This is a genomic window from Micromonospora sp. CNZ297 (assembly GCF_007827625.1).
The window spans coordinates 1-56,582 of sequence record NZ_VISU01000023.1 but is presented as its reverse complement, the minus strand read 5'-3'; the positions used below and the strand labels follow the sequence as shown (position 1 = coordinate 56,582).

At 72.8% G+C, this 56,582-nt stretch carries 53 protein-coding genes, 1 tRNA gene and 1 other RNA gene (1 of these 55 running past the window's edge); 19 read left to right on the top strand and 36 right to left on the bottom strand.

Annotated features, from left to right (window positions below; all coding sequences use genetic code 11):
* Together FB454_RS29005 and FB454_RS29000 are read left to right on the top strand one after the other, a co-directional pair.
* Positions 1 to 1,016, top strand: partial view of a DUF4153 domain-containing protein gene (locus FB454_RS29005; RefSeq protein WP_145823874.1) — the final stretch only. Its footprint begins 1,267 nt before the window's first position; 1,016 of the gene's 2,283 nt are visible here — the last part of the coding sequence; the start codon falls outside the window, past its left edge; it ends in the stop codon at positions 1,014 to 1,016.
* A gap of 154 nt (positions 1,017 to 1,170) precedes the next feature.
* Positions 1,171 to 2,238, top strand: a complete 1,068-nt coding sequence (locus FB454_RS29000; protein WP_047893723.1) for a glycerophosphodiester phosphodiesterase family protein — start codon at positions 1,171 to 1,173, stop codon at positions 2,236 to 2,238.
* An 18-nt stretch (positions 2,239 to 2,256) separates the two neighbouring features.
* Here the strand turns inward: FB454_RS29000 and FB454_RS28995 are convergent, their stop codons facing one another.
* A complete protein-coding gene (locus FB454_RS28995) occupies positions 2,257 to 2,598 on the bottom strand; it encodes a VOC family protein (protein WP_047893724.1) in 342 nt (113 codons plus the stop codon).
* Positions 2,595 to 3,539: an AraC family transcriptional regulator gene (locus FB454_RS28990; RefSeq protein WP_145823873.1), complete on the bottom strand. Its 945-nt coding sequence runs from the start codon at positions 3,537 to 3,539 to the stop codon at positions 2,595 to 2,597. The genes FB454_RS28995 and FB454_RS28990 overlap by 4 nt, the downstream gene beginning before the upstream one ends.
* Positions 3,540 to 3,609: 70 nt before the next feature.
* Here FB454_RS28990 and FB454_RS28985 point away from each other — a divergent pair, with 70 nt between their 5' ends.
* Positions 3,610 to 4,095, top strand: a complete 486-nt coding sequence (locus FB454_RS28985; protein WP_186461671.1) for an anthrone oxygenase family protein — start codon at positions 3,610 to 3,612, stop codon at positions 4,093 to 4,095.
* Positions 4,096 to 4,116: 21 nt separating this feature from the next.
* On the opposite strand, the gene FB454_RS28980 is transcribed toward FB454_RS28985, so the two are convergent.
* Complete coding sequence (locus FB454_RS28980) at positions 4,117 to 4,515, bottom strand: VOC family protein (RefSeq protein ID WP_013284234.1); 399 nt, start codon at positions 4,513 to 4,515, stop codon at positions 4,117 to 4,119.
* 73 nt (positions 4,516 to 4,588) lie between these two features.
* On the opposite strand from FB454_RS28980, the gene FB454_RS28975 reads away from it, so the two are divergent.
* The gene (locus FB454_RS28975; RefSeq protein ID WP_145823871.1) at positions 4,589 to 5,203 is read left to right on the top strand and encodes a TetR family transcriptional regulator; all 615 of its coding nucleotides are present in this window, start codon (positions 4,589 to 4,591) and stop codon (positions 5,201 to 5,203) included.
* A 74-nt stretch (positions 5,204 to 5,277) separates the two neighbouring features.
* Positions 5,278 to 5,409: an integrase gene (locus tag FB454_RS28970; protein WP_145823870.1), complete on the top strand. Its 132-nt coding sequence runs from the start codon at positions 5,278 to 5,280 to the stop codon at positions 5,407 to 5,409.
* Between the two features lie 96 nt (positions 5,410 to 5,505).
* On the opposite strand, the gene FB454_RS28965 is transcribed toward FB454_RS28970, so the two are convergent.
* Positions 5,506 to 5,578 (bottom strand) — tRNA-Ala (locus FB454_RS28965).
* An 88-nt stretch (positions 5,579 to 5,666) separates the two neighbouring features.
* The gene (locus tag FB454_RS28960) at positions 5,667 to 6,257 is read right to left on the bottom strand and encodes a YqgE/AlgH family protein (protein WP_013284232.1); all 591 of its coding nucleotides are present in this window, start codon (positions 6,255 to 6,257) and stop codon (positions 5,667 to 5,669) included.
* Positions 6,258 to 6,406: 149 nt separating this feature from the next.
* On the opposite strand from FB454_RS28960, the gene FB454_RS28955 reads away from it, so the two are divergent.
* Both FB454_RS28955 and mdlC read left to right on the top strand, forming a co-directional pair.
* On the top strand, positions 6,407 to 7,207 hold the full coding sequence (locus FB454_RS28955; protein ID WP_145823869.1) for an S-methyl-5'-thioadenosine phosphorylase: 801 nt from the start codon (positions 6,407 to 6,409) through the stop codon (positions 7,205 to 7,207).
* A 109-nt stretch (positions 7,208 to 7,316) separates the two neighbouring features.
* On the top strand, positions 7,317 to 8,909 hold the full coding sequence (gene mdlC, locus FB454_RS28950) for a benzoylformate decarboxylase (protein WP_145823868.1): 1,593 nt from the start codon (positions 7,317 to 7,319) through the stop codon (positions 8,907 to 8,909).
* 3 nt (positions 8,910 to 8,912) lie between these two features.
* Here the strand turns inward: mdlC and FB454_RS28945 are convergent, their stop codons facing one another.
* From FB454_RS28945 to pruA, 9 genes are all read right to left on the bottom strand, one after another.
* Positions 8,913 to 9,857, bottom strand: a complete 945-nt coding sequence (locus FB454_RS28945; protein WP_114919506.1) for a hypothetical protein — start codon at positions 9,855 to 9,857, stop codon at positions 8,913 to 8,915.
* Positions 9,858 to 9,898: 41 nt separating this feature from the next.
* A complete protein-coding gene (locus tag FB454_RS28940) occupies positions 9,899 to 10,324 on the bottom strand; it encodes a hypothetical protein (protein WP_013284228.1) in 426 nt (141 codons plus the stop codon).
* Between the two features lie 194 nt (positions 10,325 to 10,518).
* Positions 10,519 to 10,894: a transfer-messenger RNA gene (gene ssrA / locus FB454_RS28935) on the bottom strand.
* A gap of 103 nt (positions 10,895 to 10,997) precedes the next feature.
* Positions 10,998 to 11,477: an SsrA-binding protein SmpB gene (gene smpB, locus FB454_RS28930; RefSeq protein WP_013284227.1), complete on the bottom strand. Its 480-nt coding sequence runs from the start codon at positions 11,475 to 11,477 to the stop codon at positions 10,998 to 11,000.
* 133 nt (positions 11,478 to 11,610) lie between these two features.
* Complete coding sequence (gene ftsX, locus FB454_RS28925; protein ID WP_091418746.1) at positions 11,611 to 12,486, bottom strand: permease-like cell division protein FtsX; 876 nt, start codon at positions 12,484 to 12,486, stop codon at positions 11,611 to 11,613.
* Positions 12,487 to 12,551: 65 nt separating this feature from the next.
* A complete protein-coding gene (gene ftsE, locus FB454_RS28920) occupies positions 12,552 to 13,232 on the bottom strand; it encodes a cell division ATP-binding protein FtsE (protein WP_013284225.1) in 681 nt (226 codons plus the stop codon).
* A 118-nt stretch (positions 13,233 to 13,350) separates the two neighbouring features.
* Complete coding sequence (gene prfB / locus FB454_RS28915) at positions 13,351 to 14,472, bottom strand: peptide chain release factor 2 (RefSeq protein WP_013284224.1); 1,122 nt, start codon at positions 14,470 to 14,472, stop codon at positions 13,351 to 13,353.
* A gap of 35 nt (positions 14,473 to 14,507) precedes the next feature.
* A complete protein-coding gene (locus tag FB454_RS28910; RefSeq protein ID WP_013284223.1) occupies positions 14,508 to 15,023 on the bottom strand; it encodes a PadR family transcriptional regulator in 516 nt (171 codons plus the stop codon).
* Between the two features lie 134 nt (positions 15,024 to 15,157).
* Positions 15,158 to 16,786 carry an L-glutamate gamma-semialdehyde dehydrogenase gene (gene pruA / locus FB454_RS28905; RefSeq protein ID WP_030271125.1) on the bottom strand — a complete coding sequence of 543 codons (1,629 nt, stop codon included), beginning with the start codon at positions 16,784 to 16,786 and terminating at the stop codon, positions 15,158 to 15,160.
* Between the two features lie 454 nt (positions 16,787 to 17,240).
* Here pruA and FB454_RS28900 point away from each other — a divergent pair, with 454 nt between their 5' ends.
* Entirely contained in the window at positions 17,241 to 18,290 is a 1,050-nt protein-coding gene (locus FB454_RS28900) for a hypothetical protein (protein WP_030271126.1), read from the top strand.
* An 11-nt stretch (positions 18,291 to 18,301) separates the two neighbouring features.
* On the opposite strand, the gene FB454_RS28895 is transcribed toward FB454_RS28900, so the two are convergent.
* Positions 18,302 to 18,811, bottom strand: coding sequence for a DUF6912 family protein (locus FB454_RS28895; protein WP_013284220.1), 510 nt, complete (start codon positions 18,809 to 18,811; stop codon positions 18,302 to 18,304).
* Between the two features lie 197 nt (positions 18,812 to 19,008).
* Here FB454_RS28895 and FB454_RS28890 point away from each other — a divergent pair, with 197 nt between their 5' ends.
* Together FB454_RS28890 and FB454_RS28885 are read left to right on the top strand one after the other, a co-directional pair.
* Positions 19,009 to 19,236, top strand: coding sequence for a helix-turn-helix domain-containing protein (locus FB454_RS28890; protein ID WP_013474124.1), 228 nt, complete (start codon positions 19,009 to 19,011; stop codon positions 19,234 to 19,236).
* A 95-nt stretch (positions 19,237 to 19,331) separates the two neighbouring features.
* Positions 19,332 to 19,910 (top strand): Rv3235 family protein, encoded by a 579-nt coding sequence (locus FB454_RS28885; RefSeq protein ID WP_030271128.1) that lies wholly within the window; start codon positions 19,332 to 19,334, stop codon positions 19,908 to 19,910.
* A 414-nt stretch (positions 19,911 to 20,324) separates the two neighbouring features.
* On the opposite strand, the gene secA is transcribed toward FB454_RS28885, so the two are convergent.
* A complete protein-coding gene (gene secA / locus FB454_RS28880) occupies positions 20,325 to 23,225 on the bottom strand; it encodes a preprotein translocase subunit SecA (protein WP_013284217.1) in 2,901 nt (966 codons plus the stop codon).
* 169 nt (positions 23,226 to 23,394) lie between these two features.
* Between secA and FB454_RS28875 the strand changes: the two genes are divergently transcribed.
* Positions 23,395 to 24,552 carry a GNAT family N-acetyltransferase gene (locus FB454_RS28875; RefSeq protein ID WP_071096654.1) on the top strand — a complete coding sequence of 386 codons (1,158 nt, stop codon included), beginning with the start codon at positions 23,395 to 23,397 and terminating at the stop codon, positions 24,550 to 24,552.
* Entirely contained in the window at positions 24,549 to 25,655 is a 1,107-nt protein-coding gene (locus FB454_RS28870; protein ID WP_145823867.1) for a GNAT family N-acetyltransferase, read from the top strand. The genes FB454_RS28875 and FB454_RS28870 overlap by 4 nt, the downstream gene beginning before the upstream one ends.
* A 43-nt stretch (positions 25,656 to 25,698) precedes the next feature.
* Here the strand turns inward: FB454_RS28870 and hpf are convergent, their stop codons facing one another.
* The 5 genes from hpf to mtrA all read right to left on the bottom strand — a co-directional run bounded on the left by hpf (position 25,699) and on the right by mtrA (position 31,558).
* Entirely contained in the window at positions 25,699 to 26,343 is a 645-nt protein-coding gene (gene hpf / locus FB454_RS28865; protein WP_013474120.1) for a ribosome hibernation-promoting factor, HPF/YfiA family, read from the bottom strand.
* A gap of 249 nt (positions 26,344 to 26,592) precedes the next feature.
* On the bottom strand, positions 26,593 to 27,297 hold the full coding sequence (locus FB454_RS28860) for a phosphoribosyltransferase family protein (RefSeq protein WP_145823866.1): 705 nt from the start codon (positions 27,295 to 27,297) through the stop codon (positions 26,593 to 26,595).
* A 7-nt stretch (positions 27,298 to 27,304) separates the two neighbouring features.
* Entirely contained in the window at positions 27,305 to 29,104 is a 1,800-nt protein-coding gene (locus FB454_RS28855; protein ID WP_013284212.1) for an LpqB family beta-propeller domain-containing protein, read from the bottom strand.
* Positions 29,101 to 30,840 (bottom strand): MtrAB system histidine kinase MtrB, encoded by a 1,740-nt coding sequence (gene mtrB, locus FB454_RS28850; protein WP_145823894.1) that lies wholly within the window; start codon positions 30,838 to 30,840, stop codon positions 29,101 to 29,103. Before mtrB ends, FB454_RS28855 begins: the two co-directional genes overlap by 4 nt.
* A 28-nt stretch (positions 30,841 to 30,868) precedes the next feature.
* Entirely contained in the window at positions 30,869 to 31,558 is a 690-nt protein-coding gene (gene mtrA / locus FB454_RS28845) for an MtrAB system response regulator MtrA (protein WP_013284210.1), read from the bottom strand.
* 215 nt (positions 31,559 to 31,773) lie between these two features.
* Here mtrA and FB454_RS28840 point away from each other — a divergent pair, with 215 nt between their 5' ends.
* The 5 genes from FB454_RS28840 to FB454_RS28820 are packed head-to-tail and all read left to right on the top strand — an operon-like array spanning position 31,774 to position 36,791.
* Complete coding sequence (locus FB454_RS28840) at positions 31,774 to 32,619, top strand: hypothetical protein (RefSeq protein ID WP_145823865.1); 846 nt, start codon at positions 31,774 to 31,776, stop codon at positions 32,617 to 32,619.
* Positions 32,616 to 33,212: a DUF4129 domain-containing protein gene (locus FB454_RS28835; RefSeq protein ID WP_071096660.1), complete on the top strand. Its 597-nt coding sequence runs from the start codon at positions 32,616 to 32,618 to the stop codon at positions 33,210 to 33,212. The genes FB454_RS28840 and FB454_RS28835 overlap by 4 nt, the downstream gene beginning before the upstream one ends.
* A complete protein-coding gene (locus FB454_RS28830) occupies positions 33,209 to 34,510 on the top strand; it encodes a DUF4350 domain-containing protein (protein WP_145823864.1) in 1,302 nt (433 codons plus the stop codon). Before FB454_RS28835 ends, FB454_RS28830 begins: the two co-directional genes overlap by 4 nt.
* Positions 34,507 to 35,484: an AAA family ATPase gene (locus FB454_RS28825; RefSeq protein ID WP_013284206.1), complete on the top strand. Its 978-nt coding sequence runs from the start codon at positions 34,507 to 34,509 to the stop codon at positions 35,482 to 35,484. The genes FB454_RS28830 and FB454_RS28825 overlap by 4 nt, the downstream gene beginning before the upstream one ends.
* On the top strand, positions 35,481 to 36,791 hold the full coding sequence (locus FB454_RS28820; protein ID WP_013474115.1) for a DUF58 domain-containing protein: 1,311 nt from the start codon (positions 35,481 to 35,483) through the stop codon (positions 36,789 to 36,791). The genes FB454_RS28825 and FB454_RS28820 overlap by 4 nt, the downstream gene beginning before the upstream one ends.
* Here the strand turns inward: FB454_RS28820 and FB454_RS28815 are convergent.
* Positions 36,769 to 37,722, bottom strand: coding sequence for a stage II sporulation protein M (locus FB454_RS28815; protein ID WP_030271138.1), 954 nt, complete (start codon positions 37,720 to 37,722; stop codon positions 36,769 to 36,771). The two genes, FB454_RS28820 and FB454_RS28815, sit on opposite strands and share 23 nt — an antisense overlap.
* A gap of 41 nt (positions 37,723 to 37,763) precedes the next feature.
* Between FB454_RS28815 and FB454_RS28810 the strand changes: the two genes are divergently transcribed.
* Positions 37,764 to 38,726: an RDD family protein gene (locus FB454_RS28810; protein WP_232236672.1), complete on the top strand. Its 963-nt coding sequence runs from the start codon at positions 37,764 to 37,766 to the stop codon at positions 38,724 to 38,726.
* Between the two features lie 7 nt (positions 38,727 to 38,733).
* On the opposite strand, the gene efeB is transcribed toward FB454_RS28810, so the two are convergent.
* The 14 genes from efeB to FB454_RS28740 all read right to left on the bottom strand — a co-directional run bounded on the left by efeB (position 38,734) and on the right by FB454_RS28740 (position 55,160).
* On the bottom strand, positions 38,734 to 40,056 hold the full coding sequence (gene efeB / locus FB454_RS28805; RefSeq protein WP_030271141.1) for an iron uptake transporter deferrochelatase/peroxidase subunit: 1,323 nt from the start codon (positions 40,054 to 40,056) through the stop codon (positions 38,734 to 38,736).
* Positions 40,053 to 41,183, bottom strand: a complete 1,131-nt coding sequence (gene efeO, locus FB454_RS28800) for an iron uptake system protein EfeO (protein ID WP_030271142.1) — start codon at positions 41,181 to 41,183, stop codon at positions 40,053 to 40,055. Before efeO ends, efeB begins: the two co-directional genes overlap by 4 nt.
* Positions 41,184 to 41,212: 29 nt before the next feature.
* Entirely contained in the window at positions 41,213 to 42,142 is a 930-nt protein-coding gene (gene efeU / locus FB454_RS28795) for an iron uptake transporter permease EfeU (protein WP_030271144.1), read from the bottom strand.
* A 189-nt stretch (positions 42,143 to 42,331) separates the two neighbouring features.
* Positions 42,332 to 43,831, bottom strand: coding sequence for an adenosylhomocysteinase (gene ahcY, locus FB454_RS28790; RefSeq protein ID WP_013474110.1), 1,500 nt, complete (start codon positions 43,829 to 43,831; stop codon positions 42,332 to 42,334).
* A 288-nt stretch (positions 43,832 to 44,119) separates the two neighbouring features.
* A complete protein-coding gene (gene manA, locus FB454_RS28785) occupies positions 44,120 to 45,280 on the bottom strand; it encodes a mannose-6-phosphate isomerase, class I (RefSeq protein WP_091330152.1) in 1,161 nt (386 codons plus the stop codon).
* A gap of 3 nt (positions 45,281 to 45,283) precedes the next feature.
* Complete coding sequence (locus FB454_RS28780; RefSeq protein WP_030271146.1) at positions 45,284 to 46,306, bottom strand: cation diffusion facilitator family transporter; 1,023 nt, start codon at positions 46,304 to 46,306, stop codon at positions 45,284 to 45,286.
* 28 nt (positions 46,307 to 46,334) lie between these two features.
* A complete protein-coding gene (locus FB454_RS28775; RefSeq protein ID WP_030271147.1) occupies positions 46,335 to 47,531 on the bottom strand; it encodes an SIS domain-containing protein in 1,197 nt (398 codons plus the stop codon).
* Positions 47,528 to 47,734, bottom strand: coding sequence for a Trm112 family protein (locus tag FB454_RS28770; protein WP_013284195.1), 207 nt, complete (start codon positions 47,732 to 47,734; stop codon positions 47,528 to 47,530). The genes FB454_RS28775 and FB454_RS28770 overlap by 4 nt, the downstream gene beginning before the upstream one ends.
* A gap of 199 nt (positions 47,735 to 47,933) precedes the next feature.
* A complete protein-coding gene (locus FB454_RS28765) occupies positions 47,934 to 48,881 on the bottom strand; it encodes a hypothetical protein (protein ID WP_145823863.1) in 948 nt (315 codons plus the stop codon).
* A gap of 105 nt (positions 48,882 to 48,986) precedes the next feature.
* Entirely contained in the window at positions 48,987 to 49,706 is a 720-nt protein-coding gene (nfi, locus tag FB454_RS28760; RefSeq protein WP_030271151.1) for a deoxyribonuclease V, read from the bottom strand.
* 17 nt (positions 49,707 to 49,723) lie between these two features.
* Entirely contained in the window at positions 49,724 to 50,158 is a 435-nt protein-coding gene (locus FB454_RS28755) for a hypothetical protein (RefSeq protein ID WP_145823862.1), read from the bottom strand.
* A gap of 4 nt (positions 50,159 to 50,162) precedes the next feature.
* Positions 50,163 to 54,362, bottom strand: a complete 4,200-nt coding sequence (locus FB454_RS28750; protein WP_486485477.1) for a toxin glutamine deamidase domain-containing protein — start codon at positions 54,360 to 54,362, stop codon at positions 50,163 to 50,165.
* Positions 54,363 to 54,386: 24 nt separating this feature from the next.
* Positions 54,387 to 54,743 (bottom strand): hypothetical protein, encoded by a 357-nt coding sequence (locus tag FB454_RS28745; RefSeq protein ID WP_145823860.1) that lies wholly within the window; start codon positions 54,741 to 54,743, stop codon positions 54,387 to 54,389.
* A 3-nt stretch (positions 54,744 to 54,746) separates the two neighbouring features.
* Positions 54,747 to 55,160 (bottom strand): YbaB/EbfC family nucleoid-associated protein, encoded by a 414-nt coding sequence (locus tag FB454_RS28740; RefSeq protein ID WP_013284189.1) that lies wholly within the window; start codon positions 55,158 to 55,160, stop codon positions 54,747 to 54,749.
* A gap of 78 nt (positions 55,161 to 55,238) precedes the next feature.
* Between FB454_RS28740 and FB454_RS28735 the strand changes: the two genes are divergently transcribed.
* Positions 55,239 to 56,474, top strand: a complete 1,236-nt coding sequence (locus FB454_RS28735) for an SUKH-3 domain-containing protein (RefSeq protein ID WP_145823859.1) — start codon at positions 55,239 to 55,241, stop codon at positions 56,472 to 56,474.
* The last annotated feature ends 108 nt before the right edge of the window (positions 56,475 to 56,582 follow it).

Here is a 56,582-nt window from a genome sequence, read left to right as displayed (position 1 = left end):
TGCTCGTGGTCTTCGGCAGCCTGCTCGCGTCGGCCGACGCGGCGTTCTCCGAGGCGCTCGGCTCGCTCGTCCCCGAGATCAACCTCGGTACGGTGTTCGGCTGGGTGTTCCTCGCAGTGGTGGGCGGGCTGATCGCTGTCGCCGCGCTCTACACGCTCGCCGCGCCGCCCGACCTGTCCACAGTGGATCGCGAGGGTGAGCGCCGTCTCGGCCTGCTGGAGTGGGCCCCGGCCATCGGCGCGCTCACGCTGCTGTTCGCCGGGTTCGTGGTGGTGCAGTTCACCACGCTCTTCGGCGGGCAGCAGCACGTGCAGCGGGTCGCCGGGCTCAGCTACGCCGAGTACGCGCGCAGCGGCTTCTGGCAACTGCTCTTCGTCACGCTGCTGACCGTGGCGGTGCTCGGCGGGGTGAGCCGCTGGGCACGCCGGGAGCGGCCGGTCGAGCGGATCATGCTGCGCGTGCTGCTCGGGCTGATCAGCGCGCTGAGCGTGGTGATCGTGGCGTCGGCGCTGTCCCGGATGTGGACGTACCAGAAGGTCTACAGCTTCACCGGCGAGCGGATCTTCGTGATGGCGTTCGAGATGCTGCTCGGCACGGTCTTCCTGATGATCATCGCGGCCGGCGTCAAATGGCGGGGCCGGTGGATTCCCGGCACCACGCTCGCGCTGGCCGTGGCGATGCTGCTCGGCCTGGCCGTGCTCAACCCGGAGGACTACGTCGCCCGCCGCAACACGCTGCGGTACGAGCAGACCGGCAAGATCGACGCCTGGTACCTGCGGGCGTTGTCCGCCGACGCCACGCCGGCGCTCGCCAAGCTCCCCGACCCGGTACGCCGGTGCACGCTGAGCTGGATCGCCGACGACCTCGCCGAGCCCGACCCCTGGTACGCCTGGAACCTGGGCCGCCAGCGCGCCCGTAAGGCCCTCGACGAGGTCGGCCCGAAGGCGATCGGCGGCCCGAAGGACTGCCGCCGGGCCGACCAGTTCGACCTGCCGAAGACACGGCGTCCCCGCTGACGTCGTGGGCCGGGCCGCGGACCACCGCGGCCCGGCCCACCGGCAGCCGTCCGGCGACCGTTCATCCGCTCCTCACCTCGACGCCACGGCGGGCACCGACTCCGCACCTAGCTTCGGCTGCGCGAACGACAACCGAGGTAGCGGAGGTTTCTCCATGTCCACCCGTCAGCTCGTGACGGCACTCGTCGCCGGCGCGGTGCTCGCCGTGCCGGGCGTCGCCCACGCAGGTCCGGCCGACCGTCCCGGCGTACCGCCGCAGCGGACCCACTTCGACCTTCAGGCCCACCGCGGCGGCATCGGGATGACCACCGAGGAGACGCTCGCCGGGTTCGCCAAGGCGATGCGCCTCGGCGTCACCACGTTGGAGCTGGACACCCAGGTCACCCGGGACGAGAAGGTGGTAGTCACGCACGACCGGCAGGTCAGCGCGCAGAAGTGCCGCGACACCGCCCCGGTGCGGCCCGGCGACCCGGCCTACCCGTACGTCGGGAAGTACATCAAGGACCTCACGCTCGCGCAGATCAGGACCATGGACTGCGGCTACCAGCAGTTGCCCGGCTTCCCCGAGCAGGAGCAGATCGCCGGTGTCCGGATGGCCGAGCTGCGCGACGTGCTCGACCTGGTGAAGCGCTACCGCGCGCACGGGATCACGCTCAACATCGAGACCAAGGTGGAGGCGGGCGCGCCCGAGCAGACCGCGCCGCGTGAGCTGTTCGTCCGGCGGGTCTTCGAGGAGATCCGGCGCTCGGGCATCGAGCGGCAGGTCACCATCCAGTCCTTCGACTGGGGCGCGCTGCGGGAGATGCACCGGCTCGCGCCGCGCTGGCCGCTCGTGGCGCTGACGAACTACGACTTCCTCCAGGTCGGCAAGCCGGGCGCGTCGCCGTGGCTGGGCGGGCTGGACGTGGACGACTTCGGTGGCGACTTCGTCCGGGCCGCCGCCGCGACCCCTGGCGTGACCGCGCTGTCGCCGAACTACGGGTTCCCGCAGAACGGCACGATCGCCGACCCGAACTTCCGCTTCTACCCGGACCGCCGGATGATCGCCGACGCGCACGCACGAGGGCTCAAGGTCATCCCCTGGACCTGCGACGACATGCCCACAGTGGCGGCGCTCATGGACATGGGCGTCGACGGGATCATCACCGACTACCCGAACCGGGTGCGGCAGCTCATGGCCGAACGCGGGATGCGGTTGCCGAAGGCGTACCGGGCGCGCTGAGGTCCGGCGGCGGCCCGGTCAGGCCGGGCCGCCGCCGAAGCCGATCTCGTTGCCGTCCGGGTCGTGGAAGATCACCTTCCGGACCCCGTTGTCGTAGGTCTCCTGCGCGGTCGGCGTCAGACCCCGGGCGGCGATCGCCGCGACGCGGGAGTCGAGGTCGTCGACGAAGACCGTCTGCATGGCGTGACCGGCGTGCTCGGGCCGTACGTCGACGTAGAGGTAACGGTGCTCGGCCAGCTCCCACACCGCCTCGCTGTCGTCGGGCCGGAACTGCGGCGGTGCGCCGAACAGCCGCTCGTACCAGTCCGTCGCCACCGCGAGATCGCGCACCGGGACGCCGGCGAACAGGTCGACAGTCATCCGGCCAATCTATCCGGGTCGACGTGCCGGCGCGGGCTCACGCCGTACCGGCGTTTGAACGCCGCACTCAGGGCGAAGGAACTGCCGTAGCCGACCCGCCGGGCCACCGCGCCCACCGTGGCGCCGGGCTCGCGGAGCAGATCGGCCGCGAGCGCCAGCCGCCAGCCCGTCAGGTACGCCATGGGCGGCTCGCCGGCCAGCGCGGTGAACCGCCGGGCCAGCGCCGCCCGGGACATCCCCACCTCCGCGGCGAGCGACGCCACCGTCCACGGCCGGGCCGGGTCGTCGTGCAGCATGCGCAGCGCGCGGCCGACCACCGGATCGGCGTACGCCCGGTACCAGGCGGGCGCGGCGGCGCCGGGCCGGGCGAACCACTCCCGCAGCGCGGCGATGAGCAGCAGGTCGAGCAGGCGATCGAGCACCGCCTCCTGGCCGGGATCGTCCTTGACGATCTCGGCGGCCAGCAGCGGCACCAGCGGCGTGTCCCACGACTCGCGCCGCACCACCGCGAGCGGCGGCAGCGCGTCCAGCAGCCGCCGCCCCACAGTGCCCCGCACCGGGTACGTGCCGGTGAGCAGCACGGTCCGGCCGTCCGGCCCGTTGCCCCAGGTGCGTACGCCCCACCGCGTCATCGCGAACAGCTCGCGCCCGTCGGGAGTGGTGCAGTGCTGGCCCGGGTGCACGACCACGTGCGGCGCCGTGGCCGGGTCGTCCGCCACCGTGTACGGGGCCGGACCGCGCACGATCGCCACGTCACCCTCGGTCAGCCGCGCGGCCTCGCCCTCCTCCGGCACGATCCAGCCGTCGCCCCGCACCACGGCGACGAGCGTGAGCGGCGCCTCGTCCCGGATCAGCATCGACCAGGGCGGGGTGAGGATCGAACGCAGCAGGAAGGCGCCCCGCGCACGGGGACCGTCGAGCAGACCGGAGACGGCGTCCACGAGACGATTGAACACAGGATCGCGCGTCCTGACCATGGGCCGTCTCACCGCGCGGCGGTTCGATGAGGACATGCGACTCGTACAACAACTGACGCTGGTCGGCGCCACAGTCGGCGCCGGGCTGATGGCGGGCCTGTTCGCCGCATTCGCGTACGCGGTGATGCCGGCGCTGCGCGGCGCTGACGACCGCACGTTCGTCGACGCGATGCAGCGCATCAACATCACCATCGTCAACGGCTGGTTCCTGCTGGCGTTCCTGGGTACGCCGGTGCTGGCCGCGCTCGCGGCGGTGCTGGCGTGGCGCGGAGCGGCCCGGCCTACGCTGCCGTGGATCGTCGCCGGGCTCGCCCTGTACGTGGTGATGTTCGTCGTCACCGTGGCGGTGAACGTGCCGTTGAACGATGCGCTCGCGGCGGCTGGTTCCGCCGATCTCGCTGCGGCTCGGGAGCGCTTCGAGTCCGCCTGGGTCACCTGGAACGTGGTCCGGACGCTGGTGAGCACGGCCGGGTTCGGCGCGCTGTGCTGGGCGTTGGTGCTCGCGGGCCGCGCCGCTTGAGCGCCGTTTGCCTGCGAGATGCTAGGAGATGAACCTGTCCGCGTACTCCTCCGCAGGTTCCACGTTGGTGATGACGTCGATCAGGACACCGTCCGGGCCGGCGAGGATGAAGTGCCGCTGTCCGAACTCTTCGGTCCGGACGGGAAGCACGACCTCCAGGTGCCGCAGGCGCTCCCACTCGGCGTCGACATCGTCCACCTCCAGGTTGAGCAGCATCCCACTGGCGACCGGCCCGCGGTAGGCCGCCGGGATGGTCTCGTGGCTGCTGTCCAGCACCGCCAGTTCCCAGTTGTCGCGGCGCAGGCTCACGTACCACTCCGTCTCGAAGGTCGGCTGGAACCCGAAGTGCTCGCGGTAGAAGGCCGCAGCCGAGGTCACGTCGGTCGTCATGAGGACCGGATACGAGCTGGCGAGTGTCATGGCGAACTCCTTTACATACACTGTGCAGGTAAAGGAATATACATACACGGAGCATGTAAAGGAAGAGTGCGGCATGGCGCGAGCCACCAAGGAGCAGAGCGAGATCACCGGCCGGCGCATCCGGGACGTCGCGACTGCCCTGTTCGCCGAACGCGGCTACACGGCCGTTCGCCTGGAGGAGGTGGCCGCCGCAGCCCAGGTCACCAGGGGTGCGGTCTACCATCACTACCGCAACAAGCAGCACCTGTTCGAAGCCGTCGCAGCCGCCGCGCAACAGCGGGTCGCCGCTGCGGTCGCCGGCGCTGCCGAAGCGGTCGCCGATCCATGGGACGGCCTGGTCGCCGGCTGCCGGGCGTTCCTCACCGCCAGTGTCGACGACACACACCGGCGGATCCTGCTGGTCGACGCGCCCGCGGTGATGGGTTGGCGCACGTGGCGCAGCCAGGACGCGGCCGCTTCCGGGCACCACCTGGCCGAGGCGGTGGCCACGCTGGCAGCAGCCGGGCACCTTGAGGTCAACTCGCCCGAGGCAACTGCCACCTTGCTCTCCGGCGCGATGAACGAGGCAGTGCTACGGATCGCCGAAGCCCCGGACCGGGACGCCGCATTGGTCGAGACGTGGCCCGATCTGCTGCGCCTGCTTCAGGGTCTCCGCGGGCCGCGCACCGCACCCGTCCGGCACGGTTAGCTGGTGGTGCGGCCTTCGAAGGTGACACCGGCAGCACATGGTCAGCACAGAGCGGCGCGACGCTCAAAGAACTGATGGCGCGCATCGGCCATTCGAGCACCCGGGCATCGATGATCTACCAGCACGCGACCCGTGACCGCGATCACGCCATCGCCGCCGCGTTGGACGCCCTGATCGAAGAGGCGCGAGGCAAGCTCAGCGCCTGATCTGGCACGGGTCTGGCACATTGCGACCCGAGAGATCGACGAATGACAAAAGCCCTGGTGGGAGGCGTTGTCTCTCACCAGGGCCTTTCGCTTGGGTGGAGCCGAGGGGACTCGAACCCCTGACCCCCACACTGCCAGTGTGGTGCGCTACCAGCTGCGCCACGGCCCCTTGCGGTCGTCCCCGGTCGCCCGGGCACGGAGAGAACTATACACACGCCGCCCGGCATGGTCATCTCGCGGGGTCACCCGCACCCGGCTCAGTTCAGCGCCACGTCCGGCGGGAAGTGGGCCACCGCGGCCAGCATGCCGCCCTGCCGGCGCAGCACCATCGGCCAGAGATCATCCGGCCGGTCGACGAAGGCGTCGCCGGGCAGCGCGTCGAACACGAACCAGGAGCCCTCCTCGATCTCGCGCTCCACCTGCCCGGCACCCCAGCCGGAGTAGCCGGCGAACACCCGGATGCCGCCGATGGCCTCGCGCAGCTTCTCCGGGTCGACCGAGAGGTCGATGGTGCCGACCGCGCCGGAGACGCGGTGGAAGCCTTTGACCGGCCGGACGGGGTGCCGCATCCGGGCCAGGCAGATGGCGGAGTCGGGCTGCACCGGGCCGCCCTCGAACAGCACCGCCGGGTCGCGGGCGAGGTCGCTCCAGTCGCCGAGCACGTCGGCCACGGAGACCTCGGTGGCCCGGTTCAGCACCACCCCGAGGGCGCCGCCGGGTTCGTGGGCGACGAGCAGCACGACCGTACGGTCGAAGTTCGGATCCTTGAGCCCCGGTGTCGCGACCAGCAGTCGTCCGGTCATCGACTCCATGGCTCGGCCACCGATCGCCTGCCCCTCACTCTGCATGTCCGACACCCGTCAGCCGTGCGCCCGTACGGGCCCGAGGCCGTCGACCGTCCACCCTGTCAACGCCATGTCACGCACCATAGCCTGCGTCCGGCCCGCTGGTTAAGGTCTGACGGGCGGGTGATCACGACGGATCGAGGGAGGGCCGGATGGCGGCGCAGGCCGAACTGGCGGTGATCGGCGGGTCGGGGCTCTACGCCCTGCTCGACGGGGTGGAACACGTGGTGGACACCCCGTACGGCGAGCCGTCGGGCCCGATCACGGTCGCCGAGGTGGGCGGTCGCCGGGTGGCGTTCCTGCCCCGGCACGGGCGCGATCACCGGTACCCGCCGCACCTGATCCCGTACCGGGCCAACCTGTGGGCGCTGCGGTCGCTGGGCGTACGCCAGGTGCTGGCGCCCTGCGCGGTCGGCGGCCTGCGGCCGGAGCTGGGCCCGGGGACGTTCGTGATGCCGGATCAGTTGATCGACCGCACCAGCGGGCGCGCGCAGACGTACTACGACCGGGGCGCGGTGCACGTGTCGTTCGCCGACCCGTACTGCCCGGCGGGGCGGCGCACGCTGCTGGACACGGCGGCCGGGCGCGGCGTGCCGGCGGTGGACGGCGGGACCGTTGTCGTGGTCGAGGGTCCGCGCTTCTCGACCCGGGCGGAGTCGCGCTGGTTCGCCTCGATGGGCGGCACGATCGTCAACATGACCGGTCACCCGGAGGCGGTGCTGGCCCGCGAGCTGGCCCTCTGTTACACGTCCATCGCGCTGGTCACGGACCTGGACGCGGGCGTGGAGGCGGGCGAGTCGGTCACCCACGAGGAGGTGTTCCGGGTCTTCGCGGAGAACACGGACCGGCTGCGCGGGCTGCTGCTGGACGCCGTCGCCGCGCTGCCTGCCGAGCGGGAGTGCGAGTGCGGGAGCGCGCTGGACGGGATCAAGCTGCCGTTTCCGCTGCCCTGAGCGCGGGAAGCGCCCGAAAAGTCGCCTTCGGCCCGATAGATTCGGCTGGTCGGGAGACTGCGCACCAGGCCGGCTCCGGCATCCGCGTGCGGAACGGAGGCAGCCGGCGATGGCGACGGTGCGGGAGGCGACCTACGACCTGCTGCGCGCGCTCGGCCTGACCACTGTCTTCGGCAACCCGGGCTCGACCGAGGAGCCGTTCCTCCAGGAGTTCCCGGCCGACTTCCACTACGTGCACGCGCTCCAGGAGGCGTCGGCGGTCGCCATGGCCGACGGCTACGCGCAGGGCACCGGCCGGCCCGCGCACGTCAACCTGCACACCGCGCCGGGCACCGGCAACGGCATGGGCAACCTGGTCACCGCCTGGCACAACCGGACGCCGCTGATCGTCAGCGCGGGCCAGCAGACCCGCGAGATGCTGCTGATCGAGCCGCGCCTGGCCAGCCCGCGGGCGGTCGAGCTGGCCCAGCCGTACGTCAAGTGGGCCCACGAGCCGGCCCGCGCGCAGGACATCCCGGCGGCCTTCATGCGGGCGTACGCCTCGGCGGTGCAACCACCCGCCGGGCCGGTGTTCCTCTCCCTGCCGATGGACGACTGGGACCGTCCGGCCGACCCGCCGCCGCAGGTGCGTACCGTCGCCACCCGGATCGCGCCGGACCCGGACCGGCTGCGGCGCTTCGCCGGCGCGCTGGCCGCCGCCCGCACCCCGGCGCTGGTGCTCGGCGCGGCGGTGGACCGGTCGGACGCCTGGCCGGAAGCGGTAGCGCTGGCCGAACACCTGGCCGCCCCGGTCTGGGCCGCCCCGGCGCCGGAGCGCGCCGTGTTCCCGGAGCGCCACCCGCACTTCCGGGGCGTGCTGCCGTACGCGATCGGGCCGCTGTCGGAGGCGCTGCGCGGCCACGACGTGGTGCTGGTGGTGGGCGCGCCGGTGTTCCGCTACTACCCGCACGTGCCGGGCGACTACCTGCCCGGTGACGCGCGGCTGCTGCACGTCACCGACGACCCGGACGAGGCGGCCCGCGCTCCGGTCGGGGAGAGCCTGCTCGGCGACGCCGGGCTGACCATGGCCGCGCTGCGCGAGCTGCTGCCGCCGACCGACCGGGCGGCGCCGTCACCGCGCCCGCAGCCGGCCCCGCCCGAGCCGGCCGACCCGCCGAGCGCCGACACGCTGTTCGCCGCGCTCGCCGCCGCGTGGCCTGCGGACGGGGTGCTGGTGCAGGAGTCGCCGTCCAACCTGGCCGCGCTGCGCCGCCGGCTGCCGATCGAGCGGCCCCGCTCGTACCTGACGATGGCCAGCGGCGGTCTCGGCTTCGGGCTGCCGGCGGCGGTCGGCATGGCGCTCGCCGAACGCGACACCGGGCGTGGCCGCCCGGTCGTCGCGGTGGTCGGCGACGGCTCGTTCCACTACTCGGTCCAGGCGTTGTGGACGGCGGCGCGGCTGCGCCTGCCGCTCGCCGTCGTGGTCCCGGTGAATCAGCAGTACGCGATCCTCAAGGCGTTCGCCGAGCTGAAGCACACGCCTGGTGTGCCGGCGCTGGACCTGCCCGGGCTGGATGTGACGGCGGTGGCGCACGGCTACGGCTGCGCCGGTGAGGTGACCACGCCGGACGGGCTCGGTGCGGCGCTCGCCGCCGCGCTCGGCGCGGACCGGCCGACGGTGCTGCCGGTGCCGATCAGCACCGACGTGCCGCGGATCCTGTGAGTCTCAGCCGGGCCGGACGGTCAGCGGCGCGCCGCTGGCGGCGTCCAGCACGGCCCGGCCGCCGAGCGGCGCGCCGAGCGTGACGCTCACCGGCTTCATCACGAGCTGGGCGGTGCAGGGGCCGGTGGGCGTAACCACGGCGCCGCCGATCACCACCACGTCCGGCCGTTCCAGCACCAGCGGGGTGGGCGGGCCGTCGCAGGCGCCGACGCCGAGCAGGTAGTCGATGCGGTCGCCGTCGACCGCCCGCAGCTGCTGCGCGGACACCAGGCCCGCCGGGAGCGGCCGGGCAGGCACCGCGCCGCCGGGGGCCCGGCCGGTCACGCGCGGTGCGACAGCGATCCGCGCCACGGGTACGGCCAGCTCGTCCACTGTGAACAGCCAGGCGGGCACCTCGGCACGCCCTCGGCTGGTCCAGACCGGTGCGGTGCCCAGCCGTACCCCGGTCACGGTGAGCGCCACGCACGCGCCCGGCGCCGAGGTCGACACCGGGTCGTTCGGGCCGGGCCGCCCGGTCGGTGCCGGGTCCGGTGCGGCCGGGCGCCCGTCGCACGGCGGCGGGTCGCCCTGGTGGAGTTCGGCGTACGCGTCGGCGGCGCTCACCAGCGGCACCCGCAGCGTGCCGTCGGGGAACCGGATCGTGCCGTCCTTCGGCACGTCGGCCGGCATCGGGATCTGGTCCCGGTACCAGCCGGCGCCGAACGCCGTCTTCGTCTCCTCGGTGAAGCCCGGGTCGCCGGTGAGCACTGTGGCGTCCTGGAGCGGCACGTACCCGTCGCGCCAGCCCGGCCCGGGCCGCCAGCCCGCCGCCACCTCCTCGGCCCGCTCGGTGAACGCGGGCCGCTGGTCCGGGCCGGCGGGCGGGGCCGTCCCCGGATCGGCGCCGGGCGTGGCGCAGGCGGAGAGGGCCAGCAACGGGATCCCGAGCAGGGCGAGCACGCGACGCATACGGGTTGGACGCCTGCCCGTCCCGGCCGGTTCCCCTCGGCTCAGTCCTCGCCGCCGAGGTCGGCCTGGTACGCCTCCCAGAGCAGGTCGGCGCCGTGCCGCCGGTGCCGGTCGAGCGCGCGCACCAGGTCGCGGGTGCGGGCCCGCACCTCCGCGGCGGACACCCCGGGCAGGCGTACGGCGTGCTGGAGCGCGGCCAGCGCCGCACTGATCGCGGCGTGCTCGCCGACCAGCAGGCGTACGCCCCGGTCCAGCCGTGGCGCGGCGCGCACCAGGTCGGCGTAGTGCCCACCAACTCCCTCGGTGACGCGGACGTGTTCGGTGAAGCCCCGCCGGACGGGGTCCAGATCGGTGAGAAGTCGCTCCCGCCAGCGCGGCCCGGTGGCCGGTGCCCGCCCGAGGGCGCGCAGGTCACCGACGGCGCTCGGGAGCACGGCGGTCGGCTGCTGGATCGGACTGGTGACCATGGGACACCTCCCGCTGCTGGGTGCGAACCCGTATGGCGATGGTGGACCTGGTTCGAGGGCCTGTCCAGCGGTCCGCGCCGCCTCATCTGCCTCTCGGGCATCACCGGCCCCAGCCGCCCCGCAGGCCCCAGAGACGGCGGCCCCAGAGACGACTGTGCGCCCCGGTCCGGGTGGACCGGGGCGCACAGGCCGTGTGGTGGAGGTGCCGGGAATCGAACCCGGGTCCTTCGCCGGTTTGTCAGGGCTTCTCCGAGCGCAGCTCGCTATGCCTCTACTCGGCCCCACCGCTCACGCGAGCAAGTTGGTGTGACGGGCCCAGTCGCTGATTGATCTCGCCGCACGGACCCCGCGACCGGGTCCGATTGGCCAGCCTTCTAGCTGATGCCGGCTAACTGGGTCGAAGGCGCTCCCAGGCCGACAGACTTGCTACTCGCCTCAGGCGGCGAGAGCGAAGTCAGCGCGATTGTTCTTGGCGCTTATTGGTTTCCGACGACCGATTCTCGAGACGACGTCGGCTTCCTCGGCTCGCTTCCCCTGTCGCTGCGTACGAAGTCGAAACCAGTCACCCCCTCGAAGCGCTGCCCCTGTCGGCAGCACACCAAGCCTAACGCCTGGCGCAACCGGTTTCATCCCGAGGCCCGCTCGACGCGGGCCACCGGACGAACCGGACGTATCACTCAGCCATGCCCTTGCCGCGCCGGCCCACCGCCCGGGCGATCTCCCGGTCGGCGTCCCGCTTGGCGAGGTCCTGGCGCTTGTCGTACGACTTCTTACCCCGGGCCAGGCCGATCTCCACCTTGGCCCAGCCGTCGGAGAAGTAGACCTGCAACGGCACCAGCGTCAGGCCGCTCTCCTTGAGCTTGCCCAGCAGCCGGTCGATCTCCAGCCGGTTGAGCAGCAGCTTGCGGGTACGCCGGGGCTCGTGGTTGGTCCAGGTGCCCTGCGCGTACTCCGGGATGTGCATGGCGTGCAGGTAGATCTCGCCGTCGCGCTCCTGGGCGAACGCGTCCACGAGCGACGCCCGCCCGGCCCGCAGCGACTTGACCTCGGTGCCGGTCAGCGCCATGCCCGCCTCGTACGTGTCGAGGATGGCGTAGTCGTGGCGTGCCTTCTTGTTGGAGGCGACCACCTTGCGACCCTTTTCCCGTGGCATCGGCGCCACCCCCTTCCTGATCGACTCACCGGCCACCGGCCGGCGAGCGGAGATCATGCTACCGGAACCACAAGGGCCCTCCCGCGCCGTTTATTCCGGCGCGGGAGGGCCCTTGGCAGAGCCGTACGGGCGACTAGACCCGCAGGTAGAAGCGGAGCGTGACCCAGGCGGTGACCGCGCTGACCACGCCACCGACGGCGGCCATCAGCGGGAAGGTCAGGAAGATCTCGGACCAGGAGATCGGGGTGATCAGGCCCTCCAGGGCGGCCATCGAGCTGCCGGCCGCCACCACCTTCACCCCGATCAACGCGAGCAGGCCGAGGATGGAGCCGAACAGACCGGCCACCACCGCCTCCAGCACGAACGGCGCCTGAATGAACCAGTTCGACGCGCCGACCAGCTTCATGACCGCCACCTCACGCCGCTTGCTGTACGCGGCGACCTGGATGGTGTTCGCGACGAGCAGCAGGGCGGCGATGGCCATCACGGTGGCGATCGCGAGCGCTCCGTTCTGGAAGCCGCTCAGCACGCCGAAGACCTTGTCGAGCAGCTTGCTCTGGTCGACGATCGTGTCGATGCCCTCGGTGGCCTTGTACTTGTCGTAGATCGCCTTGTACTGCTCCGGGTCGTTCAGCTTGACCCGGTACGACTCGGGAAGCTGGTCCGGCTTGACGGCGCTGACCAGGTCCGGGGCGTCGGCGTACATCTGCTGGAAGCGCTCGTACGCCTGCTCCTTGTTGACGTACGTCGAGTCCTTGACCAGCGGGTCCTGGCCGAGCTGCTGACCCAGCGCGTCGACCTGTTCCTTGGTGGCATCGGTCTTCAGGAAGATCGAGACCTCGACGTTCTCGTAGTAGAGGTCCTTCATGTCGCCGACCTTCTGGTAGAGAAGGCCGCTGCCGCCCAGCATGAACAGCGACACCGCCATTGTGATGATCATGGCGATGGTCATGGTGACGTTGCGCCACAGCCCGACCAGTACTTCGGACAGGACGTACTTCATCCGCATCGGGATATTCCTCCGGCTCTCCGGCGTGAGGTTTCGTCGTCAGGGTCTACGGAACGTCGTCCGGCTCAGCCGTAGACGCCGCGGGCCTGGTCGCGCACGATGCGGCCGCTCTCGATCTCGATGACCCGGCGCCGCATCTGGTTCACGATGTTGGAGTCGTGCGTGACCATCACGACGGTCGTACCGGTGCGGTTGATCCGGTCCAGCAGGCGCATGATCTCGATCGAGGTGTCCGGGTCCAGGTTTCCGGTCGGCTCGTCGGCCAGCAGGATCAGCGGCCGGTTGACGAACGCCCGGGCCACCGCGACACGCTGCTGCTCACCACCGGACAGCTCGTGCGGGTAGCGGTGCTCCTTGCCGCCGAGACCGACCAGCTCCAGCACCTCCGGCACGACCCGGCGGGCGACCGCCTTCGTCTTACCGATCACCTCCAGCGCGAACGCCACGTTCTCGTACGCGGTGCGGTTCGGCAGCAACCGGAAGTCCTGGAAGACGCAGCCGATGGAACGCCGGAAGTGGGGTCGCTTCCAGGAACGCATCGACGTGACGTCCTTGCCGTTGACGACGACCCGGCCCTTGTTGGGCGTGACCTCGTGCAGCAGCAACTTGATGATGGTGGACTTGCCGGAGCCGGATGGACCGATGAAGAAGACGAACTCGCCCTTCTCGATCGAGACGGACACGTTGTCGAGCGAAGGCCGGGACGCCTTCGGGTACGTCTTCGTCACTTGCTCAAGCTGAATCACGGGTCGGTAGTCTACGCGGTGTAACCGCAGAGCCAAGCCCCACGCCCCGTCGAAGCGGTGCGCGTCATCGATTTACCCGGTCAGACCGAGATCGATGACGCGCTGCGTCCAACCGTGATCACGCACTGTCAGCACTGAGCTGCTGCTGCTTCCGCCAGCGGATTCCCGCCTCGATGAAGCTGTCCAGGTCACCGTCGAAGACCGAGGACGGATTGCCCGTCTCCTGCTCGGTACGCAGATCCTTCACCATCTGATACGGGTGCAGGACGTACGAGCGCATCTGGTCGCCCCAGGAGCTGGTGCTGCCGGTCTTCAGGCCGGCCAGCTTCTCCTCCTCCTCCTGCCGCTTGCGCTCCAGCAGCCGGGCCTGGAGCACCCGCATCGCGGACGCCTTGTTCTGGAGCTGGGACTTCTCGTTCTGGCAGGTCACCACGATGCCGGTGGGGATGTGGGTCAGCCGCACCGCCGAGTCGGTGGTGTTGACGCTCTGCCCACCCGGCCCGGACGACCGGTAGACGTCCACCCGGACCTCGTTCTCCGGGATGTCGATGTGGTCGGTCTGCTCGGTGACCGGCAGCACCTCGACCCCGGCGAAGCTGGTCTGCCGGCGGCCCTGGTTGTCGAACGGGCTGATCCGCACCAGCCGGTGCGTGCCGGACTCCACGCTGAGCGTGCCGTAGGCGTAGGGCACCTTCACCGTGAAGGTGGCCGACTTCAGGCCCGCCTCCTCGGCGTACGAGGTCTCGTAGACCTCGGTCGGGTAGCCGTGCCGCTCGGCCCAGCGCAGGTACATCCGCAGCAGCATCTCGGCGAAGTCGGCGGCGTCCACGCCACCGGCGCCGGCCCGGATCGCGACGAGCGCCTCCCGCGAGTCGTACTCGCCGGAGAGCAGCGTCCGGACCTCCATCTCCTGGATGGCCTTGGTCAGCCCGGTGATCTCCGACTCGACCTCGGTCAGCGCGCCCGGGTCGTCCTCGGCCTGGGCGAGTTCCAGCAGCACCCCGGCGTCGTCGAGCCGGGAGCGCAGGTCACCGAGCTTGGTGATCTCGCCGTTGACGTACGACAGCTGCGACGTCACCTGCTGCGCCTTGGCCTGGTCGTCCCAGAGGTCGGGGGCGGAGGCCTCCTGCTCCAGCCGGGCCTTCTGCTCGCGCAGCTTGTCGAGATCGAGCACAGCCTCGATGTTGCGCAGCGTGGCGTCGAGGTCCTTGAGCTGTTCGGCGTAATCGGCAGCGGTCACGACAGACAAGACTACTGCCTGGTCGACGCAGGTGGTCAGCCGACGGGCGCGGTCTTCAGCCAGGACAGCGCCGCCTTGTGGTAGGCGACGGCGAACTCCAGCGCGCTGGCGTCGTAGCTGTCGCCTTCCTTCTTGGCGTTCTTGACCTGCTCCCGCACCGCCGCCAGCGCCTCGGTGTGATACTCGTTCGCCGTCGCGTACAGGTTCTTGAGCTGGCTCGACGAGTGCAGGTCACCGAACGCGATCCGTAGCGCTATCGGGTTACGGATGGTGTCCTTGCCGGGATTCTCCGCCAGCCAGCGGGAGAATGTCCGTTTCCCGGCCGCCGTCAGCGCGTACGGCTGGCTCATCCGCGGCCCGGGCTTGCCGAGACGCACCAGACCCTTCTCGGCCAGGACCGGCAGCTCCCGGTAGACCTGACTGCGGGTCATCGACCAGTACGGCGCCAGCCGGCGCTCAGCGGCGGCCATCAACTGGCCGCCAGTCATCGGGCCGTCGTGCAGCAGACCGAGCAGAGCTGCTGCCGTCGGGTTGACTCCGGATTCCGCCATGCCCTCTAAGCTGCCACTTTGTCGGCTCTGGCGTCCAGGATTTGCTCATTTCGGCACCCGATGACGGGTCCGATGTGCACTGTCGGATGAGGAAGAGGGCCCGTCCCGGCCGGGACGGGCCCTCTCGGAGCGCCTCAGCCCATGTGCGGGTAGACGTGATCGGTCGGCGGGACGAACGTCTCCTTGATCGTCCGCGGCGACATCCAGCGGACCAGGTTGTGCCAGGAGCCCGCCTTGTCGTTGGTGCCGCTGGCCCGGGCGCCGCCGAACGGCTGCTGCCCGACCACCGCGCCGGTCGGCTTGTCGTTGATGTAGAAGTTGCCGGCGGCGTACCGCATCTTCTCCGCCACCTGGTCGACCACCCGGCGGTCGGTCGCGAAGATCGATCCGGTCAGCGCGTACGGCGCGATCGACTCGGCCTGGGTGACCACGTCGTCGAAGCGGGCGTCGTCGAAGACGTGCACGCCGAGGATCGGCCCGAAGTACTCGGTGGTGAACGTCTCGTGCGCGGCGTCGGAGCACTCGAACAGCGTCGGCCGGACGAAGTAGCCGACCGAGTCGTCGGCGGTGCCGCCGGCCAGGATGCGGCACGAGTCGTCGCCCTTGATCAGCTCCAGCGCGGCGGTGTGCCGGCCGAACGCCTTGTCGTCGATCACCGCGCCGCCGAAGTTGCTGAAGTCGGTCACGTCGCCGTAGGTCAGCGAGTCGGCGGTGGCGGCGAGCCGGTCGCGCAGCCCGCCCTCCCAGATCGACCGCGGGACGTACGCCCGCGAGGCGGCCGAGCACTTCTGGCCCTGGTACTCGTAGGCGCCCCGGATCAGCGCGGTGTGCAGCGCGTCCACGTCGGCGCTGGGGTGCGCGACGACGAAGTCCTTGCCGCCGGTCTCGCCGACCAGCCGGGGGTAGCCCCGGTAGCGGGCGATGTTGTCGCCGACGGTCTTCCACAGGTGCTGGAACACCTTGGTCGAGCCGGTGAAGTGGATACCTGCGAGGTCCGGGTCGGCCAGCGCCACCTCGGAGACCTCCTCGCCGCGCCCGGTGACCATGTTGATCACACCGGGCGGCAGGCCGGCGGCCTCGAACAGGCGCATGGTGAAGTGCGCCGCGAACTGCTGCGTCGGGGACGGCTTCCAGACCACAGTGTTGCCGAGCATGGCCGGCGCGGACGGCAGGTTGCCGGCGATCGCGGTGAAGTTGAACGGGGTGATCGCGTAGACGAACCCCTCCAGCGGCCGGTGGTCGAGGCGGTTCCAGACCCCGGGCGAGGACAGCGGCTGCTCGGCCAGGAGTCGCCGGGCGAAGTGCACGTTGAACCGGAGGAAGTCGATCAGCTCGCACGCCGCGTCGATCTCGGCCTGGACGGCGGTCTTGGACTGGCCGAGCATGGTGGCCGCGTTGAGCGTGTCCCGCCAGGGGCCGGCGAGCAGGTCGGCGGCGCGCAGGAAGATCGCGGCCCGCTCCTCGAACGGCAGCGCCCGCCACATCGGAGCGGCGTCCTTGGCGGCCCGGACCGCGGCGCGGGCGTCGTCGTGGGTGGCGTGCCCGGTGATGCCGAGGACGTGCGCGTGCTTGTGCGGCTGCACCACGTCGATCGAGGCGCCGCCGGCCATCCGGCGCTCGCCCGCGATCGTCATCGGCAGCTCGATCCGCTCGGCGGCCAGTTCGGCCAGCCGCCGCTGGAGCCGTTCCCGGTCGGCACTGCCGGGCTCGTAGGTGTGCACCGGCTCGTTGAGCGGCTCGGGTACGGAGAACACGGCGTCCATCACAGGCTCCTGGCGATCTCGACGGCGACGGCGAAACCGGACCCGCTGGCGCCGGCCGGCGGCCGGACGCCGGACACCGCGGGGTCAGCGGCGGCGGGACCTGGCCCGATTCTGTCACGAGACGCCCCCGCGGGCCGCGCCTCCCCGCCACACCGGACAGCCGGATCATCTCGGGACCGTCGGCTCAACCCACCCACACCCGACGAAACATCGGATCGCAACCCCCGTTCATCGACGATTCGTCGGCACCCGCGCGGACCGATTGATCGACTCCACTCGGGGGGACGGCGGCATCCGAGCCCTCGGGATACCACCAGATCGGCGTACTGCAGTCGATCAAGGCGCGGACGGCACACGGCCCGCCCGGGGAGCGGCGGCACGCCGCGTACGCTGGATGACCGGTGACCTGCCCCGCCCGACGCGGGAAGATCCGGCGACCGTCGAAGGGAAGACGATGAGCAACCAGCCCGGCAGCTCCACGGCCGCGGAGACGGATCAGCCCGAGGCCGTCGAGCCCACCACGGGCGACGGGACCGCCGTCGAGACGCCCTCCGGCGAGGAAGCAGCCGGGCACGCGGACGAGGGCACTGTCACCGGTGGGCGGCCGGAGTTCGCGCCGGGCGCGATCGTGCTCGCCCTGATCTCGGTCGGGTGGCTGGCCGCCATGCTCTGGTCCACCCGCGAGGCGATCCACTCCACGGCGGCAGGCGTCACCGCGATCAGCCTCTCCGCGTACGCGCTGCCCGGCGTCATCACCGCGGCGCTGGTCACCGGCGCCACGGTGGCCCTGCTCGCGACCAACCGGCTGGGCCGCGCCACGCTGCGCTTCCTGGCCGCCGTCGGCACCGGCCTCCTGGTCGGGCTCGTCACCGCGGTGGCGATCAACCTGACGTACGCGGACAACGCCACCACGAACACGATCGCCGGTACCGCGGCGGCGGCAGCGATCATCGGCGGGGCGATGGCCGGTGCGCGCCAGGCCCGGGTGGTGGGGGCGATCACCCTGGCCACGCTCACCGCGCAGATCTTCGTGGTGCTGTTCAGCCGCGTCCGCGACCCGCTCTCCGACCTGTTCGGCGCCGGGGAGACCCAGCAGTCGGTGCTCGACGCCGCGAAGTGGGTCTCGCGTACCGAGTCGCTGCTCGCCGGGCTGCTCGCCGGCCTGGCCGCGTACCTCTATCTCACCTGGTCCCGGCGCCGGGCGGAGCGCCGCGACGGCGCCGCGTCGCCGCTGCGCTGGCCGGCCTACCTGGTCGCCGGGGCGGGCGCGGGCCTGCTCCTGCTGCTCACCGAGGTGATCATCCGGATCGGCGGCCGTGGGCTGCTCGACCTGGCCGCGGCGCTCAGCGAGGCCGACGAGGTGGCGCAGACCGCGCTGGGCACCTCGCGGGTGGACAACGGGATCTGGGTGCTCTTCGTGGGCGCGCTGACCACGCTCATCGTCTTCGGGCGCACGCTCGGGCCGCGCCCGGTGGACGACGACGAGGACGAGCCCGCGGCCTGAACCGCGCGCCGTCAGCCCGCCTCGCGCAGGAGCAGGTCCAGCTCGGTCACGTCGTACCACTCCAGTTCGTGGTCCTCGGCGCCGTCGACTGTGAACTGGGCGTCCGGGTCGCCGGCCTGGGCCTCCACCACCACGTCGACGGCGGCGGCCACATCCTCGACCGCGTCCGCGCCGTCCACGTGCAGCGCGGCGACCGACTTCACGGGTACCGGTCCGACCGGCCGGACCACGCTCGACCCCAGCTCGCCGCCGACCCGCTCGACCGCACGGGCCGGCAGGTCGGCCGAGACCACCACCCGTCGCCGGGGCGCGGCGGGGTCGTGCCGGAGCAGGAGCAACGCGTCCTGGGCGGCCCGGGTGAAGGCCACGTACTCCAGCTCCTCCTCGTCGCCCTCGGCGTACCACTCGCGCAGCTCCGGGGTCACGGCGTGCGCCGCCTCGGCGCTCAGCCCCTCCTCGCGCAGCCGGGCGAGCATGGGAACGGTCGCCGGCAGGTACACCCGGACAAGCTCGTCGGTCACCGGTCACTCCCACACTCAGGCCGATCGTCGGCGGACGCCGACTCCGGGCGCCGATCATGCCGTACGCCGAGACCGTCATACACCCGGCACCCGCGCGGGTGAAGTCTCCCGCCGGTGTGTCTCCCGAACGGGCGCGCGGCGATGTCACCTGGTGATGGCAAACTGAAGCAAACGCAACCAACCCCGGGAGTCACACCGTGGAGTCGAGGTTCCTGCTGCTGTCCGACGTCGCCGCCGAGCTGAACGTGTCGGACTCGCAGGTCTACCACATGGTCCGCAGCGGCGAACTGCCCGCGATCAAGATCGGTGGCCGGGGCCAGTGGCGGGTCGAGCGCGCCCGGCTGGAGGAATACATCGAGCGCAAGTACGCCGAGACCGCCGAATGGGTACGCGGCAACCCGCTCGGTGAGCGCGACGAGGAGTGACCACCCGGGGACCGTGGGCCATTGACGGCGATCGTCCATGTCCGGGAAGATGAGAACCTGTCGGAGGCAAACGAAGGCAAACGCAAGGATTCGAGATGGTCGACACCCGCCGTCCCCGCGCACCCCGCCCGCCGGTCCGTCTCCGGCCCGCCCCGCCGCTCGACCCGCCGTGCACCGACGAGGAGCAGCTCTGGAGTCCCGTCGGTCAGCTCACGCTCGACCTGGCCGACCCACGCCGCCGTGCCGCCACACGCCCCGCCGGTCGAGCACCGGACCCGGCGACCGCCTGGCCCCGCTGGTCCGGGGCGCAGGCGTCAGCCCTCGCCTCCGCCACACCAGAGGGAGCGCGAGCCGCGCACCTGTTCGTGCGCACCTTCCTGGAGATCGTCAACGGCTTCCGGCCGCCCGGTCAGCTCCGGCCGCTCTGCCTGCCCGAGTCGGCCGGCCCGGTGGCAGCCGAGCTGACCCGCGCGGCCCGCCGGGTGACACCGGTCCGCCGCCGTACCGCCCGGCCGGCGCTGCTGCTGCGGCGCCTGCGGGTGTGCGAGCCGCGCGCGGGTGCGGTCGAGGCCACCGCCGTGTTCGCGGGCGCCGGCGGCGCGAGCTGGGCGGTGGCGATACGCCTGGAACGCCGCCGAGGCACCTGGCTGTGCCAGGTCCTGGACGTCCTTTGAGCCCGGCCATCACCTCCCCGACCTGGCCCGACGCGCCGCGGCCACCCGGGCCGATCGGTGTGCGGACGCCCGGCACCCAGCGCCCGGGCCGGCGCGATCTTGGTACCAAACGGCCCTCATAGGGGCCCTTTCCTACCAAGATCTCCACCGCTCCCACCAAGCGGAACGCCAATCTCGCTCAACGGGAGGCTCGCCGCAACAACCAGCCGAACGAGGATCTCCACCCCACCCCACCCCACCAAACCCCCGCGATCTTGCACTTTCGTACCCCCGATTCCGGCATGAATCGGTCACAACAGGGGCCGCAACTGCAAGATCGACCGAGGGAGGGCGCGAGTGAGGGCGGGAGGGAGGACGGGAGGACGGCGACGGGCCCCGGCCTTGGTGGCCGGGGCCCGTCGTGGGTGTTCGGGGTCAGTTGCCGCCGTTGGGCGAGCCGTGGCAGCGCTTGTACTTGCGGCCGGAGCCACACGGGCAGGGCGCGTTACGGGACGGGCCCTCGCCACCGTCGACCTGGCCGGGCGCGGCCCGCCGGGCGGTGCTGGCGGCCACAGCCTGGCCGCTCGCCCCGGCCGGCGCACGGCGCGGCGTGGTGGCGGCCGGGCGCTCCGAGGACTGCTGGCCGATGCCGAGCGCCGGCGCCTGCTGCTCGGGCCGCTCGATCACCGGGGCACCCCGGCCGGCCTCGCCGTCCACGGCGGGCGCGGAGTATTGCAGGCCCTGCTGCTGCGGCGCGCGGTTGAGACCCTTGGCCCGGATCTCCACCGGCTTCTCCAGCAGCTGCACCTCCTCGGCCTCCGGCTCCGCCTCCTCGACCTGGACGTCCAGGTTGTAGAGGAAGCCGACAGTCTCCTCCTTGATGCCGTCCATCATGGAGGCGAACATGTCGAAGCCCTCGCGCTGGTACTCGATGACCGGGTCGCGCTGGGCGTACGCCCGCAGGCTGATGCCCTCCTGGAGGTAGTCCATCTCGTAGAGGTGCTCGCGCCACTTACGGTCGATCACCTGGAGCAGGACCATGCGCTCGAGCTGACGCACCGCCTCCTCGCCGAGGCTCTCCTCACGCCTGTCGTACGCGGCGTGCGCGTCCTCCTTCAGGCGGGCGAGCAGGAAGTCCTGGTCGATGCCCGAGCGGGAACCGACCTCCTCCTCCAGCTCCTCGACGGTGATCCCCACCGGGTAGAGCTGCTTCAGGCTCGACCAGAGCTGGTCGAGGTCCCAGTCCTCGGCGTAGCCGTCGCTCGTCGCGCCGACCACGTACGCGGTCACCACGTCGTCGATCATGTTGCGGACCTGGTCGGACAGGTCCTCGCCGTTGAGCACCCGGAGGCGCTCGGCGTAGATCACCTGGCGCTGCTTGTTCAGCACCTCGTCGTACTTGAGGACGTTCTTGCGGATCTCGGCGTTCTGGCCCTCGATCTGGGCCTGGGCGCTCCTGATCTGGCGGGTGACCATCTTCGACTCGATGGGCACGTCCTCCGGGATGTTGAAGCGGTCCATCACGGCCTCGACCGCGCCGGCCCGGAAGCGCTTCATCAGCTCGTCCTGGAGCGACAGGTAGAAGCGGGACTCACCCGGGTCACCCTGCCGGCCGGCGCGACCGCGCAGCTGGTTGTCGATCCGGCGGGACTCGTGCCGCTCGGTGCCCAGCACGTAGAGCCCACCGGCGGCGGCGACCTCCTCCGCCTCGACGTCGCACGCCTGCTTCCAGGTCGGGAGGATCTCCTCCATCGCCTTGGCGTACTCCTCCGGCTGCTCGACCGGGTCGAGCCCGCGCTGGCGCAGCTCGTTCGCGGCGAGGAACTCGGGGTTGCCGCCGAGCAGGATGTCCGTACCGCGGCCGGCCATGTTGGTGGCGACGGTGACCGCGCCCTTGCGCCCGGCCTGCGCGACGATCTCCGCCTCCTTGGCGTGGAACTTCGCGTTCAGCACCGAGTGCGGGATGCCGCGGCGGCGCAGCATGTGCGACAGGATCTCGGAGTTCTCCACCGAGACGGTGCCGACCAGCACCGGCTGGCCCTGCACGTGCCGCTCGGCGATGTCCTCGACGACGGCGTTGAACTTGGCCTTCTCGGTCTTGTAGATGACGTCGGGCCGGTCGAGCCGGACCATCGGCCGGTGCGTCGGGATGGTCACGACGCCGACCTTGTAGACCTTGTTGAACTCGCCCGCCTCGGTCTGGGCGGTACCGGTCATGCCGGAGAGCTTCTCGTAGAGGCGGAAGTAGTTCTGGAGGGTGATGGTGGCGAGCGTCTGGTTCTCCTGCTTGATCTCCACCCCCTCCTTGGCCTCGATCGCCTGGTGCATGCCCTCGTTGTAGCGGCGGCCGTGCAGGATGCGGCCGGTGAACTCGTCGACGATCAGGACCTCACCGTCGTTGACGATGTAGTCCTTGTCGCGCTTGTAGAGCTCCTTGGCCTTGATCGCGTTGTTCAGGTAGCCGACCAGCGGGGTGTTCACCGACTCGTACAGGTTGTCGATGCCCAGGCGGTCCTCCACCTTGGCCACGCCGCGCTCGGTGATCGCGATGGTGCGCTTGGCGTAGTCGACCTCGTAGTCGCCCTCGCCGTCGGTGCCGGGCTGGAGCCGGGCCACCACGGCGGCGAACTCCTGGTACCACCGGGCGGAGTGCTCGGCCGGACCGGAGATGATCAGCGGGGTACGCGCCTCGTCGATCAGGATCGAGTCGACCTCGTCGACCACGGCGAAGAAGTGGCCGCGCTGGACCAGCTCGTCCTTCGACCAGGCCATGTTGTCGCGCAGGTAGTCGAAGCCGAACTCGTTGTTGGTGCCGTAGGTGATGTCGCACTCGTAGGCCGCGCGGTGCTCGCTGGCGGGCCGGTTGGGCAGCACCACGCCGACCTGCAGGCCGAGGAACTCGTGGACGCGGCCCATCCAGGCGGCGTCGCGCTCGGCCAGGTAGTCGTTCACCGTGATCACGTGCACGCCCTTGCCGGCGAGCGCGTTCAGGTAGACCGGCATGACCGAGGTGAGCGTCTTGCCCTCACCCGTCTTCATCTCGGCGATGTTGCCGAAGTGCAGCGCCGCGCCACCCATCACCTGGACGTCGTAGGGGCGCTGGCCGAGCACCCGCGAGGCGGCTTCCCGGCACACCGCGAACGCCTCGGGCAGCAGGTCGTCGAGGGTCTCGCCATCCTCGAGCCGCTCCTTGAACTGGTCGGTCATGGCACGCAGCTCGTCGTCGCTGAGGTTGACGTAGTCGTCCTCGATCGAGTTGACGGCGGCAGCGATGGCCTTCAGCCGACGCACCATGCGGCCCTCGCCGGCGCGAAGGAACTTTTCCAGAATCGACACGGATCAACGCTCCCCTAGACGGTCTCGAACCATCGTAGGCGCTCCGACGCGACGATGGTCACTGGTGGCGGCGGTCCGGGCTCCGGAACCCGACATAACGCCGCGACCGTGCGCCACCGGCCGCTAATCGGGTTACGCCGTGCGCGAACGATCCGGCACGATGGCTCGAATGGAGCCTGTGGAGATCATCGAGGACGGCCTGCTGCTGCGCCCGTGGCGCGCGGAGGACGCCGACGCGGTGCACCGTGCCTGCCAGGATCCGGACATCCAGCGCTGGACCACCGTACCTCGCCCGTACCTGCCGGAGCACGCGAGCGAGTACGTCACCACGATCAGCGCCACCGCCTGGGCCGAGGGCACCGGTGCGCTCTTCGCGGTCTGCGACGCCGGCACCGGTGAGCTGCTCGCCTCCTTCGGCCTGGTCTCCGTCGACCGCGCGCGGGAGTCGGCCGAGGTGGGCTACTGGACCGCGCCGTGGGCCCGGGGCCGGGGCGTCGCGGTCCGCGCCACCCGCGCGCTCGCCCGCTGGGCGTTCGACGCGCTCAAGCTGCGCCGGCTCACCTGGCAGGCCGAGATCGGCAACCACGCCTCCCGGCTGGTCGCGCTGCGCGCCGGCTTCCGGATCGAGGGTGAGCTGCGGCTTGCCGACCCCAGCCCCGGCGGCCGGCCCGAGGGCTGGATCGGCTCGCTGCTTCCCGGGGAGGTCGCCGCCGCCGGCGACCCGGTCCCCTACGGCCCGGACACGCTCCAGGCCCGCCGCGCGGCGGTCTTCGGCCGGCCGCAGCCGGTCCTGTTCGCCACCGCAGGCGACACCGAACTGCGGCTGCGCGCGCTGGAGGAACGCGACCTGGCCGCGGTGACCCGCACCTGCCAGGACGAGCAGACGATCCGCTGGACCACGGTGCCGCACCCGTACCGGCCGGAGCACGCCGAGGGCTTCCTGCGCGACCTGGTGCGCCCGGCCTGGGCGCGGGGAACGGCAGTGACGTTCGCCGTGGCCGACCCGGACGACCGCTACGTCGCGTCGATCGACCTGCGCCTGCTGCCGAACGACCCGCTGGTGGCCGACGTGGGCTACATGACCGCGCCGCACGCCCGCGGCCGGGGCTACCTGCCGGCCGCGCTCGCCGCGGTGTGCGCCTGGGGTTTCACCACGCTCGGCCTGGCCCGGATCGAGTGGCGGGCGAACGTGGGCAACACCGCCTCGCGGCGGGCCGCCGAGAAGGCCGGGTTCACCGTCGAGGGCACGCTGCGCGGCGGCGTCCAGCACCGCGGCGAGCGGCAGGACGTGTGGATCGGCGGCCTGCTGCCGGGCGACCTGGCGTGACGCCGGAGACGATCGAGGGGTACGGCGTACGGCTGCGGCCGTGCCACCTCGCGGACGTGCCCGAGATGGTGACCGGGTGCGCCGATCCGGAGATCCGCCGGTTCATGCCCCTGCTGCCCGACCCGTACGACTCCGGCGCCGCCCGCTGGTGGGTCACCGAGGGCGCGCCCGCGGCGTGGGCGGCGGGCGGTGCGGCGTACACGATCGCCGACCCGGCGAGCGACCGGCTGCTCGGCAGCATCGGGCTGACCCGGCTCAGCGCGGAGCGGGCGACGTACGAGATCGGTTACTGGGTGGGAGCGGCGGCGCGCGGCCGGGGCGTGGCCACCGCCGCCACCCGGCTGCTGACCGAACGGGCGTTCGCCGCCGGGGCGGCCCGGTTGGAGTTGCTCACCCGCACGGAGAACGTGGCGAGCCAGCGCATCGCGCTCGCCTGCGGTTACCGGCACGAGGGCGTACGCCGGGCGGCAGGCGCGGACGGCGACGGCGTACGCCAGGATCTGATCGCCTGGGTGCGGCTGGCCGACGACCCGCCCGGGCCGCTCGCCCGGTTGCTGCCGGACCTGCCGGACGGCCGGCTCACCGACGGCGTGGTGACGCTGCGCCCGGTGGAGCCGGCGGACACGGACGCGCTGTACCGGCTGCACTCGCTGCCGGAGGTGGTGGCGAACCGGGTGCCGCCGGTGGCGCCGGAGCGGGCGGCGCTCGCGCGCCGTTGCCGGCTGGCGGCGAGCCGCTGGCTCGCCGGAGAGGCCGCCGACCTGGCGATCGTCGACGCGGTCACCGGCGCTGTCGTCGGCGGCTGCGCGCTGTTCTACGACGAGCCGGCCACCGGGCAGGCCATGATCGGCTACAGCCTGCTGCCCGAGGCGCGCGGGCGCGGGCTGGCGGCCCGGACGGTCCGGCTGGTCGCGGGGTGGGCGTTCGGCATCGGGGTGGCCCGGCTGTGGGCCGGCACGCGGCCGGACAACGTCGCCTCGCAGCGGGTGCTGGAACGGGCCGGCTTCCGGCGGGAAGGGCTGTTGCGCGGCCGGCTGCCCGGCCCGGACGGCGCCCGTGTCGACTCGGTGGTCTACGGCCGGCTGGCCACCGACGAGAACTGAGTACGGGCCCCCGCACGGGGGCCCGTACTCACCGGTCAAGGGGTCACGTGTCGAGCTGGATGATCCCGTAGTCGTACGCGTGCCGCCGGTAGACCACACTCGGGCGGCCGGACTCCTTGTCCTGGAACAGGTAGAAGTCGTGGCCGACCAGTTCCATCTGGAACAGCGCGTCGTCGACGGTCATCGGTTCGGCGGGGTGGACCTTCGCCCGGGCGATGTGCCACGGCTGGTCGTCGGGTTCGGTGTGGCCGCTCTCGTCGGGGCGTTCCGCGACCGCTGTGGCGGTGCCGTGGCCGTCGAGCGCCGCCAGTCCGGGCCCGTCGAGGTCGGCAACCGGCAGGCCGGCGGTCGCGGCGGCCACGGAGATCGGCGCATGCCGTCCGCGGTGTACCCGGCGACGGTCCGCCGCGCGGCGGAATCGCGTGTCCAGCTTGGCGATGGCGGCGTCGAGCGCGCTGTAGAAGTCGTTCGTGCAGGCCTCGGCCCGGATCACCGGGCCGCGCGTCACGCACGTGATCTCCACCCGCTGGCAGGTGTCCGCCTGGCGTGGATTGCGCTCGTGGAACAACTCGACGTCCACGCGAATGAGCTTCTGGTCGTAGCGTTCGATCTTCGCGAGCTTCTCGGCTACGTGCACCCGGTAATGGTCCGGCACTTCGACGTTACGGCCCTTGACCACGATGTCCACGTGACCTCCCTTGTTCGGACGGTCGTTCGGTCCGGATCATCCGGTCGACGCACCCGGGAGGGCCCCGCTCGGCGTCGACCGGTGTTGTTCGGCTACGCCTCCTTCCAGTGCCGGGGGAAGGTTTGACCCTCACTACCCCCGACACCGAAACGCTAACTCCTGTACGGCCAACCGTCACCCCTGGTTGCCGAAGGCGGTCGCGAAATTTAACAGCTCATACACCATGGGGTGAAACGGATACACGAAGCGTCACCGACGGTGCCGCTTTTGCGTTGCGGCGAGCACGGCCGCGGCCTTTGGCGTCATTCCCGCGCGGTGCAACATCCGGCTCACCGCCGCCAGCGTGGCGCCGGTGGTGACGATGTCGTCGAGCAGCACGACCGTCTCCCCCGGCCGGTGGCCGGCCGGCGGGCGGCGCAACCGGAACGCCTCCTCGGCCGCGGCGGCCCGCCCGGCGCTGTCCAGCGCCACCGAGTCGGTCCGGGGCAGCGCCCGCAGCGGGCGCAGCACGCGTACCGGCCAGCCGGCCGCGCCTAACCGGGCCGCCGCCGGCCGGACGAGCCGGTCGAGGTGGTCGCCGTAGCGGGCCCGGGCGGCGCGAGCGGTGTCGGGCACCGCCACGAGCGTGACCGGGCCGGGTTGCCCTGCCGCCACCGCGACCACCTCGGCGAGCAGCGCGCCCAACGGCCGGGCCAGCCCGTGCCGGCCCCGTTCCTTGTACGCCAGCAGACCCTCGCGCAGCGCGCCGCCGTACGGGCCGAGCGCGACGCAGGGCGGCAGGCCGGGCGGAGCCGGATCGGGCCGGGCAGGTGCGGGACGCAGCGACTCCAGCTCCCGCACGCAGCCGGGGCAGAAGCCGTGCCGCAGCCGTACCGATCCCGCGCCGCAGCCCGCGCACCCGGCGGGCAGCACCAGGTCGGTCAGGTCCGACCAGAGCCCGCCCAGGTCACGCACGGACGGCTCAGTAGAGGAAGAACGGCGCGGTCGGGTTGGTCGCCCGGCTGCCCGACGGAACGTCGAGCACCTGCTCCCGCTTCACGTAGTCGAACGGGTTGTTCCGCCAGGCCGCGCCGTCCGTCTCGAACATGAACGAGAACGCGGCCAGGCCGCGGTCGCCGCCGCCCGGATAACCGGCGAGCTGGGTCACCGGGGCGCCGATCTCCACCGCCAGCGGGGTCTCCCAGGCACCGTCGACGCTGAGCTGGTGGATCGCCGAACGCCGGTCCGCCTCGTTGCCGGCGAGCGCCAGCTCGTTCTCCGCCACCCAGTCCACCACCGTCACGCCGGTGAGCAGCGTGGTCACCCGGCGGGGCTGTCCGAGGCTGACCACGCCACCGTCGACGCTCACCGCGGCGACGAAGACCGCGCCGCCGGAGGCCAGCGCGATCCGGTGGCCGTCGAGGGAACCGGCCACAGCCGTCACCGGCCCGGGAACGGACAGCGGGATCTCGCTCATCCGGCCCGCGCCGTCGAACCGGTAGAGCCGGCCGTCCGCCGCCACCAGACCGGCCGGGCGGGCCTTGTTCAGCGACCGCAGCCAGGTGGGACGGCTCATCGCCCGGAACGTACGGTCGCCGGGGCTGAGCATCGCGACCGGTTCCGGACCGGTGCCCACCTTGAGCCGCCTGCGGTTGTCCGACCCGGTCACCACGAGCGCGGCGAGCACCTGGTCGTCGGCGCGGGCGAGCGACGCGGAGACCACGTTGCGGTTCTCCGCGGGCGGCAGCGGCACGGCGGCACGCGACTCGTTGCCGAACGCCAGGGGGCGGACGGCGCCGTCGTAGACGGCGAACCGCATCGGATCGCCGCCGCGTGGATAGGCGGCGGTGGAGACGCGCTCCCGCCGCAGGTCGACGGTGAGCCGCTTCTGGTTCTGGATCTTCAGGTCGACCTGGCCGTCGAGGTCCGACAGCGACCATGCCAGCTGGGTGCCGAGCCGGGTCAGCCGCTGCTCGTTGGCGCCCGGCATGTTCAGGTTTATCTCCCAGTGGCCGTCGGCGCCGGTCGCATTGTTGATCAGCTGGGTGCCGTCGGGCAGCCCGGTCACGCCGGGCGCCAGCCAGTCCGACGGGCGGTCGGCCAGCCACTTCATCACCTCGGTGATCCGGCGTTCGGTCGGCGCCGACGAGGGCAGGTAGCGCTGGTCCGGCACCAGCCGGGTCAGGTCGGTGTTCCAGAAGTAGACGGTGCGGGGACGGTAGTACTCGCGCATCGCCGAGTCGCTGGCCAGCAGCACGTTCGGCAGCTCGGTGATCAGCAGGCCGGTACCGGCCTGCTCGGCCCGGCGCAGCTCGAAGGCGTACTGCGTCTCGCTCGCCACCGGCGGGCCGAGCGTGCCGTCGGCGCGCAGCACGCCCACCTGCTGCACCTTGAGCGTCACGGTGCTGGTGCCCTGGTTGTTGGGCGGCGTGCTCTCCGGCTTCTCCCGCAGCCGCACCACTGTCAGTTCGACCTCGCTGGTCTGCGGCTTGCCGGGAAGCAGGTCGCGGGCCTCCGCGGCGAGGAACTTCCGGGCCCGGGCGTACGCCTGGTCGCGCTCCCCTGCCGCGGCGGCCCGCAGGTAGTTCTCGATGAAGGGCACCGGCTCGCTGCTGTCGGCCGGCTCGGGCGGCCGGGCCGGGCTGCCGTTGAGCGCCCCGGACTCGGCGGCCGGCACCGAGCCGTCCACCTGCACGTCCGTCTGGTCCGGGATGCCGCATCCGGCGAGCGCGGCCGGCAGCAGCGCGCCGGTCAGCAGCAGGGCCAGGACGCGGCGGTTCACGGCCGCGCCTCCGCGTGGTCGCTTCCGCCGGCCGGTCCGGCGGTCAGCGCCGCGACGCCGCCGCCGGGCCCGACGGCGGGCAGCCCGCCGTCGCGGGGGCCGCCGAACGGCACCGTGGCGTCGGCCGGCACCAGCCGCAGCGGGGAGGTGGTGAGCCGGTCCCCGGCCCGGGCCGGCAGGGTGAGGCGGAACTGCGCGCCCTGCCCCGGCGCGCCCCACGCCTCCAGCCAGCCGCCGTGCAGGCGGGCGTCCTCCAGGCTGATCGACAGGCCCAGCCCGGTGCCGCCGGTCTGCCGGGCGCGCGACGGGTCGGCCCGCCAGAAGCGGTTGAACACCAGCTTCTCCTCCCCCGGCTTGAGGCCGACCCCGTGGTCCCGCACGGTGATCGCCACCGCGCTCTGGTCCTGGCCCAGGGTGATCCGTACCGGCTTGGCCTCGCCGTGCTCGACCGCGTTGCCGACCAGGTTGCGCAGCACCCGCTCGACCCGGCGCGGGTCGACCTCGGCGATCACCGGAGTGTCCGGCAGGTCCAGCTCGATGGTCACCCCGACCCGCTCGGCCAGCCCGGCCAGCCGCTCGGTCACCCGGTGCACCACCGGCACCAGGTCGGTCGGCTCGCTGTCCAGCACCGCGAAGCCGGCGTCGAACCGGCTGATCTCCAGCAGGTCGGTGAGCAGTTCCTCGAACCGGTCCAGCTCGGCCTGGAGCAGCTCGGCGCTGCGGGCCACCGCCGGGTCGAACTCGTCGCGCTCGGCGAAGATCAGGTCGGCTGCCATCCGTACCGTCGTCAGCGGTGTCCGCAGCTCGTGCGAGACGTCTGAGGTGAACCGGCGTTGCAGCCGGGACATCTCCTCCAGCCGGAGGATCTGCCGTTGCAGGTTCGTCGCCATCTGGTTGAACGAGGCGGCCAGCAGGGCGAGGTCGTCCTCGCCGGAGACCACCATGCGCTGGTCGAGCAGGCCGGCGGAGAGTCGCTGCGCGGTGCGCGCGGCCACCCGTACCGGCGTCACCACCAGGCGGGTGACAAGGGCGGCCAGCAGGCCGAGCAGCAGCACCAGTGCGACGCCGGTGGCGACCACCGTGGCCCGGGCGTCGGCCGCCGTCGCGTCCTGCCGCGCCAGGGGTACGAGGTAGTAGAGCTCGACCTGCCCGAACTTGGTGGGCACCGGGGAGCCGTAGACCAGGTATTTCGTCCGCTCGCCGCCGAGCGAGCCGGTACGGATCTGGTGTGCGACCTTGCCGGAGGCGACTGTGGCCCGCAGCTCGTCGCCGATCACCGCGCCCACCGGCACGTCGGGCGTCGTACGCGGCTCGATGAACTCGGCGAAGTTGTCGGCGGTGATCGCCACCACCACGCCGCTGGTCTGGGTGGGGTCTCCGCCGGCCAGGTAGTTGACGGTGCCGTCGATGGTGTTCTGGAGCTGCGCCTCCTGCGGCTGGCTGTAGAGGTTGAACTGCTTGGCCGCGTACTCGCTGCCGTTGCTCAACCGCAGCCGCACGTCGGTCTCGGCGTTCTCCAGCAGGATGCTCGTGATCTTGTCAGCGATCAGATAGGCGAAACCGCCCACCAGCAGGCTCGACGCCACCAGCGTGATGGTGACCACACGGACCTGGAGCGACCGCCGCCACGCCTGGTGCACCGCGGCCACCAGCCGGGCGACCCGGCCGGTCAGGGCGAGCCAGATCGCCCGCACGGCGTGGAGCCGGCGGGACGCGGCGGTCGGCGGGTCGGGCATCGGGGTGGTCACCACAGTGCTGACCAGGCTATCCGGTACCCGCCTTGTAGCCCACGCCCCGCACGGTGAGGATGATTTCGGGTCGCTCCGGATCCGGCTCGATCTTGGCGCGCAGCCGCTGGACGTGCACGTTGACCAGGCGGGTGTCCGCCGCGTGGCGGTAGCCCCAGACCTGCTCCAGCAGCACCTCGCGGGTGAAGACCTGACGCGGCTTGCGGGCGAGCGCGACCAGCAGGTCGAACTCCAGCGGCGTCAGCTTCACCTCCTCGCCGTCGCGGCTGACCGTGTGGGCCGGCACGTCGATGGTGATCTGGTTGCCGGGCGGGCCGATGGTCAGCATCTCCGGCGCCACGTCCTCGCCGCGGCGCAGCCGGGCCCGCATCCGGGCCACCAGCTCCTTGGGCTTGAACGGCTTGACCACGTAGTCGTCGGCGCCGGACTCCAGCCCGAGCACCACGTCGACTGTGTCGCTCTTGGCGGTCAGCATCACGATCGGCACGCCGGACTCGCCCCGGATGGCGCGGGCCACGTCGATGCCGCTCATGCCCGGCAGCATCAGGTCGAGCAGGACGATGTCGGGTCGGTTGTCGCGGAACGCGGCCAGCGCCCGTTCGCCGTCCGCGACGAAGGACGGCACGAAGCCCTCGCTGCGCAGCACGATGCCGAGCATCTCGGCGAGGGCGGGGTCGTCGTCGACCACGAGTACCCGGGCTCTCATGGGGTTTATCGTTCCATCCCCGTTCGTCTGGAGTGTTCGGCGTCTCCACGAGACCGTAGCGCCGAGCGGCCCCGCGCACCACAGCAAGTCGGCGTGGCCGCCCAGCGTGGCGCGCCGGGGCGGACGGGTCCACCGGATGCGGACCCGCCGTGCAACCATGATCCCCCGGGCGTCGCCCCGCCCGCCACCTCCGCTCGCCCCGCCCAGGAGTACGCGTGCCCGACGCCGGCCCGACCGCGGTGCTGCCGCGCCGTCCGCTGACCGTCGGCGAGCTGCTCGACGCGGCCGTGCTGCTGCTGCGCGACCAGGCCCGGGTGCTCGTCCCGCTCGCCCTGCTGCTGGCCCTCGCCGAACAGGCGGTGCTCCACCCGCTGCGGATGCTCGCCGGGACCGAACCGCCGTTCTGGTGGCCGGCGGAGTTCGGCGACTCCCTCCCCGCGTACTGGCTGCTGCTGGCGGCCGGCGCGGGCACCGAGGCCGCGATCGTCGCGCTGCTCGGCGCCCCTGCGGCTCGCGGCGCCGGCGCGGCGCTTCTGGGGCGCCGTCCCGCACCGTCGGAGCTGCTGCGCGGCGCCCGGCTCGGCGCGGCACTGCCGGCCGCCGTCCTGGTCGGGCTGACCGTCACCGCCGCCGGGCTGACCGGGCCGGGCTGGTTCCCGGCGTACGCGCTGCTCGGCCTGGTGGTGCCGGTCCTGGTGCTGGACGGGGTGCCCGCGCACCTGGTGCCCTGGCGGGCGCTACGCCTGGCCGGCCGGGTCAGCGCGCGGGCCGCCGCGATACGGCTGCTGGGCTACCTGGGCTGGTGGCTGATCCGGCTCGGCATCGGGCTGGGTCTCTACCAGGGCCTCACCATGCTGGGTCTGTTCGACGTCTCGGCCTGGGCGCTGCCGGTGACGATCGCCGCGTTCACCGCTGTGAACGCGCTGGCGTACCCGGCGCTCGCCTGCCTGGACGCGGTGCTGCACCTGGAGACCCGGGTCCGCACCGAAGGGCTGGACATCCGGCTCTCCCGCGCGCCGGCCGACGTGCCCGAGCCGGTCCTGCTGGCGGCGCACCGGTGAGCCGGTGGTGGACCGAGACGGTCGCGGCCCTCGGTGACGTGGTGCCGCTGCCGCTGGTCGCGCTGATCCTGCTGGCGGTCGCGCTGCTGGCGGCGCTGGGCTGGTACTTCTTCCCGGCCTGGGTGCCCCGCCGGCTGCCCCGGTTCAGTCTCCCCCGGTGGCGGCGTCCACGGCTGCCCCGGTTCCGGCTGCCCCGGTTCCGGCGGCGCAGCCGGAAGCGCACCGATCCGCCGCCGGTACGCCTGCCCGCGCCCCGGACCCCGGAACCCGTGCCGGCCGGCGGGCTCGGGCCGGCCGACCGGCTGGCGGCCGAGGGCCGGTACGCCGAGGCGGTCCGGGAGCGCCTGCGCGAGATGGTCCGGCTGCTGGTCGTCCGGCAGGTGGTGGAACCCCGCCCCGGGCTCACCGTCGTCGAGCTGACCGAGGCGGCGGCCCGTAACCGGCCGCAGGTCCGGCCGACGCTGCACGCGGCCGGGGCGATCTTCTCCGACCTCTGGTACGCCCAGCGTCCCGCGACCGCCGCGCACGACCGGCGGATGCGTGAACTCGCCACCGACCTGAGCCGCGAGCTGACCGGGGAGGAGCCGCGGTGACGGCCACAGTCGTACCGGAGACCGTGACGGCGGCGGCCACGGCGGCGCCGCGCCGGCGTCCGTACCGGTTGATCGTCCCGCTCGGGCTCGCAGTGCTGTTGATCGTGACCACGCTCGTGCTGCGCGCGTTCGACCGGCCCGACGCCGACGAGCCCGGTTTCCTGTCCCCGGTCGCCACCGACGACGACGGCGCCAGCCGGCTCGCCGAGGCGCTGCGGACGCAGGGCGTGCCGGTACGCCGGGAGACGGATCTGGCGGCGGCGCTGCGTACCGCCGGGGCCGGGCCGAGCACGCTGTTCGTGCCCGCGCCCGGCCTGGTGCACCCGGACCTGCTCGACGGGCTGACCACCCTGCCGCCCGGCAGCCGGCTGGTGCTCGTCGAGCCGTCCCGGCGGGTGCTCGCCGAGTTGGACACCCCTGTCGAACCGGCCGGCGGGCGCTGGGCCGCCCGCGCGGTGCCGCCGGACGCCGACGGCACGCCCTGCCCGCTGCCCGAGGCGGTCCGGGCCGGCACGGCCGCGATCGACCTCCAGCGGTACGCCGGACCGGCCGAGGTGGACCACTGCTACGGCGGCGCGCTGCTGCGCGTCCCCGGCCGGGTCGAGGTGGTGCTGGCCGGCGCCAGCGACCCGTTCCGCAACGACCGGATCGGCGAGTGGGGCAACGAGGCCCTCGCCACCGGCCTGCTCGGCGGCGACCGCCCGCTGGTCTGGCTCGACCTGCCCGAGCCGGCGTCGGCCCCGACCGCTCCGAGCTGGTCCCCGGAGCCGTTCACCGAGGAGCCCGGCCCGGCCGGCAGCGGCAGGTCGGAACGGCCCGACCCGCCCGACCGCGCCGACCCGCCGCGGGAGAACCCGCTCTGGGGCGCCTTCCCGCAGTGGTTCTGGGCCCTCCTGGTTCAGCTCGCCCTGGCCGGCCTGCTCGTGGTGCTCTGGCGGGCCCGCCGGCTCGGGCCGCCGGTGTCGGAGCCGCTGCCGGTGACCGTCCGGTCCGCCGAGACGGTACGCGGCCGGGCGCGGCTCTACCGCCGGGCGGGCGCCCGGGACACCGTCGCCGCGACGCTGCGCGCCGCCGCGCTGGACCGGCTGACGACCCGGCTCAACCTGCCCCCGGGCACGCCCGACGACGAGGTGGCCGCCCGGGTCGCCGAGCGCGCCGGCGCCGACCCGGAACGGGTGGCCGACCTGCTCTACGGCCCCGCCCCGGAGAAGGACCGCGAGCTGCTGGAGCTGGCCCGCGAACTGGACGTCCTGACCCGTACCCTGGCCCCGCATCCCAGCGAAGGAGACACCCGGTGACCGGACCCGTCACGACCACCGCCCCGTCCGGCGCCCGCGCCGCCCTGCACCGGCTGCGCGCCGAGGTCGCCAAGGCCGTCGTCGGGCAGGACGCGGTGGTGACCGGCCTGGTGATCGCCCTGCTCTGCCGGGGGCACGTGCTGCTGGAGGGCGTACCGGGAGTGGCCAAGACGCTGCTGGTGCGGACGCTGGCGGCCGCGCTCGACCTGGACGCCAAGCGGGTGCAGTTCACCCCCGACCTGATGCCCGGCGACGTCACCGGCTCGCTGATCTTCGACCAGCGCACCGCCGCGTTCACGTTCCGGGAGGGGCCGGTCTTCACCAACCTGCTGCTCGCCGACGAGATCAACCGCACCCCGCCCAAGACGCAGTCGGCGCTGCTGGAGGTGATGGAGGAGCGGCAGGTCTCCGTCGAGGGCGAGCGCCGCCCGCTGCCCGACCCGTTCATCGTCGCGGCCACCCAGAACCCGGTCGAGTACGAGGGCACCTACCCGCTGCCCGAGGCGCAGCTCGACCGTTTCCTGCTCAAGCTGACTGTGCCGCTGCCGGAGCGCGAGGAGGAGCTGGGCGTGCTGCGGGCGCACCACGCCGGCTTCGACCCGCGCGACCTGCGTGCCGCGGGCGTACGCCCGGTGGCCGACGCGTCGGACCTGGCCGCCGCCCGGGCCGAGGTGCGGATGGTGCACGTGGCCGAGCCGGTGCTCGGCTACATCGTGGACCTGTGCCGGGGCACCCGGTCCGCTCCGGCGCTGGAGCTGGGCGCGTCCCCCCGGGGCGCCACCGCGCTGCTCAACGCCGCCAAGGCGTGGTCCTGGCTGGCCGGCCGCGACCACGTCACCCCGGACGACGTCAAGGCGGTCGCCCGGCCCACGCTGCGGCACCGGCTCCGCCCGCGTCCGGAGGCGGAACTGGAGGGCGTGACTGTGGACGCCGTGCTGGACTCGGTGCTGGCCACCGTGCCGACGCCGCGATGACCTGGCGGGCGGGTCTGCTGCTCGGCGCGGGCGCGCTGACCCTGCCGGCCTGGCCGGCGCCGTTCCTCGGCGTCGCCGTGCTGACCGCGACGGTGCTGCTGCTGGTGCTGCTCGACCGGGCGATGGCGGTCCCGCCGGACGCGCTCACGGTGACCCGGTCCGGGGAGCGGACGGTCCGCCTCGGCGGCACCGCCACCGTCACGCTGCACCTGGCCAACCCCACCGATCGCACGCTCCACGCCCAGGTACGCGACGCCTGGGTGCCGTCGGCCGGGGCGCGCCCGGACGTGCCGCCGGACCGCCTGCTCACCGTGCCGCCCGGTGGCACCGCCACGCTGCCGGTCCGGCTCACCCCGACCCGGCGCGGCGACCGGCCGGCGGTGGCGCTGACCGTACGCTCGCTCGGGCCGATGCGCCTGGGTGCCCGGCAGCGCGCCGGGCAACCCGCCACGCCACAGTGGACGCTGCGGGTGCTGCCACGCTTCGACTCCCGCCGGCACCTGCCGGAGAAGCTGGCCCGGCTGCGGGTCATCGACGGCGTGCAGGTGACCCGGGGGCGCGGTCACGGCACCGAGTTCGACACGCTGCGCGAGTACGCGGTGGGCGACGACGTCCGCTCGATCGACTGGCGGGGCAGCGCCCGCCGCGCCGACGTCCTGGTGCGCACCTGGCGCCCGGAGCGCGACCGGCGGCTGGTCTGCGTCCTGGACACCGGCCGCACGTCGGCGGTACGCCTCGGCGACGAGCCGCGGCTGGACACCGCCATCGACGCGGCGCTGCTGCTCACCGCGCTCGCCGCCCGGGCCGGTGACCGGGTGGACCTGCTGGCGGCGGACACGGAGATCCGGGCCCGGGTGACCGGCAGCGGCCGTCCGGCGCTGCTCGCCCGGCTGGTCGACGCGGTGGCGCCGTTGCAGCCCGCGCTGGCCGAGACCGACTTCGAGCTGATCGCCGCCGAGGTGCTGCGCCGGGAGCGGCAGCGCAGCCTGGTGGTGCTGTTCACCGCGCTGGAGGCGGGCGCGATCGGCGACGGGCTGCTGCCGGTGCTGCCCCGGCTGGCGACTCGGCACCGGGTGGTGCTGGCCGCGGCCGGCGACCCGGTGCTGAACCGGCTCGCCACTGCCACCCCGGCCGGCCCGGACGACCCGTACGCGGCCGCGTCGGCGTGGCGGGCGCTGGCTGAACGGGACCGGGTACGCGCCGCCCTGTCGCGCTACGGCGTGACTGTGGTGGACGTACCGGGGCACCGGCTGGCCCCGGCCGTCGCCGACACCTATCTGCGGCTCAAGTCTCTCGGCCAGCTCTGACCGCGCGCCGGCCGAGCACCAGCGCGTACGCCAGGAAGGCCAGCCACACCGCGGCGCCGGCGGCCACCCGCAGCGGGATCGGCACCGGCGCCGGGGTCACGAACGCCTCGATCAGCGCGGAGACCGCGAAGAGGCCGACCAGGCCGGCGGCGACCACGACGGCGAGCCGTCCCGCCTCGGCGACCGCGCGGCCGCGCCCGAGGTGCGCGGGCGGGGCGATCCAGGCCCAGGCGGTCCGCAGTCCGACCCCGGCGGCGACGAAGATGCCGGTCAGCTCCAGCAGCCCGTGCGGGGTGATCATGCCGAAGAAGACGTCCGCCCGGCCGTAGGAGATCATCACGCCGCCGACCACGCCGATGTTCAGCGCGTTCTGCCACAGCAGCCAGAGGACCGGCACCACGAGGACGCCGGCGGCCAGGCACTGGGCGGCCAGCCAGGCGTTGTGCGTCCACAGGTGGAACGCGAACGTGGGCGCGGCGAACTCGGTGTAGTAGCCGGCGAAACCGGAGTCCACGAGCTGCCGGGCCGCCTCGGGGCCGACGAACGCGGCGGCGGTGTCCGGGTTACCGGCGACGAACCAGATGAGGAAGGCGCTCAGGGCGCTGAACGCCGTGGCCACGCCGCACCACCACGGCCAGGCCCGGTAGAGGGCGGCGGGCAGGTCGGCGGCCAGGAACCGGCCCACCGCCGCCCAGGACGGCCGGGGGCGGCCGGTGACCCGGGCCCGGGCGGCGAGGACCAGGTGGGACAGGCGGTTCACCAGCGTCGGCTCGGGTGCCCGGGCGCGCAGCGCGGAGAGGTGTGTGGCGCTGCGCTGGTAGAGCGCCACCAGTTCGTCGACCTCGGCCGCGTCGAGGCGACGCCGGCCGGTCAGGTGTTCCAGCCGCCGCCATTCGGCGCCGTGCTCGGCCACGTACGCGTCGAGATCCACTCACCCTCCCCCGTTCGGCGTCCATGGTGTTCACTGTCGGGGTGCGCGCGCAACCTCCCCCACCGCCCAGTTGGGCCGATGCCGGTCTGGTCAGCGGCGAGGCGGTGGAGCTGGATGTCCGGGTGGCCCGGCTGGGCTCCCGGGTGCTCGCCCTGCTGATCGACGCCGTGATCCAGCTCGTGCTGTTCCTGCTGCTCGGCGCAGTGCTGGCCATGGTGGCGCTCGCCCTGCTGGGCGACGTCCTCGATGCCGCGCTGGCCGGCGCGCTCCAGGTCGTGCTGCTGGTGCTGGTCCTGCTCGGCTATCCGGTGGTGATGGAGCGCTTCGCCGGTGGCCGGACGGTGGGCAAGCTGGCCGTGGGGCTGCGGGTGGTGCGGGCCGACGGCGGCCCGGTGGGGGTGGGCCAGTCGCTGACCCGGGCGCTCGTGGGCGTCGCGGTGGAGTGGCCCGGGCTGGTGCTGCCGCTGCTGAGCTGGGCGGCGAGCGTCACGGTGATGCTCACCGACCCGCGCGGCCGCCGGCTGGGTGACCTGGTCGCCGGCACGCTCGTGGTGCACAGTCGAGGCGCCGCGCTGTGGCGGCCGCTGCCGCCGGCTCCGCCGCCGCTGCTGGCCTGGGCGACCACGCTCGACCTGACCCGGTTCGACGACGGGCTGGCGCTGGCCGTCCGGCAGTATCTGGACCGGCTGCCTCAGCTCGCCGAGCCGGACCGTTCCCGGCTGGGCCGGGCGTTGTGGGTGGAGGCCGCGGCGGTCACCTCGCCGCCTCCGCCGTGGTCCGCGCCGGACTGGGTCTACCTGTCCGCCGTGCTGGCCGAGCGGGGGCGCCGGGCCGCGCTCCGGCTGGGCCGCGCCCGGGCGGTCACCGCCACGCTCTGGCCGGAGCTGGTCCCGGCCGCGGTGCCGCACGCCGTCGCGCCGGCCACCCTGCGTCCCGCCGCGCCGGCCGTCGGCCGGTTGCGGTCCGCGGCGCCGGAGGCCGCCCCCGATCCGGTACGCCGCTGAGCCGGGCTCAGCCGAACAGCCCTCGCCCCCACCAGTCGGCGGCGTCGCGTACGCCGGGCGGGCAGGCGAACAGGCCGCTGGAGACGTGCCGCAGGTACTCGTTCATCGCGTCGTTGCGGGCCAGCCGGGTCTGGATCGGCACGAACTGCCGGCGCGGATCCCGCTGGTAGGCGATGAAGAACAGACCGGCGTCGAGCCGGCCCAGCCCGTCCGAGCCGTCCACGAAGTTGTAGCCGCGGCGCAGCAGGCGGGCGCCGTTGTTCGCGTCCGGGTGGGCGAGCCGTACGTGTGCGGTGTCGGCGATGAGCGGCTCCCCGTCGTCGCCCTTCGCGGCGAAGTCCGGTTCGTCGAACTCGTCCCGGAGGCCCAGCGGCGCGCCGCTGCCCTTGGTCCGCCCGACGATCATCTCCTGCTCGGCCAGCGGGCTGCGGTCCCACGTCTCGATCAGCATCCGGATCTTCCGGGTGACCAGGTAGGAGCCACCCGTCATCCACTCCGGGCCGTCACCGGGCTGGACCCAGAGCTGGTCGCGGAGCAGGCCCGCGTCCTCGGCCTTGAGGTTGGCGGTGCCGTCCTTGAAGCCGAACAGGTTGCGCGGCGTGGCCTGGTCCCGCGACGTCGACGAGGTACGCCCGAAGCCGAGCTGCGACCAGCGGACGCTCACCACGCCCATGCCGATCCGGGCCAGGTTGCGGATGGCGTGCACCGCCACCTGCGGATCGTTGGCGCAGGCCTGGACGCAGAGGTCGCCACCGGACAGCTCCGACCTGAGCGCGTCCCCGGCGAAGTGCGGCAGGTCGGCGAGGGCGGCCGGGCGGCGGGCGGCGATGCCGAAGCGGTCCCGGCCCTGCGCGTCGCGGAACAGCGTCGGCCCGAAGCCCACGGTGAGGGTGAGCTGCGACGGGGGCAGTCCGAGCGCCTCGCCGGTGTCGTCCGGCGGGGCCTCGGGCATGCCGCCGACGGCGCCGATCACCCCGGCGTCCTTGCCGGCGGTCATCCGGGCCGCGGCGGCGGTCCACTCCTGGAGCATGGCGACCAACCGGTCCCGGTCCTTCGTGACCACGTCGAACGCGACGAAGTGCAGCCGGTCCTGGGCCGGGGTGGTGATGCCGGCCTGGTGCTCGCCGAGGAACGGCACCGACCCTGCGGCGGAGCCGGTGGCTGAGGCCTCGTTCCCGCCGGCGAGCAGCGCACCCGCGCCGCCCGCCACCCCGGCGACGCCGGCCACACCGACGCCGGCCAGTGTCATCGCCCGGCGGCGGGACAGGCCGCGACCGGTCCGCTCGTGGTTCGGCTCGCTCGTCGCGTCACCACCGGCCGGGCCGGTCATCGCGCGACTGCCGCCGCGACCTTGCTGACCGGCTCGGCCAGCGCGTTCACCGCGTCCGACAGCTCCTTGAGCTCGGCCTTGCCGAGCTGGGTGTGCAGCTTCCAGCCGTCGCCGTCCCGGTGCTTGCCGAGGGTTGCCTCCACGTTCGCGAACTCGCTGTCGAGCTGCTTCACCAGGTCGGGCGCGCGCTGCTCCAGCGCCGGGCGCAGCGCCGCGATCGCCGCCTTCGAGCCCTCCAGGTTGGCGTTGAAGTCCCAGAGGTCGGTGTGCGAGTAACGCTCCTCCTCGCCGGTGATCTTGCCGCTGGCGACCTCGTCGAGCAGCGCCTTGGCGCCGTTGGCGAGCTGGAGCGGGGTGAGCTTCTCGGCGTCCGCCTTGGCGACGATCGCCTTCACGTCGACCAGGAGCCGGTCGGCGATCGGGCCGTCCTTGCTGACGTCCCCGGTGGTCCAGAGGTCCTTCTCGATCCGGTGGAAGCCGGTGAACTCCATGCCCTCCTCGACCACCTCCTCGCGGCCGTCGATCTTCGGGTCGAGGTCGCCGAAGCTCTCCGCGACCGGCTCGATCCGCTCCCAGTAGGTGCGGGCCACCGGGTACAGCGCCTTGGCCTTGGCCACGTCGTTCGCCTTGACCGCCGCCACGAACTCCTCGGTCTTCGTCAGCAGCGCGGCGGTCTGGCTGCGCACGTACCGCTGGTAGCTCTCGGTGGCCTGGGTCAGCGCGGCGTCGGGGGCGACTGTGGCGGCGGTTCCGGAGACCTTCAGCGCGCCCCGGATGCCCCGGCCGCTCATCCCCGGCTTGCAGGCCGTCTCGTACGTGCCGGCGGTCAGCTCGACCCGCAGCTCGCGGCTGAGCCCGGGGGCGATGTTCTCCACCTCGCCCATCACCCGGTCACCGGCCGCGTAGACGTAGAACTCGTTGACCTTGGAACCGGTGTTCGTCACCTTGAAGGTCACCTGACCGGCGTCGATCTCGGTGTCGCCGACCTCGCAGACGCTGTCGGTGGCCTTGACGGCGATCGGCCCGCCGTTCGTGGCGTCGGCGTCGTCACCGCCCCCGCAGCCGGTCAGTCCGGCGACGGCGAGCAGCCCGGCGGCGGCGGGCGCGACGAGTCGAGTGGTACGCATCGTGCGGGGTCTCCTCGGAAACGGGCGGGTCAGGAGCGGGGGGACGGAACGGCGGCGGCGTCGGCCGGCGCGGCGGACGTCTCGGCGGACGTGTCGGCGGCCGGCTCGTCGGACTGCACCGGCTCGGCGGACTGCACCGGCTTCGCGGGCTTGGCCGGCTTGCGCAGGAAGAGGACGAGCACCGGCACCGCGTACGCGACCCAGGCGACCAGTTCCAGCACCGTCGGCGCGGCGGTGACGTTGAACATGCCGGCGAGCAGCGCGCCGTACCAGGAGCCCGGGTCGAGCGTGCCCGAGATGTCGAAGGCCAGGTCGTTCAGGCCGGGCAGCACGCCGGCCTCCTGGAAGTCGTGCACGCCGTACTTGAGGATGCCGGCCGCGACCAGGATGAGCAGCGCGCCGGTCCAGGTGAAGAACCGGCTCAGGTTGATCCGTACCGCGCTGCGGTAGAGCAGGAAGCCGATCACGACGGCGGTGGCGATGCCGCCGGCCAGGGCGAGCAGCGAGCCGGGCCCGGTTCCGCCGGCGGCGCTCTCGGCCGCGGCATAGAAGATCAGCGCGGTCTCCAGACCCTCGCGGATCACCGCGAGGAACGCCATGCCGGCGACCGCCAGGGAGCCGACGGCGAGCGCGTCGGTGAGCTTGCCGCGCAGCTCACCGGCGATGGTGCGGGCGGCCCGGCGCATCCAGAAGATCATCCAGGTCACGAAGACCACGGCGGCGACCGAGGTGACCGCCTCGAACAGCTCGCGCGACTCGGAGGTGCGCAGCAGCGAGGTGGAGGTGTACTGGATCAGGGAGCCGAAGCCGACGGAGAGCGCCAGGGCCAGGCCGACGCCGGCCCACACCTGCGGCAGCCGGTCCCGGCGCTGCGACTTGACCAGGAAGGCGACGAGGATGCTGACCACGAGGGTCGCTTCCAGGCCCTCGCGCAGGCCGATCAGGTACGTGGCGAACATGGATACTCCGTAGTCAGGCTTGCCTCAGTTAACTTAGGGCAGCCATACCTTGCTCCTGTTCACAGCAAACGTCAAGCCGATCCGGGTAACGTCACCTGGTTCGACATCCGCCGGACTCCCCCCGTACGCGAAAAAGGACCGGGGCGGCCGCACGGCGGCCGACCCCGGTCCCTTCTCCGAGCGTGGGACTCAGTAGCGGTAGTGGTCCGACTTGAACGGGCCCTCCGGGGAGACGCCCAGGTAGGCGGCCTGCTCCTTGGTCAGCGTGGTCAGTTTCGCGCCGAGCGCGTCCAGGTGCAGCCGGGCGACCTTCTCGTCCAGGTGCTTGGGCAGCACGTAGACGCCGATCGGGTATTCCTCGGTCTTGGTGAACAGCTCGATCTGGGCGATCGTCTGGTTGGCGAACGAGTTCGACATCACGAAGCTCGGGTGGCCGGTGGCGTTGCCCAGGTTCAGCAGGCGGCCCTCGGAGAGCACGATGATGGCGTGGCCGTCGTCGAAGCGCCACACGTCGACCTGCGGCTTGATGTTCTCCCGGGTCACGTCGCTGCGCTTGGCCAGGCCGGCCATGTCGATCTCGTTGTCGAAGTGGCCGATGTTGCCCACGATGGCCTGGTGCTTCATCCGGGCCATGTGCTCGTTGGTGATGACGTCGAAGCAGCCGGTCGCGGTGATGAAGATGTCGGCCTGCTCCACCACGTCGTCGAGCGTGGCGACCTGGTAGCCGTCCATCGCCGCCTGGAGCGCGCAGATCGGGTCGACCTCGGTCACCACGACCCGGGCGCCCTGGCCGCGCAGCGACTCGGCGCAGCCCTTGCCCACGTCGCCGTAGCCCATGACGACAGCCATCTTGCCGCCGATCAGCACGTCGGTGGCGCGGTTGATGCCGTCGATGAGCGAGTGGCGGCAGCCGTACTTGTTGTCGAACTTGCTCTTGGTCACCGAGTCGTTGACGTTGATGGCCGGGAAGAGCAGCGTGCCGGCGCGGTGCATCTCGTAGAGCCGGTGCACACCGGTGGTGGTCTCCTCGGTGACGCCCTTGATGCCGGCGGCGATCCGGGTCCAGCGCTGGCCGTCCTCGGCCAGCGAGCGGTGCAGCAGTTCGAGGATGACCGCGTACTCCTCGGAGTCGGCGGACTCGACCGGCGGCACGACGCCGGCCTTCTCGAACTCGGCGCCCTTGTGGACGAGCAGGGTGGCGTCGCCGCCGTCGTCCAGGATCATGTTCGGGCCCTGCCCGTCGGGCCACGCCAGCACCTGCTCGGTGCACCACCAGTACTCCGGCAGCGTCTCGCCCTTCCAGGCGTAGACCGGCACGCCGGCCGGGGCCTCCGGGGTGCCCTCGGGGCCGACCACGATCGCCGCGGCGGCGTGGTCCTGGGTGGAGAAGATGTTGCAGGACGCCCAGCGGACCTGCGCGCCGAGCGCGACAAGGGTCTCGATCAGGACGGCGGTCTGAACGGTCATGTGCAGCGAACCGGTGATGCGGGCGCCGGCCAGCGGCTGGGCCTCGGCGAACTCACGCCGGATCGCCATCAGGCCGGGCATCTCGTGCTCGGCGAGCCGGATCTCCTTGCGCCCGAACGCGGCGAGCGACAGATCCGCCACCTTGTAGTCGCCCTCGGCGAGGGTGCTCGGCCGGGCCTGCGACGACGCGCCGCTGGAGGCCGCCGGGAGGGTGCTGGTCATGGAAGCTCCTGTCGAACGATGGTGGTGCGCAGCCTTCCACCTTACGCTCGCGGGCCACTCGACCCGTGCCCGGTTGGCCGACCGCGCAATCGGCCGGTCGGCGGACAGCGCACGGGGCGGTCGGTCGTGAGCGGACTTTCCACCCACGGCCCGGCCGCCCCGCGCATCCCCCCGGTTTGGTTCCCCCGCACGTCACCGGACCTTCGTCGCGACAACGCTGCGTACCCATAGAGTCACACCACGCAGCGTGACCGTCAAGCCATTTCGGGAAAGTCGGACTTGCGCAGATCAGTGCATGCCGCAAGTGGCGACGAACGCCTCGCCCGTCCCGCCCACCGTCAGCGGGCCACCGGCCGCCGTACCGATCGCTGCCTGACCCGCGTCCAGCGTCACCACGCCCACGCCGTCGTCAACGGTCAGCTTCCCGGCCCGGCAGAGCACCACACGCGGTCCGGGCAGCGTCAGCCGCACCCCCGGCGACCCGGCAGCCACCTCGACCCGGTGCAGCGCGAAGTCCTCCACCGGCACCGGCCAGGTCAGCACCCCCGGCTCCACCTGCTCCGGCCGCAGCACCGGCTGGGTCAGCACCTCGAACCGGAGCACCCGCAGCAGCTCGTCCACGTCGACCCGCTTCGGGGTCAGCCCGCCGCGCAGCACGTTGTCACTGGCCGCCATGATCTCGACGCCGGTGCCGCGCAGGTAGGCGTGCAGGTTCCCGGCCGGCATCCAGATGCCCTCGCCGGGGGCCAGCCGGACGTGGTGCAGCAGCAACGCCACCACCACGCCCGGGTCGGCCGGATAGCCCGACGCGAGCGTGCGGACCAGCTCGGCGTCCGCCGAGGCCGGCCCGGCCTCCGCCGCCGCCAGCACGGCCGCCACCAGCCCCGCCCGCTCCGCCCGGGGCCAGCTCAACAGCAGGCGTACCGCCTCCCGCAGCCCCGCCGGCCCGTCGCGCAACGCCGCCACCACAGGCTCCAGCGCGGGTACGCCGAACGCGGCGATCGCCGCCGCCGACTCCCCCGGATCGCGGAAGCCGCACAGCGCGTCGAACTCCGAGAGCGCCACCAGCAACTCCGGCTTGTGGTACGGGTCGACGTAGTTGACCCGCCCCACGTCGGCGGCGTGCCCGGCGCGGGCCTGCTCGGCGTCCGGATGCGCCTGGAGGCTCAGCGGCGCGTCGGCGGCCAGCACCTTCAGCAGGAACGGCAGCCGGGTGCCGAACCGGCCGACCAGCCGCTCACCCAGCCAGTGGCCCGGCTCGGCCACCAGCAGTTCGGTGAGGCTGACCGGTCGGCCGTCGCGCTGCACAGTGGCCGGGGCGCCCGGGTGGGCGCCCAGCCACAGCTCCGCCTCCGGCCCGTTGCTCGGCACCGGCCGCCCCTGCAACTCGGCGATCGCGGTGCGCGAGCCCCAGGCGTAGTCACGGATCCGGCCCTGCAACAACTCCATCGGTCAGCTCCCGGGCCGCCCGGCCACCTCGTCGGCCGGCTGCGCCCCACCACTGGTCACGGCCTCCGGGACGGCGGTGTCCGCCGCCTGCCCGGTGCCGGCCCGCTCGGCGGCGGGCGAGTAGATGTCCGGCTCCAGGTAGATCACCCGGGCGGTGGGCACCTCGCGGCGGATCCGTGCCTCGACCGCGTTGATGTCACGCGCCAGGTCCTGGGCGGTCTCCCAGGCCGGCACCGCGATCTTCGCGGCCACCATCAGCTCCTCGGGGCCGAGGTAGAGCGTCTTCATGTGGATGATCCGCTCGACCTCGGGACCGCTGGTCACAGCCTGCTCGATCTTGTCCAGCTCGCTCTGCTCGGCACCCTCGCCGAGCAGCAGGCTCTTGGTCTCGATCGCCAGCGTGATCGCGATGATCACCAGCAGCACACCGATCATCGCGGTGCCCGCGGCGTCCCACATGCCGTCTCCGGTGATCAGCGTCATGCCGACGCCGAACAACGCGAAGACCAGACCGACCAGGGCGCCGAAGTCCTCCAGCAGCACCACCGGCAGCTCCGGCGCCTTGGCGCGACGGATGAACCGGACCCAGGACTGCTTGCCCCGGACCAGGTTCGACTCCTTGATCGCGGTACGGAAGGAGAAGCCCTCCATCACGATCGCCGCGACCAGCACCACCACCGGCACCCACTGCCACTCCGTGATCGCGTGCGGGTCGGACGCCTTGTGGTACGCCTCGTAGAGCGCGAACAGGCCACCGATGCTGAACAGCACGATCGCCACGATGAAGGCGTAGATGTAGCGCTCCCGGCCGTACCCGAACGGGTGCTGCGGCGTGGCCTGCCGCTTGGCCCGCCGGCCGCCGAGCAGCAGCAGGCCCTGGTTACCCGAGTCGGCCACCGAGTGGATCGACTCGGCCAGCATCGACGACGAGCCGGTGAGGGCGAACGCGATGAACTTGGTGACGGCGATGCCGAGGTTCGCCGCCAGGGCGGCGACGATCGCCTTCGTGCCCCCGTTTGCGCTCATTCCCCGCCTCGCTCGATGCCCCGTGTGCTCACTGGTTTGCCAGCTCCTTCATCTCCGTGATTGCCGGTACCGCCATCGGGTCCAGCCCGTGCGCCAGGGCCAGGTAGATCGAGGCGAAGTCGGGGACCGCCACCAGCGACGCGAGCCGCTCCAGCGCGGAGCCGCCCTCGGCGGTCACCACGTCGCAGCGCACCCCGCGCCGCTCGGCGAGCGTCTGCACCGCGTCCGCGCGGCGCTCCTCGACCGCCAGCGGCTCGTCGGTGTCGTCGTCGGCGTTGAGCCCGCCGTCGCGCAGCAGCACCAGCCGTAGCCGGGTGCCGTCGGGCTCGTCGTCGCCCGGGTCGGCGAAGATGTCCCGCTCGCCCTCGGCCAGACCGCCGAACACGCCGTCGAGCAGGCCGACGCGGCCCCGGCCCGCCTCGCCCAGCGCACCGGCGACCACCGGGTAGCGGGCGTTCGCGGACAACGTGTCACCGAACCGCCGGGCGGCCACGGTGGCCAGCGGGGACGAACCCCACACGATCGGGATCGAACCGGACAGGCCGAGCGCCAGCGACTTCGCCGGGTTGACGAAGGACTCGGCGGTCGGCCGGCATCGATCGGCGTCGGCGTCCAGCCGGGCCGCCGTCTCGGCCAGATCCGCCTCGTTGACCTTCACGAGCCCGAGGGTACGGGCGGCCAGCAGAACCGGCACGGTGAGCGCCCAGAGGCTGGCCCGGGCCGGCGCGCGCCGGGGCACCGGGATGAACGGCGCGCGGGCCCGCTCGGCCACCGACTGGAGCTGCGAGTCGGGCGCGCCGACCGCGACCAGCCGGGCACCGCGCCGGTGCGCCGCCTCGGCCGCGCCCAGCGCCTCCGGGCTGCGGCCCGACGCGCTCACCGCGATGACCACGTCCGCCGCGCCCACCCAGCCCGGCACGCCGGCGCTGCGGTGCGGGATGACCGGCACCGGGCAGCGCGGCCCGGCGACGGTGGCCAGCACGTCACCGGTACGCCCGGCGGTGCCGATGCCGGCGATGACCACCGCGCGGGGTCGCCCGTCGTCGGCGAGCACCGACAGGTTCGCCTCGGCGGCCAGCGCCGCCGACTCGCGCACCTGGGCGCCCGCGGACGCGGTGAACCGGAGCATGCCGCCCGGATCCCGCTCGGAGAGCTGCGCCGCGTCGTCCAGCAGGGCCTCGTCGGCGTGCCGGTGGCCGCTGACCCCGGCCGTACCCTCCATCACCGCGACGACCCGCCCCGCGCGTCGTCGGCGGCGGGTCCACCGCGCGCCTCGTCCAGCAGGAGCACCGGGACGTCGTCCCGGACCTCGAAGATGCGACCGCACTCGGTGCAGGTGAGCGTCTGCGCCTGCGCGTCGTAGTCGAGCGGGGCGTGGTGCGTGTCCGGGCAGGCGAGGATGTCGAGCAACTGCGGGTCCAGGGCCACGGCGCGGCTCCTTCCACGTATGCGGTCTCACCGGTCGGCGGTGCCGATCGGCGCACGCGATCTTATCGGCCGAGCGGCCCCGGCACCGGGCCCCGTTCGGCCCCGGTGTTCCGTCCTCCGGCCGGGCAGGCGGCGGCTGCCGGGTCACGGCATGACCACCCACAGTCACGGTAACCCCGGGACCGGGTCGGGTTCCGGCTCAGTCCGGCAAGCGGGGCAAGACGCTCGTCGCGTCCCCGGCAGGCGGGGCCGGCGGCGTCGGAGCGGGCGCGGGCGCGCCGTACACGTTGCCGGCCGGGCGGGGCGGCGTCGCGCCCCCGTACACCGTGGGGGCCGGTCCGGGCGTGCCGGAGCGGTAGGTGGTGGTGCTGCGCGGCAGCGGGACCGGCGGGAGGCCGGCGTCCACGCCGCCACCGCTGCGCTCGGCGCGGTTGCGGCGCAGCAGCAGGACGATGAGGGCGGCGCCGACGAGCACCAGCCCGATACCGAACCACATGATCATGGAACCTCCGAACGACGAGTCGTCGGCCGCGGCGGTGGCCGGGGCGACGGCGGCGGCCACCGGCGACGTGTCGGTCGCCTCGGCCGGCGTGGTCTCGCTCGCGCTGGGCGTCGGCGAGGGCTTACGGGACGGGCTGGGACTCGGCGTCGGCGCGCCCACCAGCCGGGCCGACCCGCCGGCGCGGCCGAGCACGTCGCCGTTCGCGGCGCTCGCCTCACCGGCCAGCTCCAGCCGGCCGCCGACGGCCCCGGCCAGGAAGGACACCCGGTAACGCACGGTGACGCCCTTGCCCTTGCACAGCGGCCGGTCGACCGGCGCGACCGCGGCGGTGGCGACGGCGCCGCCGTCCCCGGAGACCTGCACCGGCACCCATCGGCCGCCGGACGCCACCTGCACCCGGACCTGGTCCGCCCGCAGGCCCTCCAGCCGGAGCCCGACCGCGGTACGCAACTGCACGCAGCCGTCCGTGCGCTTGCGCACCTCGACCGCCACCGTCCCGGGCGGACCACCGGCGGTGAAGCTCTTCGCCGAGCGCAGTCCCACCCGGTCGTCCCGGGCCGACGCCGGTGACGCCGGGACGGCGATCAGGCCACCCAGCAGCGCGCCGACCATGGCCCACCGCGCCGCGTGCCGCCCTGCCGACATCTCCACCTCACCGTTGCGTCCGGACCGGATCCGCCGGTCAGGTTACTACCGGCCCCTCCAGGCACCCGCGCATCGAGCACGCCACATGTGTGCAGCGCCACGCGATCACCGCCCGCCCAGGTCACCGCCCGACGCGCCTGCATCGGCGAGCGCCCGCCGGCACAGCCGGTCGGCCGTACGGGTGGTCTCCGGCAGCCGGTACCGGGGCGTCAGTGCCAGTACCCGCTCCACCGCGTCGTCCAACCCCATCCGGTGCCCGACGCTCACGAAGACCGGCCGGACACCGTCCTGAGTCCGCAGCACCCGCCCGACCACCTCGCCCTCGTCACACAGGTCGGCGCTGTCACCACGCTCGGGACCGGGGCCCGTCCACGAGCCGACGAGCGGCGTCTTGCCCACCCCGATCGTGGGCAGCCCGGTCACCAGGCCCAGATGACAGGCCAGCCCGAACCGGCGCGGGTGCGCCAGCCCGTGGCCGTCACAGACCAACAGCTCCGGACGGGTGGTGAGCCGGTCCAGCGCGGCGAGCAATGCCGGCATCTCGCGGAACGCGAACAGTCCCGGCACGTACGGGAAGGCGGGCCGCCCCACGCACACCGCCTCGTCCACCACGTCGAGGGTGGCCGCGTCGAGGACCGTGACGGCCGCTGCGAGCAGGTCACGGTCCTGCGCGAACGCCACGTCCAGCCCGGCCACCGTCGCGGGCGCGGCAGGACCGGGCCCGACCAGGTCCACCCGGGACCGCAACTCCTCCTGTACGCGTCGCGCCTCCGCCACGTCGGCGGGCGGCAGGTAGGGCACGGGCGGGCCGTCGGTGGAGGGCATGGCGTTCCGGGCCGTTGTCAGGAGGCGATGGTGGGGTCGGCGGCCGGGTCACCGGCCTGCTGGAGCTGCTCCTCGAACATCACGAAGGTCCGCCGCCGGACTCCCCGGATCAGCGCCTGCTCCTGCGGCGTCGGGTACCGGCGCTCCTCCCGCACGGTGTCCTGGATCGCCCGGACGGTTTCGTAGAGAGCGAAGATCGGTCCTTCACCGCGCAAACTCAGGCCCCGCTCCTGCTCGACATACCAGACGAACTCCTCGGGGCTGATCTCGAATATCTCGTCGTCCTTACCGAACAGCACCCTGTCCACGAGATTGTTCGCCGCCTGCCACCGGCCGGTGTCGAGTGACAGCCGCCAGCCCGCCATGCCGCCGTCCTCCGTCCTCACCAACTTCACAGGCGAGTCGTAGTAGAGGAAGAACTTGGGTAACACGAGGCCGGTCGGGTGCGTCACTGCTTCACGCCTCTCCCAAAGTCTGCTGTACCGCGTCCCAGTAGATGCTCTGCGCGCGCCGTAGCAGACCATCCCGGATCGCTGTCTCCATCGTCGTCAGCGAACGGCCGTCCAACTCTGCCAGGGCGTCGAGGTCGCGCCGGACCTCATACAGCGCATGCTCCCATTCGGCGACATCTTCCAGGGCTTTGAGATGCAGGCGCAGCTCCCCTACATGCCCGTTCGAAAGGCGCAGATTGAGCAGGATGTCGCGGTAGCCACTACCGCTCGGAGCAACGAAACGATCCTTGACGTCCAGAATCGTCAACTCGGGATCATCGACGAGGCCGCCCAAGGCGTCATAGATGTCATTGAGCGTGGAGAACTCGGCCTTCGCGGCAGCCAAGTCCTTGAGGCGAGAGGCGTCATTTCCGTACTCGACCAGTTTGTCCCTCACCCGGTCATCACTCTTGGGCTCGTTACGCCAGCCGGGTTTTCCCCTCTCGCCCGCCAGAGCGGTGGCGATCGTTTTCAGTTCCGCCTGCGCTACCGCCGCATCGGCACGCAGTTCGTTGATGTACGCGGCGACATAGACCGAGTCTCGCTTCCTGCTCCTGTCGAAGCCGTCCTGTCCGGTCGGCTGGCGCCGGGAAGCCAGATCCCGCGTCAGCCTGCGCTGGTCAGCGGTGAGCGGGGTGGGAGGCGGGTTCAGCTCGCTCGCCGATATCTGCGATTCGGGTCCGTCTCGCTCGATATCCGCCAGCACGTCCTGCAACACGTCGATTGCCTGCTGGTGGCTGGCCAGGTGATGCAGGGTCAGCGGCCGCGCGGTCAGCGAGTTGGCGAGTTCCGGCGTCGCCAGGATCATCCGGACCAGGTCGGGCCGCTCCGCGAGTTGCCGCACCAGCGTCTCGGCCAGCAACTCCTCCCGTCGCGGCGGCGCCTCCCAGCTCTGGTCGAGCATCCGCTGCACACGCGGGTCGGCGAACAACCGGGTGAGGTCGGCCGCACCGCTCTCGTCGAGCCCGGGTACGAGCCGCCGCAACGTCGGCACGTCGGCGTGCTGCGCCAGTTCGACGGGCGTCACCCCGGCGGCGAAGGCGGCGTCGAGGTTCCCGCTCTCCGCCAGCGTGTCACGTACGTAGAGCCCGGCGGCGATCCGGTCGGCGTGCGCCTGCCGGTGTTCCTCGCGTACCCGGTCGGGTTCCGGCTCGACGGGCGGCGCGCTCCCCGGCAGCGGTCCGTCGCCCCGGCGGTGGATGGTGGTGGACTCGCCGAGCAGGTGGACGTGGTTGAAGTCCGGGACGTGGCCGTCTGCGATCGGCGGCGGGGCCGGCGGCCGTGGCGGCGCCGGACGGGGTAGCGGCTCGGGCAGGACGTTGTAGGTGCCGGGCGGCCGGCCGGCGAGCGGCATCGGCCGACCGTCGGGGCCGAGCACCAGAGCGTCGACGCCGACCACGTTGCTGCGGGCCGGACGGCCGCTGTGGTGGTAGATCGGCCGGTCCGCCACCTCGCCCGTCTGCGGGTCGAGGAAGAGGATCGTGCCGTTCTGGTTCAACGCCACCCACGCGTGCGATCCGCCGCCCTCGAAACTGGTGATGAGGAACGCGTAACTGCCGTGACCGCCCGACGCGAGCTGCGCGTACAGGTCCCGGTAACCGCCGTCCACCAGCAACTGCCGGTCCCGGCCGGTGATCCCGGGCCGATCCGGCCGGCAGAGGTTCTGGAACCGGCCGCCGGTCGTCTGCTCGACCCGCAGCGGTCCGTCCGCCTCGCCGCCCACCGGCCGGTTCACGTCGCCGTGCAGGTAGCCGTCGAACGTACGCGGCGCCGCGACGCGCGGCCGTCCGTGGACCCAGGTCTCGAACAGCGACAGCGTGCAGTCGAGGCAGTTGATCCCCCGGGTGGCGTCGGCCGCCGGTCCGCCGTCGTTCGCGAGGCGGAACCAGCCACCGCGCCGGGGATCGGCGGTACGCGTCACGCTGCCGTCGGGGTTGCGGGGCATCTGCCGTTCGAGGTCAGTCTGGTGCAGCGCGAGCGGAGGCCGGAGTCCTCCCCGGCGGCCGTACGGCCGGGACCTGTCGATCGGCTCGGGGTGGCCGTGACCGGTGAGCGCGGAGTGGTCGGCCGTCTCCACCGCGCCGACGGCCAGGTCCGCCACGTGGTCGTTGATGCGGTAGAAGTCGAGGTCGTTCTCGACCATCACCTCCTGCGGAACGAGCCTGCCGGCCAGGACGTGCCGCGCCTCCTCGCGCAGATCGGCCGCCTCCAGAGCGGCCTCGTGCGACTCCCGGTGCCATCGTTCGGCCGCCAAGGTCCGGCCGGCGCGGCGCAGCTCCATGGCCTGCGCGGCCCAGTCGCTGGCCCGTTCCTCGTGGTACGTGGCGCGCTCATGCAGCCAGTCGGCTCGGGTCTCACGTCGACGGTCCTCGAACCAGGTCCGCTGGGACTGCAGGTGACCGCGGTAGCGGCGTCTGTCGAACGACTCCCTGTCGGCGACCAGCCGTGCGGCGCGCTCCCGGATCGTTCGCAGGTCGGGAGGCGGCGGGTCGAGCCGACTCGGGTCGGGGCCTGGGGAGTCCGCGGACGGCCGGGGCGGCGCCAAAGACTCCAGCAGGGGGAAGCGGGGGTTCGGAATCGGGCGCGGATCCGGGCCGGGCAGGCCTGGGAACGGTGCCGCATGCGGTTGCGGTGACGGCGTGGACACCGGCGCCGAAGGTCCGAGGCCGGGGCCGGCCCGGTCCGACAACGGCGGCGCCGCCACACTCGGATGGTCAGTGGTGGACGGGGAGAGCGTGGCAGGTGCCGCTCCCGCCTGCACGGGGGTCGACGGTGGCGGGGCGTTGTCGATCGGCGTCGCCACCGGAACCGCGCCGCTGTGGACTCCGGGCGCGGTCGACGGGGGCGTGGCGACGGGCGCTTCCGTGATCACCGAGGACAACGTAGGGCTCGTGGTGACCGTCGGACGTGCCACGTCGTGCGGGACGACATGATTGTGCGGCGGCGTCGTCGTGGGATCCGGCGCCGGGAGGGGCAGGTCCACGGCGAGGGGGTGCGGACCGGCGGCTTGGGGCGTGACGTGCGTGGGTGTCACGGGAACGGCACCGGCGATCGTGTCGCCGCCCTGGACGACCGGCTCGGCGACCCGCTGGGCCGGGATCAACCCGACGGGATCGGCGGCGACCGGCACGTCCAAGCCGACCGGGGACACCGTCAACCCGCTCAGCTGCCCGTCGAGGCGGCGTTGCAGTGCCGAGTCGGCCTGGTTGGTGGCGGACCCGGTAGCGCCGGAGGCAGCCGCGCGCGCCAGATCCTCCAGCGACGGCCCTTGGCCGGTCGCCAGACCCGCAGCGGTCTCGGCGAGCGTCTCCCCGGCCATCTCCCGCCCGAACCGCTCACCGATCTCCGCGAACCGCCCGTTGGCGTGCCGGCCCAGCCCGGCCAGCGGCGCGACCGCGCCGCCGGCGAATCCGCCGAGAGCCGACGTGCTCACGTCGGTCAGGTCGAGGCCGTCCCGCCGGCCGGTGGAGTTCTGGTACGCCTGCGTGCCGAGGCTGGTGCCCGCCTCCTGACCGGCCTCCAGCAGACCGCCGATCGCGGCCCGTCGAGCCAGCGTGCGGGCACCGGACCTGGCCACCTCCTTGGCAGCACGTTCGCCCGCCTCCTTGAGGCCCTGCTTGACCGCCTTGCGGGCGAGTTGAGCCACCAGCCGCTTGAAGATCTGCTGCACCACGACCCGCGTGGCGGTGATCGCAGCGGCCGCCGCCGGTGAGGCGGCGCCCAGGGTGAGCACTGTGGCGACCGCCAGGGACAGCAACTCGACAACCAGGATGCCCAGCTCGATCCAGGCTTCCAGCTTCGCGCCCTCGATGTCGCAGCCGCAGGAGTCGACCAGACGTGCCAGCTCGTCTGTGGCCGCGACCAGGACGTGCAGTGGAGCGTCCTGGCCTTCGGCGAGCTTGTGCCACGCCGTGTCGAACGCGCCGGCGACCAGGCCGACTCCCCCGTACCCGCTCTTGACCTCGCCGGCAGCGGTGATCGCGTCGTCGCGCGGACGGGTAAGGACGCCTGCTACGCCGTACCACTGGTCGGCCAGGTCCCAGACGGCGCGCTCGTCGCCCTCCGGCCATTCGACGCCGACCACCCAGTCGAGCGCCTCGTAGATCCAGCCGGGCAGGTCCCACGGGCAGAAGTCGAGCGGGTGCGGGATCGGGCTGGGCAGCATGCTCACGCGCGGGTCCTCCGGTGGTCAGCGCCGGGGCCGATGGGGGTTGTGCCCTTGCTGCGGGATCTTCCCGAGGTCACGGGCGTTGCTCAGGTCCGTCTCCACGGTGGCCGCGACCGAGCGGACGACGTCCGACCCGAGCACCTCCAGCGACCGGCCGAGAAGCTCCCACGCGCGCAGCAGCGTCTCGGCGTAGCCCTGGTAGTGCTTGTCGAACGCGGCGCCGATGTCGTCGCGGCCCCAGGGCCGCTGCGCGCTCGCGGCGGCGATCGGCTCGCCCGTCTCCCGCCGGGCCGCGCTCACCGCCCGCCCCGACAGCGCCAGGTCAGCCCCGCCGCGCCGGGCCCGGTCCGGGTCCAGCCAGATCTCTCCCCCGGCCACCTGTCACTCGCCGCGGGCCAGCACGGAGTCGGCCCGGCCGAGCAGCGCGCCGAAGTCATGGGTACGCAGGAATTCGACCGAAGGGGAGCCCGGCGGCAGGTATCCGGAGACCAGTTCGCGGGTGGCGGCGCTCGCCGCGGTGGAGGCGCGCAGCACGGTCTCGGTGATCTTCCGGCTCAACGCACGGGCGTCCCGGTCCTGGAATGCCGCCGGGCTCACCTCGACGCTGATCAGCTCGCCTCGCGCGCCGACGACGGCGGTCACCTGACCGTCGTCGGAGCGTTCGGTGACCCGCAACTCGGCCAGCTTGGTCTGGAGATCGTCCAGACCGGACCGCAAGCGCTGGTATTGGCCGTACACCTCATCGAATCGCGCGCGCAGTGCACGGTTCGCATCCCGGTCCGCACTCTCGGCCACCGTCGCTCCCCTTCCGTCACCGTGGGTAGGGCCGACCATACCGGGTGCCACGAAATCCGTGGGGTCCGGTAATTTCAGGTGGTGATCGAGCGACAGCAGGCCGAGCAGATCGCCTCGGTGTGGGCCCGGCGGGACTCCGACCGCCTCGGTTTTCCCTGCACGCCGGAGGTCGAGGAGTTCGACCTGGGCTACGTGGTGAGTTCCGTCGTGTCCACCGAGGCCCGGGCGCTCCCCGGCGACCTGCCGACCACTGTGATCGACAAGGAGACCGGCGAGGTGTCCACGTGGCCGCGGGTGCCGGCCGCGGCGGTCGAGCGGATGTACCGGCAGCGGCGTCCGGCCGAACCGCGCCCGCCGCGTACCGTCGATCCGGCCGCCCAACTGCTGCGTGAGCTGACCCACCTGCCCACGCCCGGCGCGGCGGCGCACCTCACTCTCGACGGCCGGCAGCACGTCGCGCAGGGCGCGAAGGGCGAGATCGAGGTACGCCACCATCCGCTGGTGCAGTCCTATCTGGACGAGCTACCCGCGGGGCATCTGGTACGCGGCGGGGAACGGCACGCCGAGATGATCGTCGTCTCCGACGCGCTCTACGAGCACGACCACCGTCGCGCCGCCGAAGGTCTGCCGCCGCTGTCCATCGAGGACGCGCGCGACCTGCTCGGCAGCAGCCGGATCGAGAGCTTCCGCGTCCGCGAACCCGGCGACCCCGCGGGCGGCCCGGCCGAGTTGCGCTGCGAGTCATGCATCAGGTTCCTCGTGCACGTCAACGTGCTGCCCTGGCCGGAGCTGGCCCTCGCCGAGGAGTGGCAGTCCGAGCCCCAGACGCCTCCCGAGCCCGACCGGTTTCCCGCCGAGGTGGCGAACGCGCTCGTGATCGCCGGCTGGCGGCCGCACTTCGGCGACGAGGTGTCCGCCGCCACCTCGGTCCGCAAGGTCAGCGAGGTCCGGGGCGCACAGCACACCCACGCCACCTTCCCGGCCGCGCTGGCGACGCTCACCGCCTTTCCCGGGCTGGTCACCGCACGCCAGGGCCGCGGTGAAGCGGTCTGGATCTCGCGCTTCGAGGTACGACCGCGGAAGGTGGCACACACCGCCGACTCCCTCGCCGACTTTGCCGCCGTCCTGGGCGCCCGTCTCTTCCCGCTCGGCAGCGAGCGTCAGGAGAGCATCCTCGCGGTCGACGAGCACGGCCGGATCTTCGCCCTCGACCAGGCCGGCGAGTGGTTCCTCGGCGCCGACATCGACGCCGCCCTCGCCACCCTGCTGCTCGGCCGCGCCCCCGCCCGGGTCCGCGACGACGGCACCTGGTGAGCGGCGGGCGAGCGGATGCTCCTATAGAAGTCAAGCGGTGTTGAGGGTGGTGAAGTCGGCGAGGAGGGCGGTGTGGATCTCGCGGACGATGTAGCGCTTGAGGCAGCG

Excerpts from the sequence above, each read along its gene's own strand:
- FB454_RS29000 (WP_047893723.1), top strand. The coding sequence starts at position 1,171 with ATGTCCACCCGTCAGCTCGTGACGGCACTCGTCGCCGGCGCGGTGCTC.
- FB454_RS28995 (WP_047893724.1), bottom strand. The coding sequence starts at position 2,598 with ATGACTGTCGACCTGTTCGCCGGCGTCCCGGTGCGCGATCTCGCGGTG.
- FB454_RS28985 (WP_186461671.1), top strand. The coding sequence starts at position 3,610 with ATGCGACTCGTACAACAACTGACGCTGGTCGGCGCCACAGTCGGCGCC.
- FB454_RS28980 (WP_013284234.1), bottom strand. The coding sequence starts at position 4,515 with ATGACACTCGCCAGCTCGTATCCGGTCCTCATGACGACCGACGTGACC.
- FB454_RS28975 (WP_145823871.1), top strand. The coding sequence starts at position 4,589 with ATGGCGCGAGCCACCAAGGAGCAGAGCGAGATCACCGGCCGGCGCATC.
- FB454_RS28970 (WP_145823870.1), top strand. The coding sequence starts at position 5,278 with ATGGCGCGCATCGGCCATTCGAGCACCCGGGCATCGATGATCTACCAG.
- FB454_RS28960 (WP_013284232.1), bottom strand. The coding sequence starts at position 6,257 with ATGCAGAGTGAGGGGCAGGCGATCGGTGGCCGAGCCATGGAGTCGATG.
- FB454_RS28955 (WP_145823869.1), top strand. The coding sequence starts at position 6,407 with ATGGCGGCGCAGGCCGAACTGGCGGTGATCGGCGGGTCGGGGCTCTAC.
- mdlC (WP_145823868.1), top strand. The coding sequence starts at position 7,317 with ATGGCGACGGTGCGGGAGGCGACCTACGACCTGCTGCGCGCGCTCGGC.
- FB454_RS28945 (WP_114919506.1), bottom strand. The coding sequence starts at position 9,857 with ATGCGTCGCGTGCTCGCCCTGCTCGGGATCCCGTTGCTGGCCCTCTCC.
- FB454_RS28940 (WP_013284228.1), bottom strand. The coding sequence starts at position 10,324 with ATGGTCACCAGTCCGATCCAGCAGCCGACCGCCGTGCTCCCGAGCGCC.
- smpB (WP_013284227.1), bottom strand. The coding sequence starts at position 11,477 with ATGCCACGGGAAAAGGGTCGCAAGGTGGTCGCCTCCAACAAGAAGGCA.
- ftsX (WP_091418746.1), bottom strand. The coding sequence starts at position 12,486 with ATGCGGATGAAGTACGTCCTGTCCGAAGTACTGGTCGGGCTGTGGCGC.
- FB454_RS28910 (WP_013284223.1), bottom strand. The coding sequence starts at position 15,023 with ATGGCGGAATCCGGAGTCAACCCGACGGCAGCAGCTCTGCTCGGTCTG.
- pruA (WP_030271125.1), bottom strand. The coding sequence starts at position 16,786 with ATGGACGCCGTGTTCTCCGTACCCGAGCCGCTCAACGAGCCGGTGCAC.
- FB454_RS28900 (WP_030271126.1), top strand. The coding sequence starts at position 17,241 with ATGAGCAACCAGCCCGGCAGCTCCACGGCCGCGGAGACGGATCAGCCC.
- FB454_RS28885 (WP_030271128.1), top strand. The coding sequence starts at position 19,332 with ATGGTCGACACCCGCCGTCCCCGCGCACCCCGCCCGCCGGTCCGTCTC.
- FB454_RS28875 (WP_071096654.1), top strand. The coding sequence starts at position 23,395 with ATGGAGCCTGTGGAGATCATCGAGGACGGCCTGCTGCTGCGCCCGTGG.
- mtrB (WP_145823894.1), bottom strand. The coding sequence starts at position 30,840 with ATGCCCGACCCGCCGACCGCCGCGTCCCGCCGGCTCCACGCCGTGCGG.
- mtrA (WP_013284210.1), bottom strand. The coding sequence starts at position 31,558 with ATGAGAGCCCGGGTACTCGTGGTCGACGACGACCCCGCCCTCGCCGAG.
- FB454_RS28820 (WP_013474115.1), top strand. The coding sequence starts at position 35,481 with ATGACCTGGCGGGCGGGTCTGCTGCTCGGCGCGGGCGCGCTGACCCTG.
- efeB (WP_030271141.1), bottom strand. The coding sequence starts at position 40,056 with ATGACCGGCCCGGCCGGTGGTGACGCGACGAGCGAGCCGAACCACGAG.
- efeO (WP_030271142.1), bottom strand. The coding sequence starts at position 41,183 with ATGCGTACCACTCGACTCGTCGCGCCCGCCGCCGCCGGGCTGCTCGCC.
- efeU (WP_030271144.1), bottom strand. The coding sequence starts at position 42,142 with ATGTTCGCCACGTACCTGATCGGCCTGCGCGAGGGCCTGGAAGCGACC.
- ahcY (WP_013474110.1), bottom strand. The coding sequence starts at position 43,831 with ATGACCAGCACCCTCCCGGCGGCCTCCAGCGGCGCGTCGTCGCAGGCC.
- manA (WP_091330152.1), bottom strand. The coding sequence starts at position 45,280 with ATGGAGTTGTTGCAGGGCCGGATCCGTGACTACGCCTGGGGCTCGCGC.
- FB454_RS28780 (WP_030271146.1), bottom strand. The coding sequence starts at position 46,306 with ATGAGCGCAAACGGGGGCACGAAGGCGATCGTCGCCGCCCTGGCGGCG.
- FB454_RS28765 (WP_145823863.1), bottom strand. The coding sequence starts at position 48,881 with ATGTCGGCAGGGCGGCACGCGGCGCGGTGGGCCATGGTCGGCGCGCTG.
- nfi (WP_030271151.1), bottom strand. The coding sequence starts at position 49,706 with ATGCCCTCCACCGACGGCCCGCCCGTGCCCTACCTGCCGCCCGCCGAC.
- FB454_RS28750 (WP_486485477.1), bottom strand. The coding sequence starts at position 54,362 with ATGCTGCCCAGCCCGATCCCGCACCCGCTCGACTTCTGCCCGTGGGAC.